Source organism: Siminovitchia sediminis (assembly GCF_042680885.1).
GTDB classification, from domain to species: Bacteria; Bacillota; Bacilli; order Bacillales; family Bacillaceae_C; genus Siminovitchia; species Siminovitchia sediminis.
Window position 1 is genome coordinate 1 of sequence record NZ_JBHUEO010000017.1, and the last position, 57,671, is coordinate 57,671.

The 57,671-nt window shown below is 42.1% G+C and carries 48 protein-coding genes and 2 pseudogenes (1 of these 50 running past the window's edge); 35 read left to right on the forward strand and 15 right to left on the reverse strand.

Features of this window, described 5'->3' with window-relative positions:
- From ACFSCZ_RS07395 to ACFSCZ_RS07455, 13 genes are all read left to right on the forward strand, one after another.
- Positions 1 to 644 (forward strand): response regulator transcription factor (locus tag ACFSCZ_RS07395; RefSeq protein WP_380773205.1); only part of this gene is annotated, 644 nt, incomplete at its 5' end.
- A complete protein-coding gene (locus tag ACFSCZ_RS07400) occupies positions 644 to 2,002 on the forward strand; it encodes a sensor histidine kinase (protein WP_380773206.1) in 1,359 nt (452 codons plus the stop codon). The genes ACFSCZ_RS07395 and ACFSCZ_RS07400, both read left to right, overlap by 1 nt.
- Positions 2,003 to 2,053: 51 nt before the next feature.
- Positions 2,054 to 2,752 carry a PepSY domain-containing protein gene (locus ACFSCZ_RS07405; protein WP_380773207.1) on the forward strand — a complete coding sequence of 233 codons (699 nt, stop codon included), beginning with the start codon at positions 2,054 to 2,056 and terminating at the stop codon, positions 2,750 to 2,752.
- Between the two features lie 110 nt (positions 2,753 to 2,862).
- Positions 2,863 to 3,429 carry a PepSY domain-containing protein gene (locus tag ACFSCZ_RS07410; RefSeq protein WP_380773208.1) on the forward strand — a complete coding sequence of 189 codons (567 nt, stop codon included), beginning with the start codon at positions 2,863 to 2,865 and terminating at the stop codon, positions 3,427 to 3,429.
- Positions 3,430 to 3,542: 113 nt separating this feature from the next.
- Positions 3,543 to 3,725: a cold-shock protein gene (locus ACFSCZ_RS07415; protein WP_380773209.1), complete on the forward strand. Its 183-nt coding sequence runs from the start codon at positions 3,543 to 3,545 to the stop codon at positions 3,723 to 3,725.
- Between the two features lie 132 nt (positions 3,726 to 3,857).
- Positions 3,858 to 5,411 (forward strand): FAD-dependent oxidoreductase, encoded by a 1,554-nt coding sequence (locus ACFSCZ_RS07420; RefSeq protein WP_380773211.1) that lies wholly within the window; start codon positions 3,858 to 3,860, stop codon positions 5,409 to 5,411.
- A gap of 127 nt (positions 5,412 to 5,538) precedes the next feature.
- Positions 5,539 to 5,790 (forward strand): hypothetical protein, encoded by a 252-nt coding sequence (locus tag ACFSCZ_RS07425; RefSeq protein WP_380773212.1) that lies wholly within the window; start codon positions 5,539 to 5,541, stop codon positions 5,788 to 5,790.
- 176 nt (positions 5,791 to 5,966) lie between these two features.
- Entirely contained in the window at positions 5,967 to 6,914 is a 948-nt protein-coding gene (gene metA / locus ACFSCZ_RS07430) for a homoserine O-acetyltransferase MetA (protein ID WP_380773213.1), read from the forward strand.
- A gap of 831 nt (positions 6,915 to 7,745) precedes the next feature.
- Positions 7,746 to 9,260: a UDP-N-acetylmuramoyl-L-alanyl-D-glutamate--2,6-diaminopimelate ligase gene (locus tag ACFSCZ_RS07435; protein WP_380773214.1), complete on the forward strand. Its 1,515-nt coding sequence runs from the start codon at positions 7,746 to 7,748 to the stop codon at positions 9,258 to 9,260.
- 971 nt (positions 9,261 to 10,231) lie between these two features.
- The gene (locus ACFSCZ_RS07440; protein ID WP_380773215.1) at positions 10,232 to 10,861 is read left to right on the forward strand and encodes an MOSC domain-containing protein; all 630 of its coding nucleotides are present in this window, start codon (positions 10,232 to 10,234) and stop codon (positions 10,859 to 10,861) included.
- 231 nt (positions 10,862 to 11,092) lie between these two features.
- Positions 11,093 to 13,231 (forward strand): hydantoinase/oxoprolinase family protein, encoded by a 2,139-nt coding sequence (locus tag ACFSCZ_RS07445; protein ID WP_380773216.1) that lies wholly within the window; start codon positions 11,093 to 11,095, stop codon positions 13,229 to 13,231.
- A 20-nt stretch (positions 13,232 to 13,251) separates the two neighbouring features.
- Positions 13,252 to 15,534 (forward strand): hydantoinase B/oxoprolinase family protein, encoded by a 2,283-nt coding sequence (locus tag ACFSCZ_RS07450; RefSeq protein WP_380773218.1) that lies wholly within the window; start codon positions 13,252 to 13,254, stop codon positions 15,532 to 15,534.
- Position 15,535: 1 nt separating this feature from the next.
- Positions 15,536 to 16,036 (forward strand): acetone carboxylase subunit gamma, encoded by a 501-nt coding sequence (locus tag ACFSCZ_RS07455; RefSeq protein WP_380773219.1) that lies wholly within the window; start codon positions 15,536 to 15,538, stop codon positions 16,034 to 16,036.
- Between the two features lie 108 nt (positions 16,037 to 16,144).
- Here the strand turns inward: ACFSCZ_RS07455 and ACFSCZ_RS07460 are convergent, their stop codons facing one another.
- Positions 16,145 to 18,088: a sigma-54-dependent Fis family transcriptional regulator gene (locus ACFSCZ_RS07460; protein WP_380773221.1), complete on the reverse strand. Its 1,944-nt coding sequence runs from the start codon at positions 18,086 to 18,088 to the stop codon at positions 16,145 to 16,147.
- Positions 18,089 to 18,601: 513 nt separating this feature from the next.
- On the opposite strand from ACFSCZ_RS07460, the gene proB reads away from it, so the two are divergent.
- From proB to ACFSCZ_RS07490, 6 genes are all read left to right on the forward strand, one after another.
- Positions 18,602 to 19,705, forward strand: a complete 1,104-nt coding sequence (gene proB, locus ACFSCZ_RS07465; RefSeq protein ID WP_380773222.1) for a glutamate 5-kinase — start codon at positions 18,602 to 18,604, stop codon at positions 19,703 to 19,705.
- Between the two features lie 33 nt (positions 19,706 to 19,738).
- Positions 19,739 to 21,007 (forward strand): glutamate-5-semialdehyde dehydrogenase, encoded by a 1,269-nt coding sequence (locus ACFSCZ_RS07470; RefSeq protein WP_380773223.1) that lies wholly within the window; start codon positions 19,739 to 19,741, stop codon positions 21,005 to 21,007.
- Between the two features lie 50 nt (positions 21,008 to 21,057).
- Positions 21,058 to 22,128 carry a branched-chain amino acid aminotransferase gene (locus ACFSCZ_RS07475; protein ID WP_380773224.1) on the forward strand — a complete coding sequence of 357 codons (1,071 nt, stop codon included), beginning with the start codon at positions 21,058 to 21,060 and terminating at the stop codon, positions 22,126 to 22,128.
- Positions 22,129 to 22,203: 75 nt separating this feature from the next.
- Complete coding sequence (locus ACFSCZ_RS07480) at positions 22,204 to 22,716, forward strand: mismatch-specific DNA-glycosylase (protein WP_380773225.1); 513 nt, start codon at positions 22,204 to 22,206, stop codon at positions 22,714 to 22,716.
- A 52-nt stretch (positions 22,717 to 22,768) separates the two neighbouring features.
- The gene (locus ACFSCZ_RS07485; RefSeq protein WP_380773226.1) at positions 22,769 to 23,119 is read left to right on the forward strand and encodes an ASCH domain-containing protein; all 351 of its coding nucleotides are present in this window, start codon (positions 22,769 to 22,771) and stop codon (positions 23,117 to 23,119) included.
- 852 nt (positions 23,120 to 23,971) lie between these two features.
- Positions 23,972 to 24,589: a YitT family protein gene (locus ACFSCZ_RS07490; RefSeq protein ID WP_380773227.1), complete on the forward strand. Its 618-nt coding sequence runs from the start codon at positions 23,972 to 23,974 to the stop codon at positions 24,587 to 24,589.
- 6 nt (positions 24,590 to 24,595) lie between these two features.
- On the opposite strand, the gene ACFSCZ_RS07495 is transcribed toward ACFSCZ_RS07490, so the two are convergent.
- Both ACFSCZ_RS07495 and ACFSCZ_RS07500 read right to left on the reverse strand, forming a co-directional pair.
- Positions 24,596 to 25,138: a histidine phosphatase family protein gene (locus tag ACFSCZ_RS07495; protein WP_380773229.1), complete on the reverse strand. Its 543-nt coding sequence runs from the start codon at positions 25,136 to 25,138 to the stop codon at positions 24,596 to 24,598.
- Positions 25,095 to 25,910: pseudogene (locus ACFSCZ_RS07500) on the reverse strand (phosphosulfolactate synthase). The gene ACFSCZ_RS07495 and the pseudogene ACFSCZ_RS07500 overlap by 44 nt, the downstream one beginning before the upstream one ends.
- A 155-nt stretch (positions 25,911 to 26,065) precedes the next feature.
- On the opposite strand from ACFSCZ_RS07500, the gene ACFSCZ_RS07505 reads away from it, so the two are divergent.
- Together ACFSCZ_RS07505 and ACFSCZ_RS07510 are read left to right on the forward strand one after the other, a co-directional pair.
- A complete protein-coding gene (locus ACFSCZ_RS07505) occupies positions 26,066 to 27,286 on the forward strand; it encodes an MFS transporter (RefSeq protein ID WP_380773332.1) in 1,221 nt (406 codons plus the stop codon).
- A gap of 14 nt (positions 27,287 to 27,300) precedes the next feature.
- Positions 27,301 to 27,645 carry a hypothetical protein gene (locus tag ACFSCZ_RS07510; RefSeq protein ID WP_380773230.1) on the forward strand — a complete coding sequence of 115 codons (345 nt, stop codon included), beginning with the start codon at positions 27,301 to 27,303 and terminating at the stop codon, positions 27,643 to 27,645.
- A 145-nt stretch (positions 27,646 to 27,790) separates the two neighbouring features.
- Here ACFSCZ_RS07510 and ACFSCZ_RS07515 read toward each other — a convergent pair whose 3' ends face one another.
- Positions 27,791 to 28,066 (reverse strand): YciI family protein, encoded by a 276-nt coding sequence (locus ACFSCZ_RS07515; RefSeq protein ID WP_380773231.1) that lies wholly within the window; start codon positions 28,064 to 28,066, stop codon positions 27,791 to 27,793.
- A 66-nt stretch (positions 28,067 to 28,132) separates the two neighbouring features.
- Here ACFSCZ_RS07515 and ACFSCZ_RS07520 point away from each other — a divergent pair, with 66 nt between their 5' ends.
- Positions 28,133 to 28,891, forward strand: a complete 759-nt coding sequence (locus ACFSCZ_RS07520; RefSeq protein ID WP_380773233.1) for an alpha/beta fold hydrolase — start codon at positions 28,133 to 28,135, stop codon at positions 28,889 to 28,891.
- A gap of 124 nt (positions 28,892 to 29,015) precedes the next feature.
- Here the strand turns inward: ACFSCZ_RS07520 and ACFSCZ_RS07525 are convergent, their stop codons facing one another.
- The 4 genes from ACFSCZ_RS07525 to ACFSCZ_RS07540 all read right to left on the reverse strand — a co-directional run bounded on the left by ACFSCZ_RS07525 (position 29,016) and on the right by ACFSCZ_RS07540 (position 31,770).
- Complete coding sequence (locus tag ACFSCZ_RS07525; RefSeq protein WP_380773234.1) at positions 29,016 to 29,213, reverse strand: cysteine-rich CWC family protein; 198 nt, start codon at positions 29,211 to 29,213, stop codon at positions 29,016 to 29,018.
- Positions 29,214 to 29,216: 3 nt separating this feature from the next.
- Positions 29,217 to 30,395 (reverse strand): MFS transporter, encoded by a 1,179-nt coding sequence (locus tag ACFSCZ_RS07530; RefSeq protein ID WP_380773333.1) that lies wholly within the window; start codon positions 30,393 to 30,395, stop codon positions 29,217 to 29,219.
- 137 nt (positions 30,396 to 30,532) lie between these two features.
- Positions 30,533 to 31,294: a cytochrome c oxidase assembly protein gene (locus tag ACFSCZ_RS07535; RefSeq protein WP_380773235.1), complete on the reverse strand. Its 762-nt coding sequence runs from the start codon at positions 31,292 to 31,294 to the stop codon at positions 30,533 to 30,535.
- Complete coding sequence (locus ACFSCZ_RS07540) at positions 31,291 to 31,770, reverse strand: DUF2243 domain-containing protein (protein WP_380773236.1); 480 nt, start codon at positions 31,768 to 31,770, stop codon at positions 31,291 to 31,293. The genes ACFSCZ_RS07535 and ACFSCZ_RS07540 overlap by 4 nt, the downstream gene beginning before the upstream one ends.
- 173 nt (positions 31,771 to 31,943) lie before the next feature.
- On the opposite strand from ACFSCZ_RS07540, the gene rlmN reads away from it, so the two are divergent.
- The 6 genes from rlmN to ACFSCZ_RS07570 all read left to right on the forward strand — a co-directional run bounded on the left by rlmN (position 31,944) and on the right by ACFSCZ_RS07570 (position 41,384).
- On the forward strand, positions 31,944 to 33,011 hold the full coding sequence (rlmN, locus tag ACFSCZ_RS07545; RefSeq protein ID WP_380773238.1) for a dual-specificity RNA methyltransferase RlmN: 1,068 nt from the start codon (positions 31,944 to 31,946) through the stop codon (positions 33,009 to 33,011).
- Between the two features lie 93 nt (positions 33,012 to 33,104).
- Positions 33,105 to 34,649: an NAD(P)H-hydrate dehydratase gene (locus ACFSCZ_RS07550; RefSeq protein WP_380773239.1), complete on the forward strand. Its 1,545-nt coding sequence runs from the start codon at positions 33,105 to 33,107 to the stop codon at positions 34,647 to 34,649.
- 168 nt (positions 34,650 to 34,817) lie between these two features.
- Positions 34,818 to 36,227: a sigma-54 interaction domain-containing protein gene (locus ACFSCZ_RS07555; RefSeq protein WP_380773240.1), complete on the forward strand. Its 1,410-nt coding sequence runs from the start codon at positions 34,818 to 34,820 to the stop codon at positions 36,225 to 36,227.
- A gap of 303 nt (positions 36,228 to 36,530) precedes the next feature.
- On the forward strand, positions 36,531 to 38,033 hold the full coding sequence (locus ACFSCZ_RS07560; protein WP_380773241.1) for an aminotransferase class I/II-fold pyridoxal phosphate-dependent enzyme: 1,503 nt from the start codon (positions 36,531 to 36,533) through the stop codon (positions 38,031 to 38,033).
- A gap of 185 nt (positions 38,034 to 38,218) precedes the next feature.
- The gene (locus ACFSCZ_RS07565; RefSeq protein ID WP_380773334.1) at positions 38,219 to 39,673 is read left to right on the forward strand and encodes an amino acid permease; all 1,455 of its coding nucleotides are present in this window, start codon (positions 38,219 to 38,221) and stop codon (positions 39,671 to 39,673) included.
- Positions 39,674 to 39,887: 214 nt separating this feature from the next.
- A complete protein-coding gene (locus tag ACFSCZ_RS07570; protein ID WP_380773242.1) occupies positions 39,888 to 41,384 on the forward strand; it encodes an aminotransferase class I/II-fold pyridoxal phosphate-dependent enzyme in 1,497 nt (498 codons plus the stop codon).
- A gap of 215 nt (positions 41,385 to 41,599) precedes the next feature.
- On the opposite strand, the gene ACFSCZ_RS07575 is transcribed toward ACFSCZ_RS07570, so the two are convergent.
- The 3 genes and pseudogenes from ACFSCZ_RS07575 to ACFSCZ_RS07585 all read right to left on the reverse strand — a co-directional run bounded on the left by ACFSCZ_RS07575 (position 41,600) and on the right by ACFSCZ_RS07585 (position 45,808).
- Positions 41,600 to 42,376, reverse strand: a complete 777-nt coding sequence (locus ACFSCZ_RS07575) for a 3-hydroxybutyrate dehydrogenase (protein WP_380773243.1) — start codon at positions 42,374 to 42,376, stop codon at positions 41,600 to 41,602.
- Positions 42,377 to 42,626: 250 nt separating this feature from the next.
- Entirely contained in the window at positions 42,627 to 43,949 is a 1,323-nt protein-coding gene (locus ACFSCZ_RS07580; protein ID WP_380773244.1) for a GntP family permease, read from the reverse strand.
- Between the two features lie 454 nt (positions 43,950 to 44,403).
- A pseudogene (locus ACFSCZ_RS07585) lies at positions 44,404 to 45,808 on the reverse strand (sigma-54 interaction domain-containing protein).
- 393 nt (positions 45,809 to 46,201) lie between these two features.
- Here ACFSCZ_RS07585 and ACFSCZ_RS07590 point away from each other — a divergent pair.
- The 5 genes from ACFSCZ_RS07590 to ACFSCZ_RS07610 all read left to right on the forward strand — a co-directional run bounded on the left by ACFSCZ_RS07590 (position 46,202) and on the right by ACFSCZ_RS07610 (position 50,668).
- Entirely contained in the window at positions 46,202 to 46,519 is a 318-nt protein-coding gene (locus ACFSCZ_RS07590; protein ID WP_380773245.1) for a hypothetical protein, read from the forward strand.
- A gap of 186 nt (positions 46,520 to 46,705) precedes the next feature.
- Entirely contained in the window at positions 46,706 to 47,647 is a 942-nt protein-coding gene (locus ACFSCZ_RS07595; RefSeq protein WP_380773246.1) for a threonine ammonia-lyase, read from the forward strand.
- A 263-nt stretch (positions 47,648 to 47,910) separates the two neighbouring features.
- Positions 47,911 to 49,635 (forward strand): sulfate adenylyltransferase, encoded by a 1,725-nt coding sequence (locus ACFSCZ_RS07600; protein ID WP_380773247.1) that lies wholly within the window; start codon positions 47,911 to 47,913, stop codon positions 49,633 to 49,635.
- Positions 49,636 to 49,832: 197 nt separating this feature from the next.
- Positions 49,833 to 50,207 carry a hypothetical protein gene (locus ACFSCZ_RS07605; protein ID WP_380773335.1) on the forward strand — a complete coding sequence of 125 codons (375 nt, stop codon included), beginning with the start codon at positions 49,833 to 49,835 and terminating at the stop codon, positions 50,205 to 50,207.
- Complete coding sequence (locus ACFSCZ_RS07610; RefSeq protein ID WP_380773248.1) at positions 50,204 to 50,668, forward strand: aminodeoxychorismate lyase; 465 nt, start codon at positions 50,204 to 50,206, stop codon at positions 50,666 to 50,668. The genes ACFSCZ_RS07605 and ACFSCZ_RS07610 overlap by 4 nt, the downstream gene beginning before the upstream one ends.
- Before the next feature lie 66 nt (positions 50,669 to 50,734).
- Here ACFSCZ_RS07610 and ACFSCZ_RS07615 read toward each other — a convergent pair whose 3' ends face one another.
- Entirely contained in the window at positions 50,735 to 51,847 is a 1,113-nt protein-coding gene (locus tag ACFSCZ_RS07615; protein ID WP_380773249.1) for a CAP domain-containing protein, read from the reverse strand.
- 324 nt (positions 51,848 to 52,171) lie between these two features.
- On the opposite strand from ACFSCZ_RS07615, the gene cydD reads away from it, so the two are divergent.
- Positions 52,172 to 53,902 carry a thiol reductant ABC exporter subunit CydD gene (cydD, locus tag ACFSCZ_RS07620; protein WP_380773250.1) on the forward strand — a complete coding sequence of 577 codons (1,731 nt, stop codon included), beginning with the start codon at positions 52,172 to 52,174 and terminating at the stop codon, positions 53,900 to 53,902.
- Positions 53,899 to 55,614 carry a thiol reductant ABC exporter subunit CydC gene (cydC, locus tag ACFSCZ_RS07625; RefSeq protein ID WP_380773251.1) on the forward strand — a complete coding sequence of 572 codons (1,716 nt, stop codon included), beginning with the start codon at positions 53,899 to 53,901 and terminating at the stop codon, positions 55,612 to 55,614. Before cydD ends, cydC begins: the two co-directional genes overlap by 4 nt.
- A 97-nt stretch (positions 55,615 to 55,711) precedes the next feature.
- Here cydC and cydS read toward each other — a convergent pair whose 3' ends face one another.
- The 3 genes in view from cydS to ACFSCZ_RS07640 are tightly spaced (at most 5 nt apart) and all read right to left on the reverse strand, a layout consistent with a single transcriptional unit that may run on beyond the window.
- Positions 55,712 to 55,828 (reverse strand): cytochrome bd oxidase small subunit CydS family protein, encoded by a 117-nt coding sequence (gene cydS / locus ACFSCZ_RS07630; RefSeq protein WP_380773253.1) that lies wholly within the window; start codon positions 55,826 to 55,828, stop codon positions 55,712 to 55,714.
- Positions 55,829 to 55,833: 5 nt separating this feature from the next.
- Entirely contained in the window at positions 55,834 to 56,853 is a 1,020-nt protein-coding gene (locus tag ACFSCZ_RS07635) for a cytochrome d ubiquinol oxidase subunit II (protein WP_380773254.1), read from the reverse strand.
- Positions 56,850 to 57,671, reverse strand: partial view of a cytochrome ubiquinol oxidase subunit I gene (locus tag ACFSCZ_RS07640; protein ID WP_380773255.1) — the 3' portion only. The gene runs 534 nt beyond the window's last position; 822 of the gene's 1,356 nt are visible here — the last part of the coding sequence; the start codon falls outside the window, past its right edge; the stop codon is at positions 56,850 to 56,852. Before ACFSCZ_RS07640 ends, ACFSCZ_RS07635 begins: the two co-directional genes overlap by 4 nt.

Genomic DNA, 57,671 nt, shown 5'->3' on the forward strand with positions numbered 1-57,671 from the left:
TCTTAGAGCTGGAGTTATCTTTTGAAGGATACGAAACAGGAAAAGCATTTACGGGTTTAGATGGATTAAAGATGTTTCGTGAACAGTCATGGGATTTGGTGCTTCTTGATATTATGCTGCCTGAGATGAGCGGAATTGAAGTATTAAGGCGGATCAGGGCCGGAGATCCTCATACTCCGGTTATTATGCTGACAGCTAAAGATTCAGTAGAGGATAAAGTGTCCGGATTGGATCTTGGTGCAAATGATTATGTCACGAAGCCATTTGAAATGGAGGAACTCCTTGCCAGAGTGCGTGCGGCTTTAAGGCTAAGCCAACATACAAAAGGTGAAAAAGTGGACAATGGGTGGATACAAGTGGGTGAATTAAAGCTGAACGAACTGTCAAGGGAAGTATTCTTTGGAGAAAGCCCCGTTGGATTAACTCAAAGGGAATTTGATCTCCTTGCCTATTTAATGAAGCATGACCGCCAAGTGTTAACGAGAGACCAGCTGCTTAATGGGGTCTGGGGATATGATTACTATGGGGACACCAACATAGTAGATGTGTATATCCGTTACATAAGAAATAAAATCGATAAGAAATATCATATGCCGTTGATCCATACCGTTCGAGGAGTCGGCTATGTATTAAAGGAAAGCTAATGAAACTTCGCACGAAAATAAACCTATATACGGCAGTTATGTTTATAATCCTGTTATTGATGATAAATGTGGCCATCTACTTTACGTTCAGCCGCATGATGTTTGACAGTGATCTGAGCAGGGTTGGAAATGAAGCTTCCCAAACAGTAAAAGGTATTACACAAGCCGACCCTTCCGTTCCAACAGACAATTTGCTGCGGGCTTATATGCCTGTGAACGGGATGCTCCAAATCGTCCATAGTGACGGCACGGCAAGTACGGCAGTAACATCTTCCGAACAGACGTATTTACGCGGCAATCCCGTCTCCTTTACAAATAAAGAGCAAAAGAAAATCATTGAATATGAAGGGGTCCCTTATGCCTTTGTTTCAATTCCTGTTATTTGGATGGATGGCGAAGTAGCGGAGGTTCAACTGACAGAGAGCCTGGCAGACACGGAAAATCAATTAAATACATTGAAGTTCGTTCTGACGGCGATCATGTTGATGGCATCTATTCCGGTACTATTATCATCTCGGCTGTTGAGCAATTTTATCACATCACCGATTTCGTCATTGACAGCCACTATGCAGGAAATTCAGGCAAGCGGTCACTATAAGCGAATTAAGCTTCCGAAAAAGACAAACGATGAACTTTACCAAATGGGCGAGACTTTTAATCACATGATCGGCCAGCTCGAAAAGAACTTTGAAAAACAAGAACAATTTGTTTCCAACGCTTCCCATGAACTAAAGACACCGTTAACCGTTATTGATGCCTATGCAGATATGCTGAAAAGAAGAGGCCATCAAAGCCCCGAAGTGTTTAATGAATCGGTGGAAGCTATTCAATCCGAATCGCATCGTATGAAGAGCCTTATTGAGCAATTGCTGCTCCTGGCCAAGCATGAGGAACAATGGAACATCAAACAAACGGATTTCCCGCTTCGCCCGTTTGTTGAAGAAACAATCAAAACTTTTCAAGCCGGGTTTCAACGCGACATTCAATGCATTGCAGAAGAAGACGTGACTGTTAAAACAGATAAGGAAAAGTTTAAACAATTATTATATATTTTTCTGGACAATGCCAGAAAATACAGTAACGACTCAATTATTGTCAGAATCGGGGTAAACAAAAATGAAGCCATTGTAGAAATTATGGATCATGGGATTGGTATTCCCAAGGACGACCTGCCCAAAGTTTTTGACCGGTTTTATCGGGTTGAGCAGTCACGTGCCAGAAAATCAGGCGGGTTCGGACTTGGCCTTCCTTTAGCCAAAGATTTGGCAGAAGCGATCGGTGCTGACTTTGCTATTGATAGTGAGGAAGGGATCGGAACAACTGTAAAAATAAGACTCATGAGAGACGATTCTCATTAAATTCTCATATGATTCAAGTAGAATGAATGTAAAAACCATGAGGAGAAACAGATGAAATTCTTACAAAAAAAAGGAACTCTTATATTGCTGGCTGCGGCCATACTGATGATTGTCATCTTTTGGCAGCTGGCTGGCAGGTTATCATCAGCGGAGCCGCTTTCACAAACAGAAGCGGGCGAGCTTGTACAGGATCTGTATGGTGGAAAAATTATAGAAGTTGCAGAAAAAAATGGAACATACCACACAGTGATTCAATCGGATTCAGGTCTGTATAATGTTTCTGTTAATAGGCAGAGCGGGGAAATTGCAGGCATACACAAGCAAGAGGTGGAACAACAAAAAAAGATGTCTCTTTCCAAAAATGAAATTGAGGAAATTGTACAGGCAGAATTTAATGGTGAGATCGTCAGTATTGATTTAGAGGAGTCTGACAGACCTGTTTATAAAGTGGCTGTCAAAGAGGAAACAGCTGAAACGACGGTAACAATTGATTCATTAACCGGAGAGATCGTAGATAAAGCCCGAAAGGAAATACCCTCATCAGATGATCCTTCACAGGGCATTACAAAAGAACAGGCCGTGAAAATTGCCAAAGAACAAGTAAATGGAAAAGTCGATGATGTAGAATTCGAAGAGTCAGATGGCCTGCTTTATTATTTGATTGAAATAGAAATGAATAATGGTTCGGAAGCCACCGTCCAAATAAATGCGATTACTGAAGAGGTCCTTTCCATCACTTGGGATGATTAATGAGTTCTACTCTTCTCTTTCTCATGAATTTCTTATTCAGTCTTCAGAACTCCCTCATCATACAACTTTAATATAAAAGCAGATCAAAATTGAGGGAGGAAATATTTATTATGAAAAGAAAAGGAATCATTGTAAGTCTTGCAGGCATGGTTGTTTTAGGAGGGGCTTTTGGAGTAAGTGCTGCGTCAAAAACTAATCAGGCGGCAGTTGGCAAGCAGCAAAATCTCCTATCAGTGGAAGAGGCAAAACAGATTGCTTTGAATGAATACGGTGGAACATTAAAAAGCATTGAACTTGAAACGGATGACGGCTATAAGGTGTATGAGATTGATTTGCTTCTGGAAGGCAAATATGATGAAGTAGATATCGAGATGAATGCTGTTACTGGAGAAATCCTTTATGCTGAAATAGATGACGATGACAAAGATCTGCGTAATGGGGATGACAGCCCAAAGAACCGGGCATCTGAACAAGCAAAAGCTCAAGTTATTTTAAAGGAAGAAGCAATCTCATTAGCATTGAAGGATACGGATGGAATAATAAAGGAAGCTGGATATGATGATGGAGCCTATGAGATTGAGGTCCTCACAGCACAGCAAGAAGTAAAGTTCGAAATTCATGCTCTTACAGGAGAAATCATGAACAAAGAAATAGATAACAGAGATCACGATGAATAGGATAGCCATAGGATTTGTCGAGAATCTACGAAATTGTTTCCTGTAAATCCCATCTTTTTATTCCATGAATGGGTTATAATAGTAAATGGATAACAAGAAAGGGGATCTAATTCATGGCTTATAGAAGAGGGCCTCAGGAGCCTGTTCCAGAAGAGGAAACAATTGTGTGGTCATGTACAAATGAACAATGTTCTTGTTGGATGAGGGATGCCTTTTCTGCAGAAAACAAAACAACCTGTCCTATTTGTCAATCATCGATGGAACAGGAAACAAGAGTTTTACCGGTGATTTTATAAGCGTTTTAGCTCAGCCGTCCTGAATATTTTTTTGCAGGACGTTTTTTTTTGCCAGGTTTTGGACTTTCCGTACATTTTTCTTTAAATATGGGGAAACTGAATGATGGAGAGAAAAATGAGGAGGATAGATCCATGACCAATCAACAAAATCAATTGCCTAAAGATCCGAAATCTTATTGGATAGACTCCATTGACTTGCAGGAATTTTCGGCATTGGAACAGGATATTGTAACAGAAGTAGCCATAGTTGGCGGAGGCATTTCCGGGATTACGACGGCTTTGTTACTAGCCAAAGAAGGCATGAATGTAACACTATTAGAATCCACACGCTTGTTAAATGGCACGACAGGCCATACAACTGCAAAAATTACGGCACAGCATGGCATCCTGTATGATGAACTAATCAGTCACTTTGGATTGGAAAATACAAAACTGTACTACTCCGCTAACGAAAAAGCCGCTCATTTTATGGAAAATCTCATTCAAGAATATGGAATTGATTGTGATTATCAAAAGGAAAGCGCCTATATTATTTCTTCTTCCGACAGTGACAGGCAAAAGCTTGAAAACGAAGCAAAAGCATATGAAAAATTAGGTATTGACGGCGGTTTTGTTGACAAAACTCCTTTAAAATTCCCAACCATTGGTGCGGTAGAGATGAAAAATCAAGCGCAGTTTCATCCGCTGAAATATTTGGCGCACCTGGTGGGCGAATTAAAGACGATGGGTGTCCAGATCTTTGAACGTTCAACGGCTGTCCGTATGGAGCAGGGTGATCCTGCTGTTATTCATATGCGAAACGGAAACAGGGTAAAAGCAAAGTATGTTGTATCAGCCTCCCATTTTCCTTTCCATGACGGGAAGGGATATTTTGCAAGATTGTATCCAAAAAGATCTTATGTAATTGCCGTTAAACAAACGGAAGCTTATCCGGGCGGAATGTATATTACTTCAGACAAGCCTACACGTTCATTTAGAAGTGTAAAAATTAATGGAGAAGATATGCTCCTCGTCATTGGGGAAAGTAACAAGACAGGGCAGGGTATACCTGAAATAGAACATTATGAAGCGTTGGTAAAAGATGCAGTCAACTATTTTAATGCAAAGGAAGTTTTATTTCGCTGGTCAGCCCAAGACCTGGTTACCCCGGATAAAGTACCGTATATCGGGAGAATTTCAAAGAACCATCGTAACGTTTTTGTTGCAACCGGCTTTAGAAAATGGGGGATGGCACACGGAACCTTCTCCGGTATGCTTATCAGTGATTTAATTTTAGAAAAGGACAATCCTTATGAAGAGTTTTATGCACCTTCCAGGTTTCCGTTAGACCCAAGCGTGAAAACCTTTGTGAAAGAGAATATGAATGTAGCCGCACAACTGATCGGCGGAAAATTAGACCGTCCAGATAAGGAAATTAAAGACATTCAAGAAAATGAAGGGGCGGTTATCACAATTAAAGGAAAAAGGGCTGGTGCGTATAGAGACAGCAGCGGCAATCTGTTTGTAGTGGATACTACTTGCACTCATATGGGCTGTGAAGTGAACTGGAACAGTGGAGACAGGACTTGGGATTGTCCATGTCACGGCTCAAGGTTTGCTTATCATGGCGAAGTAGTTGAAGGACCGGCAGACCAGCCATTAAAGAGGATTGACCCGAACCAAATAGATTTTTCCTCATCCACTTGACAAAAAGGAATCTTGAATAGTATTGGGTGTTTTATCCAGCATAATCAGCTGAATGGAAGTCCACAATAAGAACTGTTCAAAGCTGTAGCTTTGTTCAAAGGTAAACGGGATGACAGGAGGATGTCAAATGAAAAAGTTTTGGACTACCATGCTGGCTGCTGCTGGAGTCGGTGCAGCTGCATATGGTTTAACTAAATATAGGAATGGAAAATATGCGGATTCTGTGAAAAATATGATAACAAGCGCCAAGAACATGATGCAAAATACGGGAGCCGCCGCCAACAATCCTTTAATGGAGATATCTAAAGAACTTGCGCCCCAAGGTCTCCAACAACAAAATAGCCAAAGAAGAAATAAGCATCCGATGAATCCCAGCTAAAACAAGCTCCCTGATTTTTTACAGGGAGCTTTCTCGTTGACATGTAAGATATACATGATGAAGGGCATCTTATTTACATAAAAAATAAGAAAACTTTGGTTATATCCGTTGATGAAAAGCCTATTCAAGCTTATAATAAGTTTTATTAGCTTTTTTAGCAATAGGGAGGGATTGTATTGCCTATTAACATTCCTAAACAAATGCCAGCAAGAGAAATCCTTGAAAAAGAGAAAATATTTGTAATGGATGAAGAAAGAGCAACAACGCAGGATATCCGTCCATTGAATATATTGATTTTAAATTTGATGCCTGAGAAGGAAAAGACGGAAGTCCAGCTGCTGAGGCTGCTGGGAAATTCTCCTTTGCAGGTTAACGTTACATTTTTGCATATGGCAACTCACCAATCGAAAAATGTAAGCAAATCTCACTTGGAGCAATTTTACAAAACCTATGATTCAGTAAAAAAATATTATTTTGACGGTATGATTATTACAGGTGCACCCATTGAACATTTGCCGTTTGAAAAGGTGAATTATTGGGAAGAGCTAAAACTCATTATGGATTGGTCCAGGGACCATGTCACATCGGTCATGCATATTTGCTGGGGAGCTCAAGCAGCGTTGTACTATCATTACGGAATTGACAAGTATGAGCTGCCGGCGAAATGCTCAGGCATATACAGACATACGATTTCCGATCAGACCGTAAAACTTGTACGCGGATTTGATGAAGTTTACTTTGCTCCACATTCCCGCTATACCAGTGTCAGTCGGGAAGAGATTATAAATCATCCGGACCTGAATCTTTTATCGGAGGGGGAAGCGGGCCCGTTTATCATCACTTCCAAGGACGAAAAGCATATTATGATTACTGGACATCTGGAATATGATACAGACACTTTGGCAATAGAGTACCAGCGAGACATAAAAAAGGGTTTGGATATTCAAATTCCGGAAAATTACTTTCCTGATAATGATGTAAATCAAGCACCGGTAAATACATGGCGTTCGCATAGCCATCTGCTGTTTTCGAACTGGCTTAATTATTATGTTTACCAGGAAACTCCGTATGAGCAGGATCGTAAAGTCAAGGTTGATATTCCTGCTGCCAATGACATTTCATAACCGCACAGAGCAACTTGCTTTGTGTGGTTTTTTAATTTTTGTAAAAGATGCATGACTGAAATGGCAGGATGTGTCAAACTGCAACAGGAGTGTGAAGCAGTAAACTTGTTGGGCATTTTGCGAAAAATGCACACGAAAAACCCCTGCGTTCATTGCTTCCATGTTTCTCCTGGTATGCAAGGCTATTTCACCCAGGTTTATCTGCTATGGGTACATATTCTTCTCTTAAAAGACTTATATTCAAAGAAATGTTATTGGTAATTAAAAAAAGGAGTAGATATGGGTGGCCGGTGAAAGCAGCGGAGTCTGATGTGCCGTAATGGCAAGATTGTTTTGAGCTGATGCAGAAGAAGGAGACGGCTGGGAATGCTTCCGTAAGTAATATGGAGGTTAACCGCATTTGAGGTCATGGTTTGCATGTTGCTGGAAGTTGAACATTCCCAAACGGTTTTAGCCGCACGCATTCGAAGCCGTAACCCCACTTATACATTTATCAAGGGACAGGAGAAGTTGTACAAACTATTGCAAGGAGAGCTGTCAGATGGAAAAAGATAATGGCCAAGCAAAATTGAACTTGTGGTTTTCCCGGCCGGAGTGACTGTCCTGGAACAGGGTACGACCAGCCGTTAGCCGGAAGGTCAAATGACATTGTTTTTATGAACCTGCTGAAGAAGAATATAAAAACTTGTTAAAACACCTTTTGAGATGTTAAACAAACAGGCAGGCCCCGGCTTGTTTTTAATTGAATCAATTGGATTGCATAACAGGAATGAATGACAGAAAAAATATTGAATAAACTATCCTTTAGCAGGAGGATTAGAGGGGTCAAAATTGGACTTAAGTGAGCTCATCCAAAACAGCCTGGGGCATGTACGATCAAAATTCCCACTCCAGGGGATTACAATTGAAGGTATTACAGCAAATTCAAAAGAAGTCTGCAAAAACGATTTGTTTGTTGCTATCTCAGGCTACCATCATGATGGCCATGATTATATAAGACATGCCATTGAATGTGGTGCTGCAGCAGTTGTAGGTGAAAAATATGTTGGTGAGTTGAGTGTCCCCTATATTAGGACAAGCAACAGCCGTTCAGCTTTGGCCAAGTTAGCGAAAGAATATTATCAAACATTTACCAGTGGCCAAACAGTCATTGGCGTAACGGGAACAAACGGAAAAACTACGACTTGTTTTATGCTGAGGCACATATTTGAAGCTTCCGGATTTTCATGCGCTTTGTTTAGTACCCTATTTAATATTGTCAATGGAGAAAAAGTCCCTTCCGAACAAACCACCTCAGATCCTTTGAAAATGCATCATCTTCTATCTCGTTCCAAGGATCAGATTATTATCGTTGAGGTTTCTTCCCATGGACTTTCGCAATGTCGACTGGATGGAATTGATTTCGACTGCTGTGTTTTCACGAATCTTGATCATGATCATTTAGATTATCACCAAAATATGGAGGATTATTTCTCAGTAAAAGCCAGTTTATTTAATAAGCTGAAAAACAGGGGAAAAGCAGTAATTAATGGATATGACTCCTGGGGAGAAAAACTTATTCAGTCTCTTGAACATACCGATAAGCAAATGTATGTGATGGGGGAGGGCGGTCATTCCTTTCAAATCATTCCTCAGTACGATCTTTCTTCAGAGACATCATTCTTTATAGATCAGGGGAAAAGGTATCCCATCCAGCAAAAAATTCCAGGCGTTCACAATATATTGAATGCCGGTTTAGCTTATTTAACGGCAAAAAGCTTTCATATCCCTGAAGCGTTCGTGATCCATACATTGCAGAACTTTGAAGGGATTCCAGGTCGATTTCAAATCACGAGACAAACCGGACAGCCGACAATTGTTATTGATTATGCCCATACAGCTGATGCTTTTTATCATTGTCTTCAAACCGGACATGCTCATAAAGCAACTCGCATTTTTCATGTATTTGGCTTTAGAGGAGACCGGGATATATCTAAAAGAAAAAGAATGGTGGAAATATCAAGTTTGCTTAGTGACAAGGTCATCCTGACAACAGACGATTTAAATCAGATCTCACACGATGCAATGGTAAAATCATTGCATGAATTCAGTAGATTGGATAACGTACAGATTATCCCTGACAGGACATTAGCAATCGAATTTGCCATAACATCTGCGAGAGAAGGGGACTGGGTTTTCATTACAGGCAAAGGGCATGAGCGATATAAGGAATCATATAAGCTGCCAAGTTCCTCCGACTTGGAAACCGTTCGCATGATTCAACAGCTTGTTGATTCAGAATCAGGGGAAAGATGTTTTCAGCTCAAATGTTGGGATGAAACGGACGAAAAACCCATGTTTCATTAAAGAGAAATTTATATTGTGAAAGGCTGATCCTGGTCCCGGTTATAGATTCTTGTCAACATTCAAATACCAATGAATATCCGGCATGCGTTTGACAATCGCATGCCAGTTTTATTTATAGGAAACCTATTCAAGGTAAAAAACAAATAGGAATTTGACATATGGCGGCATTTCCGGCAAAGTACATAGCCGAATTCCTGCTCAGTGAAGCAAATTCACCATCAATCAGCACAGCCACATCATTGCCTATACACAAATGATTCCTATAGTAACATGTTTGGAGGGGGCGGCATTATATTTTTCCTGAGAATCTTTCTCCTTGTGCGAGTTATATTTTTTCTCTTCATACTTATTTCCTAACCGCCAAAAATTCGGACCAGCATGGAAATGAGAATGATAATGGCAACGCTAAACGCCATCCCCATTAAGATGCGTTCGTGTTTTTTATACATGTGAAACCACTCCCTGATTTAATCATACCAATTCCATCCGGCATGAAATAAGGAATTATTTGACGAAATTTTAGAGTCTTTATGTTGAAGCTGTGAAAAATTAAACAAGTTATCATTTACACTTCAGCAGCAATAGTATTTTAAAATAATAATAATGGCATTGTTTCCTTAACATAACTGAATTGTTATATTGAGATAATATAATTGGTTAATGTTGCTCAGGAGAAAAAGCAGATTTTTCTGTGGTATTAACACCAGATCATAAGAGTTGCGCAAGGTTGGTCATTGGTCCTAATACCTGAAAAAACCGACCTTTAAGTCTTATGACCAAGTTCTATTAGTGGTGGTTATCCTTTACAGGATGGTGAGTTGTGCAGTTTGTTTTTCAATAGAGTAAAATGTGAGTTTATACACTTCATTGCATACCTTCCGTTGGATCGTTTCGGGTCATTCAGGTCTCCGAGTACCTGTTTTCAGTTTAAAGAACATATATAATGAATGATAAGAAAGGGGAGGGTAACAATGATTGAATTTTTAAATGTAGGAAGGCCGCAATTGATTGGCAATCCGTTCGGACCAGTCATCAACTCGGGGATCAAAAAAAAACCTGTCACTTCCGCCTATTTAAATAAAAATGGCTTTGCACATGATGAGGTAGCAGACCATGATAACCATGGCGGAGAAGAAAGGGCTGTATGCTTTTACCCTTTTGAACATTATTCTGGATGGAATGCGTTGGCCGGTCAGGAATTGAAAATTCCTGCATTTGGTGAAAATATTACGCTGTCCGGATACACAGAAGACACCGTGTACGTGGGGGATATATATCAGATCGGCGATGCTGCCGTTCAGATTACACAGAGCAGAATACCATGTGCAAAAGTCGATATAGCCAACCGAATCAGAGGATTTTTCGAACTCTTTATCCGAACCGGTAAAACCGGATATTTTGGAAAAGTAGTAAAGGAGGGACAGGTGGAAGACCAGTCTGCCATCACTTTAATAGAACGTCCCAGCCACACTGTTTCTATAAGAGAACTGCATCATCTTTTTTTTCACGACCGTCAAAATACGAAAGAGATTGAAAGGGTACTCTCCATTGAAGCACTTGCCGGGGATATGAGGAACAGGCTCAGAAAGTTAATAAAATAGCTATAAACAGGAATATCAAAGATCGTTTCGGCAATAAAGCCGGGACGGTCTTTTCTTTTATTTAAAACGTTTGATCAATAACTGTTGCGCTACACCTGTAGCATTCCTGTACAAATTTTGAACCGGTTCATGTAAGAATTTATTCTAAACACTTTAGATTCAATATTTTGATAATTGGCATATTAATTGCATGATCCATGATTGACTAAAAAAGAAAGGGGAGACAAACATTTGGCAAAGTCACAAATTCTGGCCATTGACGCAGGAGGCACAATGACAGACACATTCATTATTGATGAAAAGGGGGATTTTGTTGTTGGAAAGGCCCAAACCACTCCCGATGATGAACACATCGGACTGATGAATTCAGCCAAAGATGCCTTGGGCCAATGGGATGCGGAAGTGGAGAATGAATTTCCTCATTTGCGTGCAGGTGTTTATTCTGGAACGGCCATGCTAAACAGGCTTGTATCCCGAGTGGGGCGCCGAGTTGGATTAATTGTGAACAGAGGAACGGAAGATAACCACCGGATGGGTCGAGGTCTTCAGTCATTCTTGGGTTATTCATATTCAGATCGGATTCATATAAACACACACCATTTTGACCCGCCGCTAGTACCGAGAAAATGGACCGTTGGTGTTACTGAAAGAGTCGATATGTTTGGCAATGTTGTTATTCCTCTGTACGAGCATGAAATTGAGCCCGCGGTTCAAAAGTTAATCGATGAAGATGTGGAAGCCATTGTAATCAGTTTGCTCCATTCATATAAATACCCAATGCATGAAAGAAAAATCAGGGATGTAGCTAAAGACCTCATTAAAAAAGCGAATAAAGATATTCAGGTTTTCGCAACTGTGGATTATTATCCGGTTCGGAAGGAATCCCACAGAACCAATACGACGATCGTCGAAGCCTATGCCGCAGAACCATCCCGAAAGACTTTGGAGAAAATGGATACAGCGCTCAAGGAGCAGGGAACCGATTTTAATTTAAGAATCATGGCCAGTCATGGAGGGACGATTAGTATTAAAGCCAATGAATTGGCCAGAACTTGTGTATCAGGACCGATCGGAGGCATGATAGGGGCGAAATACTTAGCCGAAAATCTGGGTTTGAAAAATGTTGCCTGTTCCGATATTGGCGGAACAAGTTTTGATATCGGGCTGATTACGCAAGGGGATCTGGCCATCAATTCCGATCCGGATATGGCAAGACTTGTGCTGTCTTTACCCCTTGTATCAATGGACACAACTGGAGCTGGAACCGGAAGCTACGTACGGATTGACCCGAACTACGGGAATCTGACTCTTGGTCCTGACAGTGCAGGTTCCCGCGTGGGAGTGTGTAATCCTGAAGGCGGAATAGACACTGTGACAGTATCCGACTGTCATGTAGTGATTGGACTCATCAATCCGGATAATTTCATCGGCGGAGCGATTAAGCTGTCCCGAGAACGTTCCTATCAAGCCGTGAAGAAGCAGGTAGCTGATCCGCTAGGATTAACAGTAGAAGAAGCTGCGCTTGGTGTCATTGAATTGCTGGAATCGCAGCTGCGCAACTACTTAGAATCTATGATTCTGGGTAAAGGCTACTCTCCCTCTCAATATGTCTGCTTTTCCTACGGAGGCGGAGGTCCATTACATACAGCCGGTTACACACAGGGCCTGGGTTTTGAGGATGTATTAATCCCCGCGTGGGCCGCTGGGTTCTCGGCGTTTGGATGTGGAGCCGCCGACTTTGAATACCGTTATGATAAAACCCTTGATTTGAATGTGGATGATGGTGCAGATAATGAGAGCATTCAAAAAGCCGGTAGAGAACTGCAGGAATCGTGGGATGAGCTGAAAGCTAAAGTTGCAGAAGAATTCAAGAAAAATGATTATGCGCCCGAAGATGTTCAATTCCGTCTTCTGTACCGCATGCAATATCAAGGCCAGCTGAATGACCTGGAAATTGAAGCACCGATCAAAGAATTTAAAGGCGTGGAAGACTTCCAAACTCTTGTAGAAACGTTTGAAGACACGTACACACGCGTGTATGCGAAGTCTGCCTTATCACCGGAACTGGGATACTCCATTACAGGAGCGATTGTCCGCGGTGTTGTAGACGTTCCCAAACCGGAAATTCCGGTTGAACCCATATACGGAGAAACTCCGCCTAAGGAGTCATTCTTGGGGACACGTCAGGTGTTCTGGAAAGATGGCTGGCAATTGGCAGATATTTATGAAATGGAAAAATTAATGCCGGGGAATCGGATCAAAGCCTTCTCCATCATTGAATCGACGGCTACAACCTTAGTAGTCCCAACAGGATTTGAAGCGTACCTTGATGAAAACCGTATTTTCCATTTGAAAGAATTAAAAAAATAAATTCATAGGAGGTTCTTATCTTGGCGAAAGCGTTAGATCAAGTTACACAAACAAAGAAACCCATTGGCTGGGACGGAAAGACCTTAAAGCAAATGCGGCAGGAAATGACAGAAATCAGCAGGGAAACCGGGCATTATGCAGGGTTGACTTCCTTGCCCTTAAAAGAGTCGGACCCGATCCGGTTTGAAAAAATATTTTCCAAGCTTCGCGGTGGGGTAGTACATGCCAGAGAGACCGCCAAAAAAGTGGCTGCATCTCCAATTGTTGAACAGGAAGGCGAGTTATGCTTCAGTTTATATTCACCCGAAGCTGATTCGATTGTTACTTCGACAGGGATTATTATCCATGTGGGCACCATGGGGGCCGCCATAAAATTTATGATCGAAAATGATTACGAAGAAAATCCGGGTATCGCGGATAAAGATATTTTTTGTAACAACGACAACCATGTCGGAAATGTACACACATGTGACGTCCATACTCTCGTTCCTATTTTTTGGGAAGATGAAATTGTTGGCTGGGTAGGCGGTGTGACCCACGTTATTGATACAGGAGCGGCAGCTCCAGGAAGCATGCCGATGGGGCCTGTTCAAAGATATGATGACGGCTATCAGGTTACGTGCCGGAAAATTGGACAAAATGATACGTTGTCCAAAGACTGGCTGCTGGAAAGCACTCGTTCTGTCCGGGCCGTTAAATATTGGACACTTGATGAAAAAACGCGTGTTGCAGGCTGTCACATGATCCGAGATCTTGTGCTTGATGTGATTAAAGAAGAAGGCGTTGATACGTACAAGCAGTTTATCCGTGAAATTATTGAAGACGGCCGGCGCGGATTTGTAAATCAGGTCAAAACGATGTTGATTCCAGGAAAGTATCGCCAAGTTTCCTTCAGTGATGTCCAATTTAAAGGACTGGATCTGCCAAAGTTTGCCCAAACAGATACAATCATGCATTCCCCATCAGAAATTACGGTCCATAAAGATGCCAAACTGGAGATCGATTTTGAAGGAGCAAGCAGGTGGGGGTGGCATCCATTTAATGCAACTCCCGTCTCGATGACCAGCGGAATATGGGTCATGCTCTCGCAGACTCTTGTACCGAATGACCGGATCAATGACGGTGCCTATTACGCAAGTAAATTTGGAACACCGTTGGGTTCATGGCTGAACCCGGATGATATCCGTTCTGCACACTCCAATACATGGCATGCGCTTGTGGCGGCGTGGTCTCCGCTTTGGCGAGGACTCAGCCGGGCATATTACGGCCGGGGCTATCTGGAGGAAGTCAATGCAGGTAATGCCCACACCTCAAACTGGCTGATGGGCGGAGGAATTGACCAATACGGGAGTCTGTCTGCATTAAATAGTTTCGAAACAGCTGCTTGCGGAGTCGGGGCAAGTGCTGTACAAGACGGCATCAGCCATACAGCTGCTCTCTGGAACCCGGAAGGCGACATGGGGGATATGGAAATTTGGGAGCTTTTGGAGCCGCTTGTTTATATGGGAAGAGAAATACTTCCGGGTTCCGGAGGTGCAGGAAAATACCGCGGCGGAAACGGCTGGCAGTCCCTCCGGCTTGGATGGGGTGCCAAAGAGTGGACGATGTTCGTTGCAGGTGCAGGTGTTATGGCAACCGACTGCGGACTTATGGGAGGCTACCCAGCGTCAGCCGGCTATCGTTTTACTGCAAACCATACAAATATTAAAGAAAGAATAGAAAAGAGACTCCCGCTTCCTCTTGGTGGAGATACAGATCCGGATCACCCTCAATACGAAGAGAATATGGAAGCAGAAGTCATTTATCGTGACAGACAGACCTGTTCAACTCAAGAGGAGTTTGGGGATTATGATTTGATCATGAACTACCTCCGTGGAGGTCCGGGTTTCGGGGATCCTATCGAACGGAAGCCAAAAGATGTAGAAACAGATTTAAATGAAAGGTATATTCTCCCGCGATACGCGGAAAAAGTTTTCGGATGTGTATTTACAGAAGAAAACGGCGTATATGCGGTCGACGTGAAGGCTACAGAGGAAAGACGGAAACAAATTCGAAAAGAACGCTTGAAGAGAAGCAAGCCTGCCAAACAATGGCTCAAAGAAGAGAAACAAAATATTCTCAATAAAAAGGCTTCCAAGCAAGTTCAAAATATGTTCGCAGAAAGCTTTGCCTTGAGCGAAAAGTTCACAAATGAATTTAAAGAATTCTGGAACTTGCCGGAAGACTGGATGATTTATGAGGAAGACCTGAATATGCCTAAGCTTGGAAGACATATCAATCGTTTTAAGACAGGGGTGAAATAAAATGGCGAAATACGATAAAAAAATGATCGGAGAATTAATAGACGGTAATCTTGAGTTTTATCAATTAAAAAATATGATGTCCTCCCATAAAGATAAAGAGCGGTTTGAAATTTATTTAAGTGTACTGCAGGACAGAGTACCATGGGATGATCCGATTCTTCTGCCGATCGGCGAGCATCTTTACATTGTCCAAAAGGAAAGTGGAGATCGCATTGTAAAATGCGACTGCGGACATGAATTCTGTGATTACAAAGACAACTGGAAATTGCATGCTAATATTTTTGTCCGGGATACGGAAGAAAAAATGAATGAAGTTTATCCCAAATTAATGTCACCTGACCCCGAGTGGCAAGTATTAAGAGAATATTATTGTCCGGGGTGCGCTTCGCAGCTTGAAGTGGAGGCTGTGACTCCATGGTACCCGGTTCTTAAAGATTTTGATCCCGATATTGATACATTTTATAATGAATGGCTGCAAATTCCATTGCCGGGAAAAGCATAAAGAAAAAAGACGGCGGATGAAAAACCGCCGTCTTTTTTGTCTTTCAAAAGAAATAGCAGATGCTTTAGGTGAAATGAACCCGCTTCCTGTTAGAGATATATTTTTATTCTATACTGTTTCCAATTGATATTTCTCCAGTTTTCGATAAAGTGTTGTCCTGGCAATATTGCATTGTCTGGCAACTTCTGAAAGATTTCCGCCGGTTGAAATAAGAAGCTCTTTTATTTTTTTCTTTTCTTCCAGCTCCAACAAACTGAGAGATTGGCCTGCATGAAGATTTTCATGGGCTTGATCCCGGCTGAACATTTGCAGGGATACAGGCAAGTCTTCCAGTGTAATATGGTGGTTCTCGCAAAAAAGCACAGCATGTTCTATCGTGTTCGTAAGTTCCCTTATGTTGCCCGGCCACGAATATTCATTCAGCAAGGACAGAACATCTTTGGCGATGGTTGGTACCGGCTTTTGGTGTTTATGTGCGTATTGGATGATGTAATGCCTTGTTAACAGCGGAATATCCTCTCTTCTTTCTCTCAGTGCAGGCATGTTTAATTCTACAACATTCAGTCTATAGTATAAATCCTCACGGAATGTTCCGTTGGCTATACATTCTTTAAGGTCCTTATTGGTTGCTGCAATGATTCTGACATCAACCGGGATGGGGCGGGAACCTCCTAGTTTTACAATTTCTTTCTCTTGCAGTACCCTCAGAAGGTGGACCTGTAAATCCATCGGCATTTCACCAATTTCATCCAATAACAAAGTCCCCCCATCGGCTTCTTCAAATGTTCCCTTTTTTCCCTTGGGACTGCCTCCGGTAAAAGCTCCTTCTTCGTAACCGAACAGCTCACTTGCTATCAGGTCTTTTGGTATCGCACCGCAATTGATGGCAATAAATGGCTTGGAGCTCCGCGTGCTCTCTTTATGAATCGCTCTTGCGAACACCTCTTTCCCTGTACCGCTTTCACCGGTAAGCAGGATCGGGATATTGGCAGGTGCGGCAATCTTAGCTTTGGAGATGATCTGATTCATGTGCCGGGAATTTCCAATAATCCGGCCCCAATATGTAAAATTTCTGACTTGCCTTGTTTTATCCAAATGGAGAAGGTAACCGATTCTATCTTGTCCATCCGTAATGATCTGGATAAATACTTTGAGTTGAAGAGAGGGTACATCCAATTCCCATTCCAGCTCGTCACTTGTCAACAACGAATTACGAATATGCTGAAATTCCGGATGGGAGGCAAGCTCTCTCCATTCATGTATACGAAGCATTTCAAGGCATTTTGGATGGGCGTGTATAACATTCAGCATATCGTCAAACAGCACAATCGAATCAGATTTCCAACTGCTGACGAATCGTTCATAAAACTCTTGGATAAGCATCCGATGTTTAATAGAATAGTTTTTTAGATTGTATTGAATCATGTGGGCGATATTTTGCACAATACTGAGCGAGTGAGGCTGAGCTAAGTGACTCGGACCTGTCAGATCAATTACACCAAGTAATTGGCCTGTGAAAGGGTCTTTGATGGGAGCTGCAGAGCAAATCCATGGATGAACACCTTCACAGAAATGTTCATAAGAAAAGATTTGAATGGGATGGCCTACGGCCAAGGAAGTCCCAATGGCGTTGGATCCCGCAGCTTTTTCGCTCCAGTCAGAGCCGGGAACAAAATGCATGTCTTCTGCTTGATTTCTAATGTGGTGATCTCCTTCTAAATGAAGGATCCTTCCTTTTTCATCTGCCAAAGTGATTAAATGCCCTGTCCCACTAATCTGTCTTTGCAAATTTTGAATAATCGGGAGCGCAGCATCATACATTTTTGAGTCGGTAATGGTATCTGACAGTTTGTGCTCATCCAACGGTATGATGGTCTGTTTTTGAAGAGGGTCTACAGCATATTGCCTGCAACGCTTCCATGAATGGTAGATAGACGATCGAATTTTACTGGGTTTTTGTTTTTCGGTGATGAATTGATCCCACTCTGATGCCAACTCTTTCATTCTCATGTGTAGATTGTCTGCAGAATGAACAGCCAGGTATGACGTCACCGTTGCATGTCCTCCTTATCTAATTATATTTACCAATCAGTACACGACAATTTCGGCAAGGACAATGCAGTCTTGGCATGGGAGCATTTATCTTTCCTTATTATATTTTAAATATTCAGGCTGGTCAAACAACTTAAGTCCTTTTTTAATGAAATGATACGAGAAATTTTGTTTTCGGTATAAGAAGCCCAAAACCTTGACAAAACCGTGTTTTTTTTCGATAATCAAATTATGAACATTGAACGCAGACAGAGGACCAGTAAACAGACCTTTTTGTGAAAGAGAGCGGAATTTCCAAGCTGAAAGATTTCGCCACTAAAAGCTGTTGAACCTGCCTCTTGAGTCCCATGCCAAAACATGGGCGCTTCCTGGCGTTATCAGGCTAAAGCGGGGTGTCATTACACCCAAAATAATGGTGGTACCGCGGAAGCAGCGCTCTTTCGTCCTTATGCAAGGATGGGGGGGCTATTTTCATTTTTAGTGAGTCATGTAACATCAATAGGAGACAGAACTATGAGAAAAAAAAGGATCGTTGTGAAAATTGGCAGCAGTTCCTTAACGAATGATAAAGGGGAAATTGACCAGGATAAATTTGATGATCATGTCCAAGCTCTGGCTGCTCTTAAGGAAGCAAACCACGAGGTTATCCTTGTATCATCCGGGGCAGTTGCGGCAGGATTCAGAAGCCTGGGATACCCGACCCGTCCGGTAACCGTCAAAGGCAGGCAAGCGGCAGCTGCTGTGGGACAAAGTTTACTGATCCAGTCTTACACGGATAAACTGAGTGAATTTCAGATTATACCTGCTCAAATTCTGCTGACCCGGGGGGACTTCTCTGACCGGTCCCGGTATCGAAATGCCTTTGCGACCATAAGTGAACTTCTTGACAGGGGTTTGCTGCCGATTATCAATGAAAATGATACTGTTGCCGTGGATGAGTTAACATTTGGAGACAATGATATGCTCTCCGCTCTGGTCAGCGGCTTTATACACGCAGACATGTTGATGATTCTAACCGATATCAATGGTCTATACGATTCCAACCCGCATACAAATCCTTCGGCAAAAAGATTTGATTATTTAGAAGGAATTTCGAATGAGATGCTTGAACTTGCCGGTGATTCCGGTTCCAAAGTTGGGACAGGCGGAATGAAATCGAAGCTGCTTGCAGCAAAGACAGCAGTTGCACTCGGAGTGCCTGTTTTTATAGGTAAGGGAAGCGGCAAAGAGAAACTGCTGGATATTATGAGGGGGAATGGCGACGGCACGTATATTGCCGAAGGAACAATGGATCCTCTCAACACAAGCAGACAGTGGATCGCGCTGCATTCCGAAACGTCAGGAAAAGTATATGTGGACCAGGGAGCGGAGGAAGCCATTTTATATAGGGGAAAAAGCCTGCTGCCAGCAGGAGTTTTTAAAGTGAATGGGAACTTCCACAAAGGTGATGTTGTCGAAGTATACGGTATAAACGGATTGTTGGGACGCGGAGAAGTTGCCTATTCCGCTCAACAATTAAAAGATTTAATAAAAAAGAGAAACAGTGAAGAGAAGAAGGAAATGTTTGTGCCGACGGTTGAAGTCATCCATCGCAATCGCTGGGTGCAGGCCAAATAACAGATGAGACAAAACCAAGGGAGGAAATTTTCTATGGATCTTAAAAATCAAACGCTTAGCGAAGTACAGGCCAAAGGGAAGGCTGCTCTATATGCAAGCAGGGAACTTGTAAACCTGACAACTGAGCAGAAAAACGAAGCGCTTGCCTATATTTCAGAACAGCTGCTTAAAGATAAGGATATGATTCTTGAGGAAAACAAAAAAGACTTGGAAGATGGCCGTAAAAAGGGCCTCTCGGAAGCCATTTTGGATCGTATCATGCTTGATGATAAGCGCATACAGGATATGGCTCACGCCATCAGGCTGCTTATCGACTTGAAAGATCCAATCGGCGAAATTTTGGAAACGATAAAAAAAGAGAACGGCATGTCTATTGTAAAGAAAAGGGTTCCTCTCGGTGTCATTGGCATGATTTATGAAGCCAGGCCGAACGTAACCGTTGATGCAGCAACCCTTTCGTTAAAAACCGGGAATGCGGTGATATTAAGAGGAAGCTCATCTGCAAGTTTTTCGAATATGGCGCTTATACGGTCTATACATCAGGCACTTTATCAAAGTTCTGTTCCAAAAGATGCCATCCAGCTGATTGAAGACACAAGCAGAGAAACGGCCAAAGAGCTCTTCCGGCTAAATGAGTACTTGGATGTCTTGATTCCCCGGGGAGGCAAGCAGTTAATTGAAACAGTCGTCCGTGAATCTACCGTTCCGGTTATTGAAACCGGTGCAGGGAACTGTCATGTTTACGTAGATCAATCCGCAGAGAAACAAATGGCTGAAAGTATTGTGTTAAATGCAAAGCTGCAGCGTCCATCCGTCTGCAATGCCATCGAAACGGTTTTGATTCAAGAAGACTGGTTTAACCAGTACGGTAAAGATCTGCTTGAAAAACTGTCACAAAACAATGTGGAAATTCACGGGGACCATAAGGTCTGTGAGATGCTGCCGGAGGCTATAGAGGCGAATGATGATGATTGGGGAACAGAATATCTCGGCTTGGCCGTCAGTGTTAAAACCGTGAAGGATGTCAATGAAGCGATTGACCATATTAATGAGTATGGTACAAAGCATTCAGAGGCTATTGTGACCGACAATGAAGAGAACGCTCAAAAATTCCTGAACAGTGTGGATGCCACAACTGTCTATCATAATGTTTCTACCCGATTTACTGATGGATTTGAATTCGGATACGGTGCCGAAATTGGAATCAGTACACAAAAACTTCATGCACGCGGCCCAATGGGTCTTAACGCACTTACATCCACGAAGTTTTTCGTCACCGGAGAAGGACAAGTACGAGAATAGTGGAGATGACCTATTGGAATTAGATTAAACTAGTGAAGGGGATTTTAGTTTTGAACAATCAAATAGAGATACAACTTAGCGCCAAACGAAAAGAAAAACCGTCATTTTCCGATTTAAAATTCGGTAAAACTTATACAGACCATATGTTTATTATGGATTACTCCCGAGAAAAAGGATGGTATGACCCAAGGATCGTTCCGTATCAGCCGATTACATTAGATCCTGCAGCTACGATTTTCCACTACGGCCAAACTATTTTTGAAGGATTAAAAGCATATAAAAACGAAAATGAAGAGGTTTTTTTGTTCAGGCCGGAAGAAAACTTTAAAAGACTAAACAGGTCCAGTGTCCGGCTTTGTATTCCGGAAGTGGATGAGGATCTGGCATTGGAAGCTTTAGTTAAGCTTGTGTCCATCGATCGGGACTGGGTACCTGATGTAAAGGGAACTTCCCTGTATATTCGTCCGTTTACCATTTCGACCGAACCGAATCTTGATGTCACACCTTCACAAAAATACCGGTTTATGATCATTATGTCTCCGGTAGGCGCATTTTACAAAGAGGGTATGAATCCGGTAAAAATTGCTGTAGAAAGTGAATATGTACGAGCGGTACGAGGCGGTACAGGAAATGCGAAAACTGCCGGAAACTATGCCGCAGCCATGCTTGTACAGGAAAAGGCTAGTGCTGCCGGTTATTCTCAAGTTTTATGGCTCGATGGAAAGGAAAATAAATATATTGAAGAAGTAGGAAGCATGAACGTTTTCTTTAAAATAAACGGCGAAGTCGTAACCCCGGAATTAAGCGGCAGTATTCTAGAGGGGATTACGAGGAAATCTGTGATTGAATTATTAAAACACTGGGGTGTGCCAGTTTCCGAAAGAAGAATTTCCATGGAAGAAGTGTATGAGGCACATCAGAATGGACAGCTGGAAGAGGCGTTTGGTACCGGTACAGCCGCTGTTATATCTCCAATTGGAGAATTATTCTGGAACGGGGAAATAATATCCATCAATGACAATAAAACGGGCGAGTTGTCTTTAAAAATTTATAATACATTGACCGGAATCCAAATCGGGAAAGAGGATGATCCATTTGGATGGCGGGTAAAAGTTGAATAATAGCATAAAGAAAGGAGTCTCCCATGCGGGCGGCTCCTGTTTTCTGAAAAAGTGCGTTAATGGGGAGGCCGAACCGTGAATCCGATTCCTGACCATCTGACAAGAGGATTGAAAATCTTGTTCATTGGCTTTAATCCGAGTATACGATCCGGCGAGACAGGCCATCATTATGCCAACCCTACCAACCGTTTTTGGACGATTCTTTACAAATCAGGGCTTACTGACAGAAAATACACTTCTGAAGAAGATGCCCATTTGTTGAAGATGGGTTACGGATTTACAAATATTGTCCCAAGACCTACAAGAAACGCCCAAGAAATCACTCCTGAGGAATATAGGTCAGGAAGGGAAGAGTTGATCAGAAAGATCTCGTTTTACCGGCCCAAGGCAGCCTGTTTTGTCGGGAAAGGCGTATATCAGCAGTACAGCATGAGAAGAGAGGTACCTTGGGGAGCCCAGGAACAACCTGTCGTTCCGGGTATCATTGAATTTGTTGCCCCTTCCTCCAGTGGACTGGTACGTATGAAGGTGGAGGAAATAGCTTTGATTTATAGGCAATTAAAAACATATCTTTCTTCTGGCTCCTAGTGGCAAGTATGGTAAAATATACTTTAAAATGATAAAAGGCGGTTATATGTAAATGACTGAAAAAGATAAATTACCTCCGAAAACATGTACAATCGACCGTCTGGTGACTGTACAAAATGATGTTGAAAAAGTAATAAAAGGTGTAAAGACAGCGACGAGAAGAAATGGGCGCTATGCGGATATAGGAGAAGTTTTGGATTTAAACGGAAAAAAATTTGTCATAGAAAATGTCTATGCCCAAAAACTCGGTGAAATGACAGATAAACATGCAAAGCAGGAAGGATATCAAAGTCTGGAAGAATATAAAAAAGTCATTTTAAGCTATCACCCGGGGATGAAATGGCTGCCAGAAATGAAAGTTTGGGTGCATGAGTTCAAACCAATGAAAACCAACATTCAGTAAATGATTGTCAATTGCTGCTTTATAGTCATATTTTTAGCGCTGCTTTACCCTTTGGACACTTTTTCCTATGCAAGTCATCATTCATAAATTAAAATCCAAACAAAATGAAAAAGTCAAAAGAATATTTAGGGCTCATTCTAGACCACGGATAACATTGTAAAACACGCCGGCCGCTTGCCGGTCATCTCTGGTGTTCTGCTTGTTTATTCATCTGGATGATCTTGGTTCTGAATCATGGATTATGATCATTTTTTTGATCATGCTCAATTTCATCTTTTTTCTGGCCAGTGGCTTTAAAATATAATAAAGCAAATTAGTGAGGCTGGTCATTGCCATCAGCAGTTGGTAAAAAACTGCAGCAGTCACTATGTGCGTATATGCCGCTGATGATGATTAGGCTCTGGTTCATGGTGTCAAAACCTAAGCTGTGGTAAAAATAGTACAAGCATGTCTTCAACCAATTACAGAGTTTTGAAAATGCGAAGATGGGCGCTTAGCAGCAAGCGCCGGCTGTCATTTTTTGCAATGGACCACTCACAAATCCTTCCTGTCCAGCCGGTTACGCCCGGACCCATGCGTTCTGTACTTCGGCGGACTAAAGTTTTCACAAAACAACTTTCTATAAAATTCTGACCGAAAAAATCATCTTACCTGTATAGCGGGTAAGATGATTTTTTAATGGTTGTCGGTATATTGTTTGCGAATGGTACAGTAATTTTAGACCGTAAGGCTACTTCTGTTTTCTATAAGGATTTTGGTCTCATATATTAGGGACATCCCTACATAAAATGGACAAGGAGGGGATTTTGTGGGAACTCAATTTACTCAAGTAAAAGGCATGCGTTTTTTTCCATGAGACGATTCGTCCTCACCTATGCGTGCCTTTTTACAGGTGCTTTATTTCAAGGAATGTCCATGTCATTATTTTTGTTTCCCCATTCTATACCTTCCGGAGGGGCAGCAGGAATCGCTCTATTAATCAATCATTGGTTTGGATTATCACTGGGCTTTTCACTTTGGCTGGCAAATGTGACATTTTTATTATTTGCTTTGAATTATTTTGGCTATCGCTGGACTTTACGGACGGTTCTTTCGGTGGCTACAACATCCGCTACGATCAGCGCAATTGCATATTTTTACCCGGTTGAAGCCGGCTTTCTTCTATTCGACATGGCTGCAGGAAGCTTAATGTTTGGTCTTGGTGTCGGGTTGTTGATTCGAGCAGGGGCTTCCAGCGGCGGGATGGTGATACCTGCTCTTATGATTGCTTTTCATAAAAATTGGAGTCCGGGAAAAGTAATGATGGGTATTAATTTGTTTATATTTCTTCTCACATCGGTGGTGATTGATTACAAAATTGTCATTTTGGCGATTATATGCCAATTTCTTTCCACAAATGTAATTGATTTTATATATCAACTCCAATTTCATAAGGTCACTTCGCTGGCTGTCGGCTGGAGAAAAAAATAAGGGAGATCAGCGTTGATCCGGAAACGCCTGTATCGTCAGGCACTCATTGTTGTGAAGCTTACGCCGGTTCATTTGATTAATATTCCCGTTCTCAACAAGGGACAACGCAGCCCGAATCCATGCCCCGTGACCAAAAACCAAAAGGTTTGAGAGACTTTTGTATTTTTGAAAAAAATCCCTGATTCTATTTTCCAATTGGCAGACAGGCTCACCAAGGGTAAGGGAACTCGGATCATTGAACCATTCATGCTTCCATGCGCAGATCATTTGTTCTTTTGGCACCCCTTCAAATTGGCCAAAATCCAATTCATCCAGCAATGGTTCTATCTCCGGGTCATATCCATATAATCTTGCTGTCTGTTGTGTCCTTTGGAGTGTGCTGGCTACAACTGCTTCAAAGGGGGGCAGCTTTTCCAGGTGTTTTTTATTCATTTGAATTTGTTTTATGTCAGTCTCAGTCACGTTAGAAATAGGAATATCGCGCCTGCCCTGCAGCCATGTTTTTTTATTCCACTGGGTGGGCAAATGTCTTATAAACGTAATCTGCATTTTTTTCCTCCAGAAAAAACGTTTCACACCTTAATCCGCATCTCTGGGATTCTAATATAAGAATATCCGAGAGTTTTACATTTCCTAAATTAACATTGGGACCAATCGTATTAATAAAGTACATTTGATGCTTTGGAAGGGGTGCTTCAAAAATAATTTTACGATTATCCACTTCCTTTAGCAATTCTTCCACCAATTTGGATTTAATCTGTCCGCTTTTCTCGTAAATGCCCGAAGTTCCCGAATCTCTGCCTTCCGTAATCACGTATTGACAGCCGGCCTTTAATAATTTCTTAATTTCATCTACCCAATCAGCAGTGGACATGAACTTTGTGGAATCTTTGGAACCTACTTCGGCAATAACATGAAACTCCTTTTTTAATCGGGAAACTAACTCGATTCGCTCATGTAACGAAATGTCCACTGTACCGTTCGACACTTCAATTCATTCAATGCCCAACCCCTTTAAAAAGTTTGTATACTCTTTTAATTTGTTTTGAAAGTACGCTTTTTCAAATAAGGTACCACCGCAGTATGGTTTAATATTAAACTTTTTGTAAAGATTGACTTTTGTTTCCAAATTTGGGGTGACATAAGCAGAGCCGATTCCCAACTTGGCAATATCAATCAAATGGCTGTAATCCAACAAAATATGTTCAAGTTCCTTTACAGGGATGCCAAAATCGACAACTGATGTGATGCCATAACTTCTGCTGCCTGTTGTTCTCTCGGGTAAGTCCAGAAACTTCATATGGATAACCGCCTCCTCCATTTTCTAGGAATAGACTATTCAAATTTTTAACATGAGTGCTTTTTTACATGACGATTTGAAGGTTTTGTATAAAAGGTTGAGCATCCCGGCAAAATATAAAGGTCTAAACACTGTGGATCGGAGGGAAAAAGTTGCCGAAGCAAAAAAATAAAGGGATGACGATCACAGCCATTGCTTCAATCCCATTAATTTTAGTATTGGGGAACTCCATGCTTATCCCCATTTTGCCTAAAATGAAGAGTGAGTTTGATGTATCCCAGTTTAAAATCAGCCTGGTCATCACCGTGTTCTCTATGGCTGCCGCCATATCCATCCCGATATTGGGCTATCTTTCCGATCGCTTTTCCCGTAAGGCCATTATCATTCCGGCTCTCAGTTTATATGGAGCAGGGGGTGTATTGGCCGGAGCAGCTTCCGCGTGGTTTGCTGATCCTTATGTATGGGTTTTGGCAGGCAGGATCATGCAGGGAATAGGAGCTGCCGGTACAGCCCCCATTGCGATGGCTCTTACAGGAGATTTATTTAAAGGGGGAGAACAGAGCAAAGTTTTGGGCCTGGTGGAAGCCTCCAACGGTTTCGGAAAAGTCATCAGCCCCATATTGGGTTCATTGCTGGCTTTACTGATCTGGTATGCAGTTTTCTTTGCCTTTCCTATATTTTGCATTATCTCGATCTTATTAACGATATTTTTTGTAAGGGAAAAGAAGAAAAAAGAGGAGCCGCCAACTGTCGGAAATTATCTAAAAGGTCTTGGTTCTGTTTTTAAAACGGAAGGACGCTGGCTGCTCGTTGCCTATTTTACCGGGGCTGCCTGCTTATTTACATTGTTTGGCATTTTATTTTATATTTCAGATATTCTTGAAAAAGACCATCAGATTGATGGGATCCTAAAAGGGGGGATCCTTGCTATCCCGCTTCTGTTTATGACTGTTACATCCTACTTCACTGGGAGTAAAATCGGAAAAAATATGAAGCTTATGAAGAGAGTCATACTCATAGGACTTTTCCTGATGACAGCTTCTTTTTCCGCTTTAACATTTTTTACGGGTTTGGTTCCCTTTTTTTCAGTTCTCGTGTTCAGCAGTATAGGGACCGGATTGGTTCTCCCCTGTATTAACAGCTTTATTACCGGGGCCGTTTCTGCTGAAAAGCGCGGCTTTGTTACGTCGTTATATGGGTCAGTCAGATTTCTTGGTGTAGCCATTGGTCCCCCTGTATTTAGCGCATTGATGGAGTGGTCCAGAGCCGGAATGTTTCTGACAACCGCAGGAATTACGTTCTTGGCACTTCTCCTATGTTTATTTTTTATCCGGGTTGTAAAAAAAGGGTCGGAAAAAGGGACAGATTCATTGTTTGAGCAATTAAAGTTCACGTAAAGGAGAAAATACCATTGGAAATTTATTTTTCACCGGAAGTAATCAATCCGCATTTTCAGCTGTTAAACATTGTTGATTCAAAAGGAAAAGCAGTAGGGAATGTTGCTTTTTTATTTGATGATAAAAAATTATATGTCCACGGTCTTCTGGAGGAAAAGGGAGTCGAAGCTGATTTCAAGGATTTGGTTACACCCTACTTAAAAGGGCTGTCCAAAGCAAAAGAGGATGTAGAAATTTACTCCTGCCTGTATTCAGGCTGTGAAAAGATTGATATTAATGGGGAGGAAGAGGGAGGAAACAAAAAAGGCAGTCTCCCTATCCAAGTACGATATGCAAGGACTGTGCCCGATCATGCATAGTCCTTTTTCAGATTGTCCAGTTGTCAAAGTTGTCACTTTTTAACCAATGGAGGAAACACAAAGGAATGCCTTATTGAAATTACCATGTTTTGCTCGCCTGTCAGGAATTTTATAACCGGATAAATGGTATTCAACGGATATAAAATTAGCCTTTAGCGAGAGTTGTTGAGCATTTCCACTCCTTTAAAATAAACTCACGTGTTTGATGGATGGCCGCCGGGTCATGGTCTGCAATTTGCTGTGCTTCTTCCATAGACTTTACTCCAAAAATGATCAGACCGCCGGAATGATCAAGAAAAGGACCTTTAGCCAGTATCTTCCCCTTTTCGATCTGTTTATTGAGATATTCAATATGATCCTTCAATATCTTGGCGTCTTTCTCCTTGTCAATGGTTTTCATCATTGCAACAATATAATTCATAGGTACATCTCCTTTTTTGTTTTATCATAACATAATTTTGAGTATTTAAATAAGAAAGGTGCGGATTTGATTATGTTTTATCGTGAATGGGGCAGCAGAGACCGGCCGTTGATGATATTTTTGCATGGCGGAGGTGCAGCAGGCTGGATGTGGGATCATCAGGTTCAATATTTTCATGACTATCACTGCATTGTTCCTGATCTTCCGAAACATGGAAAGAGTAGGGAAGAGAAGGAGTTTTCCATCATTTCCAGTGCGGAGAAGGTTATTGAATTAATAAACGAAAAAGGAAAGGGGAAAAAGATCATTATTATAGGTTTTTCTCTGGGTGCACAAATTGCTTTGCAAATCCTTTCTGAAGAACCTGAATTCATTCATTATGCTATGATAAACAGTGCTTTGGCCGATCCCATTCCTTTGGGTATACAAATGTTGGAACCATGGGTTACACTTTTATTTCCATTAACCCGATCGAGGGCTTTTTCACGGCTCCAATCAAAAGTATTGTACATCCATGATGACGACTTTGAAAAGTATTTCCACGATACAAGTCAGATGGAAAAGGAAACCCTGCTCCGAATACTACAAGAGAACATGTCATTTGTCATTCCAGATACGTTTAAGCATGCTACCGCCAACATACTGATTACGGTTGGAGAAAAAGAAAATCATTGGATGAAACAATCTGCCAAAAAAATTTCCCAAAGCAATCCAAACTGCCAAGGGCTGATGATCGGCGGAGTTGGACATGGGTTTCCATTGGCCAAACCAGCCCTTTTTCATAAAATGGCCAGAGATTGGATAGAGGGCAGGGGATTACTGTGAACAACCGTTTAAATACTATTCCTTTATACAAAAAGGCCTTCCCGGGTATATAAGCGATCGTGCTGTGTGTTATGGATATAGATTTATTCACGCGCTGCTGTTTACTATAATAATATTATGTAAATTATTCATATTGTTTTTTAATGTCTGCCATACATTCTTTGCATACACAAGTTTTATACAAGTGATCCTTTGGTACGTGTTCAAAAAGTTTTTGAGGAAACGATTCTTTTGCACACCAGCAGTTCGGAAAATTTTTGTCGGGAGAATAGTGACATGGATGAATGTTTTTGCAGATCGGGCACGTTTGCTCATTCAGCATTCTTTAATCACCTGCCGTATTTTTTGTTTCAGAAACTTTGAGCCAAATGCCTCCGGCACATACAGCAGCCGCCAAGAGGGCAAAAGGGATAGTATAACCATTCAATTGGTCAACCAACAAACCAAAAAGCGCTGGTGACGCAACAATAAAAATTTGATTCAGTGTTAACGCAAAGCTGACCGTTAAGGCAATAAAGCGAGTATCTGATCTCTCAGCCACCAAGACGATAAATAAGCTGTACCAACCAAATCCAAAAAATCCGTGGATCAAACAAAGTGTTCCGATGATCCAGACAGGTAAGTGGGCGTGGGACAAAATGAATCCAAGAATACATAAAGCTGCAGACCATGCCGTTATCTGAAGGGGCTTTCCGCGGTCACCATGAAAAATGGTATCACTGACCCATGCCAATAAGATTCTTCCTAAAATACCGCCAAACAAAGCCAGACTCATAAAAACGCCTGCCTGGCTGAGTCCGACATGAATGACATTTGTTAAATATCCCATCAAATGAGCAATCGTAATAAGTTGTACAGAGACCATGGCCACGCCAATAAAAAATACTGGATAGAGCTGCGTGTTATTTTTGATCCGAATGATTTTTTCTTTGAATGGGAGCTCTTGTCTCCTTTTGTATTCTTTCGTTTTATTTTTATATAATATAAGAAAGACCAGTCCTCCTATCACGGCTATTCCCCCCTGAACCAAAACCGCAGGAGGCAAACCGTATTGGAAGAAAATAAAGGGGAGCAGCGCAGCTGCCAAGGCGCCTCCCAGCGGAATTCCGGTCTGTCTGATTCCCATGGCAAGGCCGCGGTTCCTGTCAGGGAACCACTTGACGATGGCACTGCTTCCTCCGGGCTGAGCCGTGCCATACCAGATGCCGGCAAACAATAAATTGATCAATAAAACTATGTAACTATGAATGAAATAGGAGACAAGTATATGGAATCCAAGTAGGATAGATCCTATCCCTACAACCCACTTTTCACCATATTTATCCATTAAGTTCCCAAAAATGATCAAGGAGAAAATGGGACCGATGTTTACAGCAGATACGATCAAACCTGTTTCAAATTGTGATAAATTGTAGGAAGTCTGGTAAAGAGCTGCCATGGGGCCCATTCCAAATGTAACAAAAGCGGCGGTTGTCTGTGCAACGGTAGCAACAACCAGCACCATCCATTGATAATAATTTTTTTTCTCTACTTGTAACGTTTTCAACTTGGCAAAAAGTCCTTTCCCTAGAGAAGATGACTTTCATTATACCCTTTGTTGTTAAAAAGATAAAAGAAGCAATCCCTTGTACCAGGGACTGCTTATATAACAGAAACTTGTCTGCGAGGCCTTGCTGATTGATACCATTGGCGGAAGAAAATATAAATGATTACCAGATCTATAGCATCCCCCCCATAATACATGAGCTTTGCTCCTGCTTGGACATCTTGCAAAGGGAAATGAAGCGGCGGATGACCATAGAGGTATTTGGCAAGTATTTGGTGGCCTGCAAGGGCAAAAATAAAAACGACTCCACGGTATAAATAACTAAAGCGATGTGATACAGGGTCCACATAGATCATGGCAGCAGTAAATACATAACCTGCCAAAAAGAGATGAAAATGTACCAATGCGTGTATAAAAAAATGTTGATGCATAAGATGAAATAACTCAGTTGTATATAAAATCCACAAACCACCTATATTCAGGAAAGAGGCTGTAACAGGGTGGCTTATATATCGGACAAGTGTACTTTTTAATAGGGCCGCTGCTTTCCGGGCTTTTGCTCTGTCCAAACTTCTCAATACCAACGTGAACGGGGCTGAGAGAACAAGAAGCAAAGGGGCCAGCATTCCAAGCAGAAGATGCACGATCATATGCATGACAAAGTTGTCATGAGATTGTTCCGCAAGGGGGCCGATGACGCTGACAGCTGCTGATGCAATTCCTGCTGTCCAAAGGAGATACCGGTATATGGGCCAATTTTTTAAGTGAGGCTTTTTACTGCTGCTGATCCCTGCAGTTATATACAACCCGACCATCAATGAAAAGATTAGCAGGAGAACAAAATCTGCTATGCTCATGGTTTCTTTTTCCTCCTTGACCCTCCGTCGGATCTTATAACCATCATTCCTGTAATCAATAAAAAGATTGCTATTACATTCCATATCAGGTCATATATAAATAAATTTTCAACATAGCGGATTTGGTGAATCCTCAACACTTTATGCTGAATCAGCCCATCGTACAATTGAAATAAGCCGGTTCCCAGCAGCACACCGCCCCACCATTTTTGGATCCAGGCCTTTTTCCTGCGGCGAAGATCAGCAAACATAAACAGGCCTCCAACAGTGGCAAACCAGCTGAATGCATGGAATAACCCATCCGAGATGATGCCCATTTGGGTTGTAGATTGATCGTAAAAGTGGTGCCACTGCAACAATTGATGAAAAAGTACTTCATCAAGAAATGCAGCAAGCCCGACTCCAAACAAAAAACCTGATAACAGATTTCGTTTTACATATGTATGGTCAGAAACAGAAGAGTGGCCTTTTTCCATAAGTGGGCGAACCTCCTTCAAAACTAAGATCTTTGTATGCATTATTCCCAGTGGTGACTTGGTTAACCCTAATTTTTCCAAGATTCACTGTCTCCGTATAAAAGGGTTGTTTCCTAGCCCTGATGTTAGTATGATAATAAAAGCATGGGATTTATTGAAATGAGGGTTACACAGTGAAAAAATCAATATATAGTTTAACCATAGATCAATTGGCTGAGTGGCTGGCAGGACATGGTCAGAAAAAGTTTCGTGCCCAGCAAGTATGGGACTGGTTGTACAAAAAACGAGTCAGCCGTTTTTCGGAAATGAAAAACGTCAATAAAGACTGTCTGGAATTGTTGGACCGGAACTTTGTGATTGAGTCTTTAAAGCAGGTGGTCAAACAGGAGTCAGAGGACGGGACGATCAAATTTTTATTTGAACTGGAAGATGGGAATCTCATAGAAACCGTTCTGATGAGTTTTCATTATGGACTTTCGGTCTGCGTTACAACCCAGGTGGGCTGTAATATAGGATGCAGCTTTTGTGCCAGCGGTCTATTAAAGAAAAAACGGGATTTAAACAGCGGAGAGATCGTGGGTCAAATTATGCAGGTGCAAAAGTATCTTGATTCCCGCGGACAGGATGAGCGGGTAAGCCATATCGTGGTGATGGGCATCGGCGAGCCATTTGACAATTATTCCAATCTGATGAATTTCCTGCGGGTTGTCAATGATCCAAAAGGGCTTGCCATAGGTGCAAGGCATATTACGGTTTCTACGAGCGGACTGGCTCATAAAATTTATGATTTTGCCGATGAAAACGTTCAAGTAAATCTTGCCCTGTCCCTTCATGCACCCTATGATGAGCTCCGGACAAAAATTATGAAGATCAATCGAGCTTTCCCTATTTCTAAGCTGATGGAAGCACTTGATTATTATTTGGATAAGACTAATCGAAGAGTAACGATTGAATACATCTTATTAAAAGATGTAAATGACCATAAAAAAGAAGCACTGGAATTAGCCAAACTGCTTGAAAAGCGAAAACATCTTGCCTATGTTAATTTAATTCCATACAATCCTGTCGACGAGCATGGCCAATATCAAAGAAGTGAACCTGAAGCCATACGGACATTCTTTGATACATTGAAAAAGCATGGAATCCATTGCGGAGTCCGAATGGAGCAGGGTACGGATATTGATGCAGCTTGCGGCCAGCTGAGAAGCAAACAAATTAAAAAAAGAAAATCTGCAGTTTAAAGCTCAAAAACGAATGGTCTCAAGCATCATTCGTTTTTTGAGTTAGCCGCCATTGACCGTTTTAATAATAAAGTTATAGAAGGTGGGATGGATATGTATGCAGCCGGCCAGCAAGAAATGAAGCAGATGGATCAATATACAATAGACACACTGGGACTACCAGGTGTTGTTTTAATGGAAAATGCCGGAGCTGCTGTCGTGAAGGAAATCACGGAAGCGTTTCCTTCGCCACATACAAACATCATCGTTCTGGCAGGATCCGGAAATAATGCCGGAGACGGTTTTGTGGTTGCCCGCAGGCTTCATGACGCCGGATACAAATGCAAACTTTATATGGTTGCAGATCCTCATCGGTTAAAAGGGGACGCAAAAATTCATTATGAAGCATATCGAAACCGTCAATTGCCGGTTTGCTTCTATCATGAGGAATTACGAGATAAGTTTATCAACCATCTGAAGCTTTCAGATGCCATAATCGATGCAATGTTGGGAACCGGAGTGAAAGGTCCGGTTAGACAACCGATGGCTGATATGATCTCTATTGTAAACCGTATGAATAAGCCTGTCATTTCGGTCGATATACCAAGCGGTTTGAACAGTGATACGGGGAAGGCGGAAAATGAAGCTATCAAAGCAGATCAAACGATTACCTTCGTATGTCCAAAAATAGGTTTTTTCCTGCAGGACGGCCCCAAGTATATTGGTGAATGGAAAGTGGAAGACATTTCTGTTCCGCTTTCCATTGCCAATCAACTGGGCTTGCGGCTCCCTGTGGTGATAACGGAAAAGCTTATGAGAAAGTTCATCCCCAAAAGACCGGCTGACGGCCACAAAGGAACATTTGGCCATGTGCTTGTTTTGGGAGGCTCGCGCCCGTATGTAGGAGCCCCAATCTTTACAGCGAAAAGCTCGATTCTGTCAGGAGCCGGGCTTGTGACCCTGGGCATTCCGGAAAATGTCTATCCTATGGCTGCTGCCCAGGCCTCAGAAGCTCTATTATTACCATTGCCGGCAATCAATGGTCATTTTTCAAATCGTGCTTTGGATGAGCTTTCTGCTAGCATCGGGCAGTTTGATGTGATCGCAATAGGTCCGGGTATGGGGAAATTTCCGGAAGGAGAAAACTGGATAAAACGATTTTACCGGATGTTGACAGGCCAAACCGTTATCGTGGATGCAGATGCACTCCATTTATCCAGAAACCATTTAGAGTTGTTAAAACAATATAAAGGAGACGTAATTTTTACTCCTCATCCCGGAGAGATGGCAAATTTACTAAATTGTACGGTAAAAGAAGTGGAGGAAGATCGATTAGGTACTGCCACAAGTTTTTCAAAAGAACATGGCATTTATTTATTGCTGAAGGGGCATCGTTCCATTATTGCTACCCCAAAAGGAGAAGTTTTGATCAATCCTTCGGGGAATGATGCGCTTGGCAAAGGAGGGAGCGGAGATGTGTTAACCGGCCTGATCGCATCATTGACCGGGCAGGGAGCAACAGCGACGGAAGCCATGGCAGCTGCAAGCTATATACATGCCCGTGCAGGTGAAGAGAAAGCAAAGCAGCTTTCAAAGTATGGAGTCACTGCACCGGATATCATGGAAGGAGTTAGAGAGATTTTGGCCGAACCGTACTAACCATCAGGTCAAAAACGATTCCAGTCGGAGTCTTTTTTCTGCAGAAACGGCGATTTCATGACTGATATTTCATATAATGATCATATGCTAAGTTTTTGGCATGTAACTGACGAAAATTCGGCACTTTTATTCAAGCATGAGAGACCACATAAAGGAGTTTCGACTTCCATGTTATTAAATTTAACAGATACCAAAGATAAGGAAATTCTTCAGGCCATTTTAAGTACGATTGATGAAGGAATTCATGCGGTTGACGCCAAAGGGATCACCATTTTCTATAATCATGTTGCAGCCAAACTCGATGGGGTAGAAGGAGAAGAAGTTCTCGGGAAACATGTTCTCGATGTTTTTCCTTCTTTATCCGTAGAGACTAGTACCTTGCTGAAGGCGATTCATACGGGTACACCTATTTATAATGAACCACAGTCTTACTATAATATACGAGGCCGATTGATAGATACAGTCAATACCACGTTGCCGATCACGGTACATGGTGAAATTGTAGGCGCAGTTGAAATATCAAAAGATGTTACAAAGATCAAACAATTATCTGAAAGGCTTTTGGATCTTCAGGCTAAAGTGGAACCGTCAGGAAGTCACAAAAGAGGTTCGAAAGGGGACACGGGAGCAAAGTATCAGATCAAGGATATCATCACCAATGATCCATCCTTTATGAAATTGAAAGAAAAAGCTGCAAAGGTGGCAAGGACCGTATCCCCTATTTTAATCTATGGGGAAACAGGAACAGGAAAAGAGTTGTTTGTTCAGGCTATTCATAATGCATCACCGCGCCAATCTTCCCCGTTTATTGCACAAAATTGCGCAGCAATTCCTTCTTCTCTGTTGGAAGGAATCCTTTTTGGAACGGCCAAAGGCAGTTATACCGGTGCTTCGGACCGGCCGGGCTTGTTTGAAATTGCCGACGGAGGTACGTTGTTTCTGGATGAACTCAACTCGATGCCGCTGGATATTCAAGCAAAATTACTGAGAGTTTTAGAAAATGGAAGGATTCGCAGGATAGGTGCAACAAAAGAAAAGACTGTCAATGTCCGGATCATTGCTGCCATGAATGAACCGGCAGAAAAATGTTTGGAAGAAAAAACGCTGCGTCTGGATCTTTATTACCGGCTGAATGTCGTTCATTTAAATATTCCTCCACTCAGAGAAAGGAAGGGGGATATTCCTATTTTGGCAGATCACTTTATTCGAAAGTACAATTTGAAATTCGGCACCTCTGTTACACAAATAGATGAAGAGGTACTGCATTTATTTCACAATTATACTTGGCCCGGTAATGTCCGGGAGCTGGAACATGCAATTGAATCAGCGATGAATATCATGGACGGTCACGAGATTACCAAAGAGTATCTTCCTCTGCACATTGCAGAACGCACTTTTTCTGATGAGGATGCGGTAGAGAATAAAGAGTTCAAACCCTTGCGGGAAGCACTGCTGGAAACGGAAAGGAACCTGATAACAGAAGCACTCCATAAAACGGAGGGAAATGTTTACCAAGCTGCAAAATTACTGGGTATTCCAAGGCAGACCTTACAATATAAAATGAAAAAATTACAATAATTTTTTTGGAGACAGACGAAGAGAACAAAACCGTTTCTTTTCGTCTGATTTGTTTATTGAACGATCCTGCTTTACAATAAAAAGGTTTTCTGCTGCCGAAAAACCGGCAGTTACTTCATATTCTTTTCCTTCCCTGATAAAGGCCTATTCCCTTTAAACCCTGTACCCTTAAGGTTTTATGTGCAGTAAATTATGCTGGCACGGAAATTGCAAGTTTTTTATGTGAACGGCCCCAAACATATGGGGGAGACAGAATAGATGTAAACGTTGTCTTGTTTATCATCAAAAGGGACTGGGAGGAGAATGGAATTGAGCTTGGATTATTCACAAATGGAAAATATGTTAAATAAAAAGGACCATCATAAAGCCCCTTTATATGAAGCATTATGCGAATATGAAAAAAGCAAACGCACATCTATGCATGTGCCGGGCCACAAAGATGGGCGGGTCTTTGACGAAAAGGGCTATGATCATTTTTACGATGTTCTGAAAATCGACGCCACCGAATCAGTAGGAATCGATGATCTCCATCATCCACAGGATTTTATAGCTGAGGCACAGTCTTTGGCTGCAGATGCTTTTGGAGCCGATCACACTTATTTTCTTGTCGGAGGCAGCACAATTGGAAACATTGGTGCAGCGTTAACTTTATGCGGTCCAGGGGACAAAATATTAGTGCAGAGGAATATGCATAAATCTGTTTTCCACGGATTGCTTTTGGCAGGTGCACATCCTGTTTATATTGCCCCGGCCGTTGAGTCAGAGACAAAAGCAGCAATGGTTTCAGATATCTATTATATTGAAGAAGCCTTAAAAAAACATCCTGATAGCAAAGCAGTCTGGATTACAAACCCTAATTATTACGGAATGAGCCAAAATATTAGCAGGCTGGCTGAGTCTTGCCATCAGGCAGGAGTGCCCCTCATTGTGGATGAAGCGCACGGTGCGCATTTTGGGCAGGCGGATGTCGTTCCTCCTTCAGCTCTTTCTCAAGGAGCCGACTTGGTTATTCAATCCACGCACAAAATGCTGACAGCGATGACAATGGCATCCATGCTTCATGTAAAGGGTCAATTAATAAATCGGGAAAGATTATCTCAAGTACTGGGAATGATTCAATCAACGAGTCCATCTTATCCTTTGCTGGCCTCTCTGGATCTCGCCAGGAGGTATCTGGTTGAAAAAGGCAGGAAGGAATTAACTAAGACAGTAAAGCGTCTGGAACAAAGTAGAATCCGCCTTGCTGATGAACTGCAGTCCCTGTCTATTTGGGAAGGCAGTATAGAAGTTCACAAAAGGGATCCGTTAAAATGGATCATTTCATCGAAAACTGGAACAGTCACAGGTTACCAGCTTCTTGATTTATTTTACGAAGAGGGATGCACAGCAGAAATCAGTGATCCCCGTAACATCGTCTTTTTATTTTCTTTAAATGAAAAGGAAGAAGACATTGACAAAGTAGTGCACGCAATAAAAGCAGTTGACCAAAAATTGTTAACCTTCCCTGCAAATAAAAAGCCGGCTAAAGAAGTCGTTCTTTTTGCAGAAGAAGGCACATTGCAAAAACCGGCGGTCTCTTTGGGAGAGGCCTTCCACAAACCGCGACATCGGGTAGAATTGGAGGAGACCGTGGGGCGTCTTTGTGCAGAAACTGTCTTACCTTATCCTCCAGGCATTCCCTTATTAACACCCGGTGAAAAAATAACGAAAACGCATATAGAAACGATTAAACAGCTGCATGATATGGGGGCTTATTTCCAAAGTCCTTCGGATGACACTATGAAAACACTATTTGTCATCAAGTAGTTTAATACCCGGCTGCATGAATCCACATCGAGCGGCCGGGGTACCTGAACGGGTAAAAGCATTAAAAAAAGAAGAGTAAAATATGTAAAAAGCAGATGTCAACACGTCACCAAGTAAAGAGAGGTGCTTTGTTTATGTCGAATTTTGCCGCCCAATCAACGAATACAGCAAGCAATGAATATAAAATGGAAAATCCACCTAATCAGGAACTGAAAAGGAACTTAAAGTCAAGGCACTTAACAATGATTGCACTTGGCGGCACAATTGGAACCGGTTTATTTCTCGCCAGTGGAACTGCCATCCATACAGCTGGGCCCGGCGGTGCCCTTCTAGCCTACGGAGCTATTGGCTTAATGGTGTACTTTGTCATGGTAAGTCTGGCTGAAATGTCTGCGTTTATGCCAGTTGCCGGTTCTTTCAGCACGTATGGCAGCCGATTTGTAGATCCTGCTTTTGGATTTGCCTTAGGCTGGAACTATTGGTATAACTGGGCGATTACCATTGCTTCCGAGTTGGCAGCTGTCAACTTAATTATGAAGTTCTGGTTCCCGGACAGCTCTTCAATTCTTTGGAGCGGGCTGGCTCTGGGACTCATATTTCTATTGAACTATTTATCTGTCAAAGGCTTTGGTGAATCAGAATACTGGTTTTCCATGATAAAAGTTGTAACTGTTATCGTTTTCCTTATCATCGGTGTGCTGATGATATTTGGCATTATAGGCGGGGAATATATCGGATTTAAAAACTTTACAATTGGTGAAGGTCCCTTTAACGGCGGATTTATGACGATCCTTGGTATATTTATGGCAGCAGGTTATTCATTTCAGGGAACCGAACTGTTTGGGGTTGCTGCCGGTGAGACAGATAATCCATCCAAGTCCATACCGAAAGCAGTTCGCTCAGTTTTTTGGAGAATATTGCTTTTTTATATTTTTGCAATCCTTATCATCAGTTTAATTATTCCATATACGACCGAAAGCCTTGCCAGTGAAGATGTTACCGTAAGTCCGTTTACGCTTGTTTTTGAACAGGCAGGCGTGGCCTTTGCTGCATCCGTAATGAATGCTATTATATTAACTTCTGTGCTTTCTGCAGGAAGCTCAGGATTATATGCTTCCACACGGATGTTATGGGATCTGGCCAGGGATAGAAAAGCCCCCAAGTTTTTATCTAAGCTGGATCATCGGGGCGTGCCTGTCAGGGCATTAATTGTAACCTCCATGGTAGGATGTCTGGCGTTTTTGGCTTCTTTTTTCGGAGATGGAGCTGTTTATATCTGGTTATTGAATGCATCCGGCATGTCCGGCTTTATTGCATGGGTAGGTATTTCGTGGAGCCATTATCGTTTCCGGAAAGCCTATATTGCTCAAGGAAGAGATTTAAACGATCTGCCTTATCTGGCAAAATGGTTTCCGTTCGGTCCGCTGTTTGCCCTTGCTCTATGTATATTTGTAATACTGGGCCAAAACTACAGCGCTTTCACAAATGGATCTATCGATTGGAACGGTGCGCTGATTTCCTATATAGGATTACCGCTGTTCCTCGTGGTTTGGTTAGGATATAAGCTGGTAAAGAAAACAAAAATGGTGCAGCTTAATGAATGTGATTTTACGATAAACGGCTGCAAGGATAAAGAATAAATTGCCACGTTGTCCCACCAGCCATTTGAAAAAATAAAAGAATGCGGATACCCTATGAAACCCGGTCTTTGCAAAGGCTGGGTTTTTTAGGATAAATGAATTGACCAAATGGCTATTTTATCATACGATAAATTTACTCACTTACCTGAATTTTCTTTGTATCCTATCATTCGGGTTGAAAGCGCTTATACATACAGGCAAATGGGGGAGACAGATGAATAGGACAGATAATTTGTTAACAAAAGAGAAAAGACCTATGGATCATACAAAAGCACCATTGTATGAAGCACTTTGTAAGTACGAAAAGGCCAACCATACATCTTTGCATGTGCCGGGCCATAAAGATGGCCGTGTGTTCGACCTCGAGGCACAACGTCACTTTTCGGAAATCTTAAAAATAGATGCCACTTGTTCCAATGGAATCGATGATCTCCATCAGCCGAAAGATTCTATAAAAGAGGCACAGGACCTGGCAGCCAATGCTTTTGGTGCCGATCAAACATTCTTTCTCGTAGGAGGAAGTACGATCGGTAATTTGGGAATTGCGCTGACATTGTGCAAGCCGGGAGACAAAGTACTTGTTCAGCGCAATATGCATAAATCAGTATTTAATGGTTTACTTCTGGCCGGGGCGCAACCTGTTTATATTTCACCTGCGATTGAGTCTGAAACGAAAGCTGCCATGGTATCGGATCTTCATTATATTGAAGAGGCATTAAAGGAGGATCCGGATATAAAGGGGGTATGGGTGACAAATCCCAATTATTACGGTATGAGCCAGGATCTCAAAAGGATTTCAGAAGCCTGCCGGCAAGCGGGTGTTCCGCTTGTCGTCGATGAAGCTCATGGCGCCCATTTTGGACAAGCGGAGGAAGTGCCGCCGTCTGCACTTTCGATGGGGGCAAATTTAGTCATCCAATCGACTCATAAGATGCTGACAGCCTTGCATATGTCCTCCATGCTTCATGTCAAAGGAGACCTGGTCGACCTGGAACGTCTTGAAAGAGTACTCGGTATGATTCAATCGACAAGCCCGTCCTATTTGCTGCTAGGCTCTTTGGATCTTGCGCGCAGGTATTTAGTGGTGCACGGAAGGAATCAAATGAGAGATACTGTCAAACGGCTGGAAAAAAGAAGGGTTGAACTTTCTTCAGAACTGCAGTCCCTCACCATATGGGCGGGAAGCCCAGAAGTACAATACAGAGATCCGCTTAAGTGGATTATTGCATCCAAAAATGAAGGGGTTTCCGGATATCAATTACTCGATTTATTTCATGAGGAGGGGGCAGTGGCAGAAATCAGTGACCCCCGGAATATCGTATTTCTTTTTTCCTTAAATGAAAATGAAGCAGATATTGAAAAAGTGGTCCGTGCCATAACGGCGGTGGATCAAAGGATTCAGATTGAACCGGCCCATTCCCGTAAAAAAGCAGAAGTATCGATGTTTGATGAAGAAGGGACGTTGTCCGCTCCGGAACTGAGCTTGCAGGATGCCTTTAACAGGCCGCGTCGTAAAGTAAAACTCGATGATGCTGCTGGTTTATTATGCGGCGAAACAGTTCTCCCCTACCCACCTGGAATTCCTTTACTCAATCCCGGTGAGAAAATCACCGAGAGGCACATAGAGACGATTAAGCAACTGCATGAAATGGGGGCCTATTTCCAAAGTCCTTCAGATCTTACGATGGACACATTATATGTCATCCAGTAATATTTTTTTCGCTGGTATAATCATGGCTTTAATAGTGAAGAAGGCAGGAAAGCAAACCGAAAATTATAAATGAATGTTGTATGGTTTTTAACTTCGGTGACAAGGTCCGAATACACCTGTGACAAAGGAATAGCAGAAAAATCCGGTCGTCATGGCTGCAGCCTTGACGACCGATCATATATTTAAAAACCATGCAGGTGCTCCAAAAAGAAGTGTTATTGAGCGGTATATCCGCCATCCAATACAACGGCTTGACCGGTCACTCCTTTTGCCGCTGCTCCAGCAAGGAAAATGGCATATTCGGCTATTTCTGCCACATCCAAAAGTCTTTTTTGTGGAACAAGCGGGTAAATGACCTCTTCAAGGACTTTTTCAATGTCGACATTTCTTGTTTGAGCCAAGTCAGCCATTTGATTTCTAACCAGAGGGGTATCTACATAACCAGGACAAAGGGCATTCACAGTGATTCCATGTTCTGCTCCTTCCAAAGCAGCAACTTTCGTTAAGCCGATGAGCCCATGCTTTGCGCTGTTATAAGCAGATTTTCCGGAAAAACCAACCAGGCCATTGATGGAAGCCATATTAATGATGCGTCCAAATTGCTGTTGTTTCATAAATGGAAAGGCATGCTTAGTACACATAAAAGGACCGACTAGCATGATTTTAATCATTTGTTCAAATTTTTCTGTTGGAAATTCCTCTATTAAAGAGACATGCTGCAGACTTGCATTATTAATCAGAACATCAAGCCTCCCATAACTATGCACAATACGAGTGATCGATCTCTGGATTTCATCTTCTTCCATCACATTACATGGGATCCCTTCAATTCTTAGGCCCCGGCTTTTCAGATTCATCGCAGCATATTCAACCTTATCTTGTTCCAAATCGGAGAGGATGACTTTTGCTCCATTCTCCGCAAACTTCTTTCCGATTTCCAATCCAATTCCCCGGGCTGCGCCCGTTATAAAGACCACTTTATCTCTTACCATTGAGATGTCTCCTTTTTAAAATAACAAGATCATCCATTTGCGTATGATTTATATTGTGAATTTTTTTTCGTTCTGTACGGTACGATCAGCTACGAAATTCTCTTCTCATCCTGAATCATTTAGCATGAGTGTAATGGGTACATATAGGTAAGTTGATTGCTTCGGCGGGACAGGTGTAACACTTTGAGTTTCCTTTATCTTATGGTAAAATGCTCCAGTTTGTATGCGCTAAACAGACGTTTGTGCTTTTTCAGATACCCAAACCAAAAGAGAATAAAAGAATGGCAATGACTAGACCTATAAGAGGAACAATGACAGTCATTGCTCCCACCGCGCCGTATGCATCTCTATGGGTTTCTCCGCATACTCCCCGGATGGTTGTCACCACGTATCCATTATGGGGCATAGAATCGAGCACACCGGAGGAAATAGCCACAACCCTATGCAAGGCCTCCGGATTAACACCTATATCCAAATAATGCGGTGCGATAAGCGGGAGGGCAATGGCCTGGCCGCCGGATGCCGACCCGGTTATTCCGGCAATAACACTTACGGCAATAGCTCCGCCGATTAATGGGCTGCCAGGGATACTCGTCATGGCGTTTACGGCTGTGTCGAAAGCCGGAACATGTTTTGCTACATTGCCGAATCCGACTACCGCTGCTGTATTGGCGATCGCAACCAGAGCTCCCATTGTACCGGCGGTAACTGCTGCCCCAAAATTTAAGAAATACGTACGGTTTAAAAGATAGGCCGCTACGCTTCCGCCAAGCAATGCTAGTATAAGAGCCGATTGTTTTAATGAATCGTGATAAATAAAAGAAATGATGAGAACAACCAGCAAAGGAATGAAACTGAGTATAGGGTTGGGAAGCTTTTCCCTTTCGTTCACAGGATCGTCCTCTCTGGCTGAAAACGTTTCTCCTCTGGCCACTGCCCCGGATATCATTTTTTTCAGCCACCAATAACCAAAAAACATCATAAATAAGGCGACGATCAGGCTGACTTCCCATCCGGCATAAGGACTTGTGCCCAAATAGGGGATGGGAATCCAGTTCTGAATTTCCGGAGAACCTGCTGATGTCATTGTAAAAGTGACTGAACCAAATGCGAGCGTTCCCGGAATAAACCGGCGGGGAAGGTTCGCCTGTTTAAATAAACTAATGGCCATCGGATATACGGAAAATGCTACAACAAAAAGACTTACCCCTCCATAGGTTAATATGGCACACGCAGCAACAATGGCCAGTACCGCATATTTCATTCCCAGTTTGGAAACAACCCACTTAGACACGCTGTCCGCAGCGCCGCTGTCTTCCATTACTTTTCCAAAAATGGCACCAAGCAAAAACATCAGATACCACGAGGTGACAAAACTTGAAAACCCTTCCATATAACTTGTAACAAAATTAGCTGTGTCTTCAGTAGGGGCTGTTTGCGCAAACATCGGCATCCCGCTGAAAAGGGCGACAACCAAAGCCGATAGCGGTCCTACAATGAGAAGGTTCATGCCTCTCATAGTTAGCCAGGTTAATAGAAATAAACCGGCAATCAGTCCAACCATGCTTAACATAGAAAACCCTCCTTCTTGTATCTTTCTGGAATGAATCAAGGTTATTTCTATTACAACCGCTTGCATCCTCAGCAAGCAAAGGTCCTTGACCTGTTTTTACCATCCATCTCAGACAGGATCCTGCCAACTGCAGACAAAGACATCATTCTTGGCCTTAAAAACGGCCCCGGTATAATATCGCTGGACGCTCCGGTAAATCTTTGATACATTCTTCTCCATGCCATTTTCCCTCCCTTACCGACTTAATGAATGCAAAAATTGTACCAAAGAAAAGCAGCAAGGATGGGAGCTTCTGCGAGGAGCAATAGCACAAGTGGCTGGGCATGGGCAGATTAGGGGGAAAGTCCTGCCGGTGAAAAGCTGAACGCCTTTAGAGAGTTTGTTTTTCCTGCGGAATTTAAACATCCTGGACGAAGAAGCCAACAAAAAAATTCCGAAAACCTGGAACAGATTCCTAAGTTTCGGAAAAAAAGATTGGATGATTTTTCAGGATTTCTTGATCCAAATGATACTTTTGAATTCTTTCGTACATAGTCGATTTGCTTATCCCCAGTGCTTTCGCTGCTTTAAGTTTATCTCCTTTATATTTGAGCAGTGCTTTGTAGAGCACTGCTTTTTCAGTTTCTTCCAAAATACTTTTTAATGGCTTTTTTCCGATTTGAAGCTTTGGGTCTTCTTTAAAAAAGTGGGGAAGAGACTGGAGGGAAATCATATTGTCTGTTGTAAGGTATGCCGCTGCTTTAATAATATTTTCCAACTCTCGAACATTTCCCGGCCAACTGTACTCTCTGAATAAATGCAGTACTTCGTCGTCAATCCCTTCAATTCTTTTGCCGCTGATTTGAGAAACCTTCGAGGTTATCTCTTTTGCAAGAAATTGTATATCCTCCACCCGCTCTCTTAAAGGCGGGATGTGAAAAGGGATGACATTGATTCGATAAAATAAATCTTCCCTGAATTTCTTTTCTTTGACCAGCTTTTCCAAAGGACGGTTAGTTGCGGCAATGACCCGAACATCTATCGGTATAGGGGAGAGCGAACCTACCGGTTCAATTTCTTTTTCCTGAAGCACACGTAAAAGTTTCACCTGCAGGGGCAAAGGCATATCGCCGATTTCATCCAAGAAAATAGTTCCGGTATCTGCCAATTGGAATTTTCCTTTTTTCCCGCCTTTCATGGCTCCGGTAAATGCGCCTTCCTGATATCCAAATAGTTCCGATTCAAATAAATGCTCCGGTATCGCACCACAATTGACTTTGATAAAAGGATGATGGCTTCGGTCACTTAGCTGGTGGATGCTGTGGGCAAACAACTCTTTCCCGGTTCCGCTTTCTCCTCGGATAAGGACGGATATATCACTTGGAGCAATTCGCTTGGCCATTTCTTTTAAGGCATTCATTTGATTTGAATTGCTTTTTATTTCATGCAGTGTGAATTTTGACACCACTTTCTTCACCCCATTTTCCCGCAAAACCTTTCAGTTTGGGAAGAACGCTTCTTATATGTGAATTCATTCTATCCCATTCGTTTGTATCCCTAAAAACAACCATACCGACCGCTGCAAGTACTTTCCCGTTTTCTATTACAGGGATTCGGTTGGCTATCATATAATTCCCCTTAATAAAATGTGGATCGGCAATTTCTTCTTTGCCGGTTTGGATTACGATATGCATGCGTGAATTTTCAATAACATCGCGTACATCCTTTCCAACCACTTCCTCTTGGCTGACACCAAGAAACTCACAATAGTTTTTATTCATATAAATGATCTCAGCTTCCGCATTGACTACGACGATCCATTCATATGCCATATCAATCATCATTTCAAGGATTTCTTTTGTAAAATAATCTGTGCTCATTCGTTTCCTCCTCTTTGAGAAAGTTATATGGAGTGCACCTGTCCCGTATAAATAATATGAACCTTATCACGAAAATTTTCAATATTGGCATATCAAATAACTTTAAAACATGTTATTGGACTGGTACGACTTTCGGCAGTAATAGGTAAGAAGGGAAGAATATCCAAAAGGGTTTATCATATGGAGGTAACATTTCTCATAGATGGCGACATTCATCCCAAGAAAATTGGGCGGGCCATACGATTGGCTGGAGACAAATATTGTTCAGTATCATACTCCTTACAAGCTTCCGTTAATTATAAATTAGTGTTGAACGGAAATGAACAATCATTTAATATGGTGTAAGAGGGGAGCAAAAATGGGCTCCTCTTTTTAAATATGAAGGGATAGAGGATGGAACAATTGAGTACGATGAATGTAGAAAAGAAAATCATAGACAGCTACCGTAAAGATGAAAAAATGATGATTCTGATCTTTGCACAATGGTGCATCAATCATGATTTACATCCATTAGATCTTTATAGTAAAGCTTATCCGCATCAAAAGGGAAATCAAAGTCTGAAAGAAGCCATGGAATTGACCGTACCCAAAGAGGAATCCGGGGACATAGCCAATGATACTTTGCTTCATGTGCTGTCATTATTTGGAAATGAAGATTTGGCTTTTATCGTATCTGAGGAAATAGAAAAGATGAATGGAAGCAGGAAATAGGGAAGTTCATCATCGATGTCCCCAGGCGGGGGAAAACTGAAAGTCTTCAATTTGACAATGATAACCAGTTACTTTGATCAATTCATGGAACCTTTGATGATGTTGGAGGAAATGGAGGAGGAAAAAAGAAAAACAGGTATTAGGCAATCTGTTTGTAAAAAACTTAAAATAATCGGAGGTGCGTGAATGATTCAATTACGTCAGATTTACGAGGCTCAAGAAAGAATCAGGCATATTGTAAAAACAACCCCGATACTAAGTTCTGACACCATTTCGGCAGAAACGGGCAATTACATTTTTTTTAAGTGTGAGCACCTTCAAAAGACCGGAGCATTTAAAATACGCGGAGCTTCGAACAAAGTCATTGTTGAAGCGCAGGACAATATAAAACATGTCGTTGCGGCATCGTCAGGAAACCATGGACAGGCTGTGGCCTACATAGCAGGGCGCCTTGGGATCCCTGCCACCATTGTTGTGCCTGAAGATGCTGCAGCCTGCAAAAGAGATGCAATCCGTGCCTATAAAGGGAGAATTGAAAATTGCGGAACCACCTCTGAAGAACGGATTGAAAGGGCCAAACAAATCAGCGGCGGCGGACAATCCCTATTTATCCCTCCTTACGATGATCCTTTCATTATGGCAGGGCAAGGTACAGCCGGCTTGGAAATCATCAAACAGCTTGATGAAATCGATGAAGTATACATACCCGTTGGAGGAGGCGGATTAATATCTGGAGTGGCCACAGCCATTAAAGAATCTCAGCCCGGGATCCGGATCATTGGCGTAGAGCCTGCAATGGCCAATGATACATATTTATCCTTTCAGCAAGGAAAAAGGGTCAATATAGGCGGAAGTCAAACCATTGCTGATGGACTGCGAACCTCTATTCCGGGCGAATTGACTTTTTCGGTTGTTCAAAAATATGTAGATGATATTGTATTGGTTGAAGAAGAAGATATCAAGAGTGCTATCAGAATCGTTTTAACCAGAATGAAACAGCTGATTGAACCTTCGGGAGCGGTTTCTGTAGCTGGTGCCTTAAAGAGAAAACCTGAAGGCAAGAGAATTGTGGCGTTCATCTCCGGAGGAAATGTGGACGTAGAGAGAATTCCGGATTTATTAGAGTAATTTGTGCTTATCCAATGCCGATATGAAAAATTTTTCACTTGTAATTTTAATAAGAGTATATATATAATAAATTTAATATTTGATATTTGAAAGAGTAGAAAATTAATTAAGACCGCCTTGGTCTTTGTTTTTGTTTTCTGTAAAAGCGTTTGCAACCTCTTCGTCCACAGTGCTGCCTTAAATATATAAGGTGAATAGATTGGAAGAATGGTAAGGAACAACATGAATGAGCATAGAATATCAATCTGGGGGGAATAGACAGAATGGAACAAAAGACTGCAGTTCAAGCGACAAACCAATTTGACGGGTATCCTCAACAGCCTCATGGAGGCAAACTGGTGGATCGGGTGTTGAGGGGAAAAGAACGGGAAGAAGCAATGGAAAGAGCGAAACAGCTCCCTATGATTATGGTTGATTTGGAAGCGGTTATCACATTAGAAATGATTGCCACAGGCGTGTTATCGCCCAATGAGGGATTTATGAATGAAGAAGACTATAAGTCTGTCCTGTATAACGGCCGCTTGAAAAACGGGGTAATTTGGCCGGTACCTTTAAGCTTTGCCCCGATCGGAAACAGGAATAAGGAAGTAGTGGCTTCCTTGAATGTCGGTGATGAGGTTGCTTTGGCTGATGAAACGAAAGAACCTGTGGCCATCTTGAAAATAGAGGACCTTTTTGCTTATAACAAAGAGGAACGCGCATCTCAATTGTTTGGCACCACAGATCGCAGCCATCCCGGGGTAGACTCCATCTTCCGTAGAATGGGAGATGTTGCACTGGGCGGTCCGATCAGCCTGCTAAGACGCGTGGACTGGGGACCTTTTGAAAAAATCAGGCTGGAACCGAAGGATACATGGAGAATTTTTTATGAAGAGAAAAAATTCCGGTCCGTCGGAGGATTCATTACCGGGGCCAACCCGCTTCACAGAGGGCATGAATATATCCATAAAAATGCCTTGGAAACCATTGATGGATTATTGATTCAGCCTCTGGTAGAAATGGCCAAAAGAGAATATACAAGAAATGAATTTCGGATGCTTGCCTATCGCAGTGTTTTAGAAACGTACTATCCGAAAGATTTGACAACCTTGGCACCTTTGCGTGTGACGTATATTTTTGCCGGCCCTCGTGAAACCGTTTTACATGCACTGATCATGAAAAACTTTGGTTGTACACATGCATTAATCGGACGTGACCATGCCGGTGTCGGTGATTTTTATGATAAGTATGCGAGTCACTCCATTTTTGACGAATTCACACCAGAGGAGCTTGGCATTGACGTAAGGCTGTACCATGAAGTATTTTACTGCACCCGTTGCTCGAATCACGCAACTGAAAAAACATGTTTCCACGATGATCGATTCAGATTAAGAATTTCCGGTACAGGGATCAGGGAGATGCTCAGGCACGGTATTATGCCTCCTAAAGAAATTGTCCGTCCGGAATCCAGCCGTATCGCTATGCAGGGAATCCAGCCAAAAGGAATTGATGAAAATCAAGAATCGATATCTCCTGTGGGTAAAACGGTCAAAAGCATGTTTCCATTTTACTTGGAAGCCACGCGTTTGGGCGGTACTTACCGGCGTGAGAAACTGACTCCAGAGGAACTGACTGTCCGCGACCTGGAATCTGCTGCCATGGATGCCCGCTTAAATGCTGACCGCATTTATAATGACATCTACGAGGAATACACGTATGTAGGTGATACAGACCGTGATATGCAGAGACAGTGGATTTCAGAAGCAAGAGATGCCATGCGTCGTCAACAGCAAATGGTTGTTGAAGATTTGGAAGAAAAAGTTAAGCAGGCTCCGGAGTCTGCATCGGACGAATTTTTATATCAGGACCGGCAGGAGTCTCAGCGTGAACTTGATGTAGCGAGAAATATTCTTCAAGACATACCTCCGGCACTTCATCCGGAGGACTTGAAAGAACGTGTATGGAATCCATTGCCATACAAACGTTATCGCGGAGATGACAATGAATAGATAGCAGGATGCTCCCGTATGTGCAGGGGCTTCATGTTGTATGGAACAAAAAAAGCCACTGGCAAAGGCCGGTGGCTTTATCTTTTGCAACTTTTGTCTAATTTTCCTTTTAATCTTGAAAAACCGGTCGAAAAATCCAAGTTGTGGTTGTATAATAAGATATTGGAATAAACCATAGGAGAGGAGATCCTATTTTGATGGAGTGGACATTAGGAGGACTTTTCGCAGCCTCAATAGTATTATTGGTCATTTCGGGATTAAGGGAGCGCAGAAACCAAAAGAAAACCCAAACTGAGATGGACATGATGCATATCACTACAATGAATGAGATGAAAGATGTTAGAGAAGAACTTCGCAGAATCGAATTAGACATGGACATTTTTAAAAAGGCATCCGGTATCCAATTATCTGGAGAAGAAATCACATTTATCCGCGAGGTATTGGACCTGTATCACCGAAAATACTCCATAGTCAACATTGCTGAACAAAAACAGGCATCTGAAGAACAGATTAGAAGAATCATCTCTACTTATACTGAAACAAACCAAGAAAGGAGAAAAGTGGCACCATGAGATTAAATCCAATGGCAAGCTTTGCGGCTGGTATTCTGCTGGCTGCATCCATTAGCAGTGCCGCTTACTTCTCCACAAAAAGCGAGGCTTCCACTCAAGAAAGCTCAAAAAAATCCTCTATAACGATTGAAGAGATGAAAACCGAGCTGGAATCATCCGGCTACATTGTGCAAACTACAGAGGAATTTGACCAATTTATCGAAAATGTCAAAGCATCCAAGCAAAAGGAACAGCCCAAAGAGGCAGGAAAAACAGTGTATCGGGTTGTCATTAATGTAACAGATGGAATGACAAGCATTGATGTCGGGAACATGCTTGTAAAGGGTAAGATTATCGAGGATGCGTTCAAATTCACAAAAGAAGTGGAGAAGAGGAAAGTAGAAAACCGGCTTCGCCCAGGATCTTATGAAGTCGATAGCGAGATGTCACAGGACGAAATCATAAACACCATATTTAAATAGAATTTCCTGTTTACATGAAGTGCCCGATGACCGGCTTTGGCAAGACCGGATATCATCGGGCACGTTTTATTTTCCTATGAATTTTTCTGTATAATACGGCCTGGATTGAGAGTCAAACGCAACACCTGTTCCGAGAGAATGAAAGTCCGGGCTCAATATATTTTTTCTGTGTCCTATAGAGTTCATTAGGCCCTCATGTGCAAAAATGCTGCTGACCTGGCCCATGGCAATGTTTTCGCCTGCAGCTCTATACCAAATTTGGTCTTCTTCTAAGCGATCAAATGGGGATTGGCCTTTTAAATTATCATGACTGAAGTATTGATTTTCCGCCATATCGGCACTATGTTCCCGAGCTGTCACTTTTACACGGTCATCCCATGACAGCGGATGCAGCCCATGATGAACCCGTGAAGCATTCACCAGATCGAATAATTGATATTCGAATCCTTCCTTTAATTCATTACTGCTGATTCCGAAGTAATCCGTCTTTTGGTCTTCCAGGCTTTTGCTGATGATTTGCAGGGCTGTAACGGTATCCCCCTCATGCTTATCGTAAAATACGGTAATATAGCTGTTATCCAATTCATACGTATGATATTCTCCAGGATTCTGTACTTGGTATAAAACAAAACCTTTACGTATACCTGTCAAGGGTTCTCCAAGTTTTTGAACAACCGATTCTTTCGAATCACTAAGATGGATATCAAGCTTGGAAGAAATTACATCCTGATTTGTATATAGACCTGAAACTTTCCCTTCTTTATTGTAAGCAGCCATAAAGAAATTTTGATAGTTTTCATGGTAAGTAAACCATTTTACTCCATATTCGTTGTAAGTGGACTGAACTGCAGGACCGGCATGGTTTTCTACATTTTCCTTTGTATCGCCTATCTCAATATTGTGAATTGAAAAAGCTTGTTCTTCAGGTATGGAAAGAACAGGACTTTCTACTTCCTTGGGAGGCTCCACACCTTTCATCTTGTTTTCTAAAGACTGGAGTCCAGTCTCTACATCACCGATCCAATCTGAGACCTTAGGATGATTTGCTATAGATTCTGCGTAATGCCGAAATTGTTTTATACCGTTCTGAACAGCTGCTACAACCTGTTCGTTTCCTTGTTGATATAGAATGAACCCTCCAACGGCGAGACAGAGAAGAATTACTCTAATAAAATTCAAATGGGATTCACTCCTTATTACATTTAAATAATGATCCATTAGTTCTATTTTATAATGAATAGGAGAAAAATGAAAACAAGGGAGGATGGAAGATATAGGGATGTTGCGGGTCCTGGAGTAATGAAGTAAATATTGGATATTCAATTATCATAATCAGAGTTAATGACTCTACATGCGTCTGCATGGAGAAAATCAACTTGCTGTCAATAGAAAATGACATTTATGTTAACTGGATAACTTAGGTTTTACTATACCGGTACATCTTTTATATAATTATGTGAAAGAATTCACTTGAATAATTTTTCACTTGGAGGTCATTGTTGAATGACAGGTCTGATGGACATGGCAAAAGAGCAGAAGGGAAGACTTGCTTTTATTGCACTTTCGGCATTTTTGACGGGGGTTGCGATTATCGGACAAAGCTATTTATTTGTCGTGATTGTGGATCGTGTATTTTTGCAGGGATATACCTTCTCACAAGTTGCTCCTTATTTATTTTGGCTGATCGCGGCTCTTTTTGCACGGACACTGTTTCAATTTTTGAGTGGAAGAAGCGGCATCAAGATGGCATCAAAAGTAAAAGGAGAACTTCGGAAAGCCCTCTTACACAAATTCGCGGAACATCCGTTGCAGGCATCGCTTCAAGGACAATCCGGTGAAAAAGTAAGTGTCCTGATGGATACAGTAGATGAAATTGATAGTTTTTTCAGCAATTATCTTCCGCAGGTTATACAATCCAGCATGATTCCATTGATGCTTTTGGCCGTTATTTTTGTGGAACATGCAGCAACCGGCGTCATTATTTTACTGTCCGCACCATTTATTCCTATCTTTATGGTGATTATTGGCTTCCAGACAAAAGAAAAATCAGAGGAACAGCTGGATAAGATGGCGGCGTTTTCGGGGAAGTTTCTTGATACACTCCAAGGATTAACAACGCTCAGACTGTTCGGCCGTTCAAGGGATCAGAAGGAAAAAATTCAAAATAGCAGTCTTGAATTTCGCGATGCTACAATGGCTGTACTAAAAACCGCCTTCATGAATTCATTGGCATTGGAATTTATTTCAATGCTCAGCATCGGCTTAATTGCCCTGGAAGTTGCCATTCGAATGATTATTTTTCAGGATCTTTCGTTTTTTACTGGATTTCTGATGCTGATATTGGCTCCGGAACTTTTTACTAAACTAAAAGATCTTGGAAGCGCGTTTCATACCGGCCGTGAAAGTATGGGAGCAGCAAAAAAGCTTGAACGGGAAATGTCAGAGACCGCTCCACCAGTTACTTACGGTGAAGAACCTTTGAAAAAAGGCGGACCGCCAGAGTTACAACTTGTTTCCGCCAGCTTTAGTTACGGTAGAGAAGCTTTTACCATGAAGAATATCACTGCAACCATCCATCCCAAGGAGCAAGTTGCTATTGTCGGGAAAACAGGTTCAGGAAAATCTACGCTTTTACATCTGATAGCCGGACTTGTCCCGCTTTCAGATGGTGAAATAAAAATTAATGGACAACCACGCTCAAATTTCAGGGAGAAAGATTGGTTTGATCAGTTGAGCTATATATCACAGCATCCCTATATATTTTCAGGGACCATTGCCGAAAACATTGCCATTGGCGGGCGAAGAGATGCAACAAGAAGAGAAATTGAATCAGCCGGCAAAAGAGCAGGGATATCCGAGTTAGTAAACTCGCTTGAAAAGGGGTATGATACACTGATTGGCGAAGGTGGGCGAGGACTATCTGGAGGAGAGAAACAACGGGTGGCGATTGCAAGAGCATTTTTAAAACGCCCGTCTGTTATTCTTTTTGATGAACCGACGACAGGATTAGATTTGCAAACCGAACGCATTCTGCAATCCTCGATCAGGGAATTGGCAGAAAACTCTACCATTATAACGGTTGCCCATCGGCTGCACACGATAAAAAATGCGGACAAGATCCTGTTTCTTGACAATGGGCAACTCCTGGCATCGGGTACTCATCAAGAATTGCTTCAATCCGTAGAAGCTTATCGGAACATGGTTTCTGTTCAGCGAGGAGGGGTGGGATCATGAAGGAATGGGGGATGATCCTTAAAGCATTATTTGTTGAAAAGAGAGACATCGTCCTTTCGATTCTATTTGGTTTTATTGCAGGGATGACTGCAGTGGTATTGTTTTCTGCCAGCGGGTATCTGATTTCAAAGTCAGCACTTACACCTCCCTTGTATACGTTGATGGTTTTAGTGGCTACGGTTAAATTGCTGGGGTTCATTTCTGCATTAAGCCGGTACGGGGAAAGATATTTTTCCCATCGCGGGACATTCACGATGCTAAGTCATTTAAGAATGATGTTTTATGAGAAATTAGAACCATTGGCCCCGTCAATTTTTGGGAAATATAGGAGCGGAGATTTGCTGGCAAGGATTGTTGGGGATGTTGAAACATTACAAAACTTTTTTTTGCGTGTTTTTTATCCTCCGGTAGTCTTACTGCTGGTATTTACTGGCACAATTTTTTTTACTGCATTCTATTCGTTGGAAATTGCTTTGATAGTTCTCATTGGTCTTCTGGTGACGACCTTGATTGTACCATCATACTTTGCATATAGGCTAAGTAAAGTAGACCGGCAGGTGAGGGAGGTCCGCGGAGAGTTATCAACGGAGGTAACAGAATTTTTATACGGTTTTCGGGACTTGAAAATGTACCAGCAAGTCAAGAAGCAAGAGGAAAAGCTGCTTAAAGCTTCGGATGTATATGTAAAAGAGCAGGAACGGGAGAATGTGCATCGTTTATTCAGTGAAGCGTCAAATACATTTGTCTCCCTGCTGGTCACCGTGTTTGTATTAGGGTCAGGAGCATATTTAATAACTATTGGAAAGCTGGACGGTATATTTTTGGCTATGCTTGTCATGATATCGCTGACCGTTTTTGAAAGTACAGCACCTATGGCAGTCTTTCCGAGTTATTTTCAAGAAAGCCATCAAGCATCTGCACGACTTGTTTCAGTTGTGGAAAACCAGCCTTTCCACGAACCTTTGAAAAAGAAGGAGTTGCAAACCGATAAAGCTCCAGTAGTAGAAGTGAAAAAAGCAACATTTTATTTTCCGGGAGAGGAACGTCCGGCCTTGAAAAATGTTTCATTTAAGCTTGAACCTGGTTCCAAAACTGCAATTGTTGGTCCTAGTGGTTCAGGTAAGTCTACATTGCTTCAGCTGATATTAAACCTGTATTCATTGGAAGAAGGGGAAGTGCTGCTGAATTATATGCCGATCCGTTCTTTTACCGAAGAAAGTATTTGGGAACAAACCAATGTGATACTCCAAGCCAGCCACTTTTTTCATGGCACGATTCGCAGCAACTTACACATTGCAAAGAATGATGCGAAGGATGATGACTTAGAAATCGTTCTGAAAAAAGTTCAGCTTGAGCACTTTTCATTGGATGATCCAGTTTTTGAAAAAGGTGATAATTTGTCAGGCGGGGAAAAGCAGCGTCTTGCTATCGCAAGGGTACTACTTAAAAATGCACCCCTATGGCTGTTGGATGAGCCAACCTCCTCACTGGATGCATTAACAGAAGCAACCATGTATGATCTATTATTTACCGAAGCAAAGGATGATACAGTCGTCCTGGTCAGTCATCGCTTGTCAGGCCTGGAGAATATGAATCAAATTATTGTGATGGATCAAGGGGAAGTTATTGAATCAGGCACATTTGATGAGTTAATGAATCAAAAGGGATATTTTTATAATATGAAGAAGATTGAGCAAAGTGTATTTCAATAAAGAACCGGCAAGCAAACTCGTCGCTTGCCGGTTTGTTGTAAGAGAGCAAATTCATTCTCCAACGTCGATCCAGCCGGGTCTGCTTTCATCCGTTCACCTAACTTTTATCCTCATCTGTAAAAGGGTCATCCTTTTTGGCCGCCCAAAATGTGGCAGCAATTGCAGCAATCATCACGAGAAAGGGTGCAGCAAAAATAAAAAAGTCATTCAACATGTGACTCACTCCTTCTTATTTCCTGCGACATAATCTCTGTCAAAAAGGAACAACTTTAATAACAGATAAATGGAAGGTACTAATAAAAGCAGTCCAAGAATGAATACAACGATCAGAGAAATAGCCATTGCCTCATTTGTAAAGCCTTCGTAAATCGTTAAATGCGGATAGAGCAAGTATGGATAATGCGATATTCCATATGCATAAAAAGCAAATGCGAATTGCCCAATCAATAGCCATACGGCAGTGCCGTACTTGTTCTGATTCCATAGCAACCATACGGTTGCGATCCATAAGACAGCGGATATGGCGAACATCCACCATAGATCAAGGATACGCTCAAAATGCTCTGGATTGTGAAAGCTGAGTTCATATATAATTCCGCCGGCAGCAATAATTAATGGAAGGCTCCAGGCCAGGGCATACTTACGCATTAAATCTGTTGCGGCCGTATCACCCGCTTTGTCCGCATACCATGTAAGAAAAACGGCCGAAATATACAAAACTGCAGCCAGTGCCAAGACGACAATTGACCAAGATAACGGGCTTGTAAACAAGGCCCAATAATCCATAACAGGCTTGCCATCAATGATGGATACGAACCCACCTTCTGAAATGGCCAAAACAACGGATAACGCAGCCGGTACAAGAAGACCGGCAATGCCATACATAAAGGCATACCCTTTATGTCCTCTTGCTCCATACGTTTCAAACGCGTAATAGGACCCCCGAATGGTCATTAGGATCAGCGCGAAACTGCCGGGAACAAGGAGGATGGTTCCAAAATAAAATGCTGATTTCGGGAAAAACCCTACAATCCCGACAAAAAAGAATACGAAGAATACGTTGGTCACTTCCCACACCGGAGATAAATAACGCTGAATGATTTTGGATAAAATATGTTGTTTTCCGGTGATAATCCCGTAAGCGTTGAAAAAACCGGCTCCAAAATCAATAGCCCCCAGCAATACGTAACCAAAGAGAAAGGTCCACAGCACCGAAATACCTATAATTTCCAAACTCATTTCACTTCACCAGCCTGTTTTTCTTTATAGCGTTCGATCTCTGACTCTATTGGATTTTTATGAAACATCCGGCGAAGTACAACAGCAGTTCCAATGACTAAAATAAGATATAACAGCGCAAAGAGGATAAACATGACCCCGACATAATCACTTGTCGTAGCAGCTTGGTCCACGGTCATAATTCCGCGAAGAATCCATGGCTGCCGTCCAACTTCCGTCATCCACCATCCCGCTTCGATTGCCAGGAAGGAAAGGGGGCCTCCCAAAACAATGATCCAGCGGAACCAATTCGCACTTACAAAAGACCATCCCCGCTTGGTTCCGATCCAGTAAGTTAAGGATAAAACCAGCATAAACACACCAATGGTCACCATGATATCAAAGAAATAATGGACCATAAGCGGCGGGATTTCTTCTTCTGGAAATTGGTCCAAACCAATGACTTCGGACGTTGGATTTCCGTGGGCCAGTATACTCAATGCAAACGGTATTTCAATTGCATACTTGACATTTTCGTTTTCATCCAACACTCCATACAAAACCAGAGGTGCTCCTTCTTCTGTTTTAAAATGCCATTCTGCAGCAGCTAATTTTTCCGGTTGATATACAGCCAAATATTTACCCGAGAAATCTCCAATTAAGGCAGCAGCAACAGAAAATATCAGACCGGCTTTCATGGTCATATGCAAAGCTTTCTTATGATACACATGATTGGATCCTTTAATTAATCGATAGGCTCCAATGGCTGCCAGCATAAACGCCACAGTCATGTACGCGGTGGCTAGAACATGTGAAACCTTTGTCGGCATTGCTAATGT

What these genes read in the sequence shown, in the direction of transcription:
- ACFSCZ_RS07410 (WP_380773208.1), top strand. Translation starts at nt 2,863, where the DNA reads ATGAAAAGAAAAGGAATCATTGTAAGTCTTGCAGGCATGGTTGTTTTA.
- ACFSCZ_RS07550 (WP_380773239.1), top strand. Translation starts at nt 33,105, where the DNA reads ATGTATGCAGCCGGCCAGCAAGAAATGAAGCAGATGGATCAATATACA.
- ACFSCZ_RS07570 (WP_380773242.1), top strand. Translation starts at nt 39,888, where the DNA reads ATGAATAGGACAGATAATTTGTTAACAAAAGAGAAAAGACCTATGGAT.
- ACFSCZ_RS07610 (WP_380773248.1), top strand. Translation starts at nt 50,204, where the DNA reads ATGAGATTAAATCCAATGGCAAGCTTTGCGGCTGGTATTCTGCTGGCT.
- proB (WP_380773222.1), top strand. Translation starts at nt 18,602, where the DNA reads ATGAGAAAAAAAAGGATCGTTGTGAAAATTGGCAGCAGTTCCTTAACG.
- ACFSCZ_RS07595 (WP_380773246.1), top strand. Translation starts at nt 46,706, where the DNA reads ATGATTCAATTACGTCAGATTTACGAGGCTCAAGAAAGAATCAGGCAT.
- ACFSCZ_RS07490 (WP_380773227.1), top strand. Translation starts at nt 23,972, where the DNA reads ATGAGACGATTCGTCCTCACCTATGCGTGCCTTTTTACAGGTGCTTTA.
- ACFSCZ_RS07485 (WP_380773226.1), top strand. Translation starts at nt 22,769, where the DNA reads ATGACTGAAAAAGATAAATTACCTCCGAAAACATGTACAATCGACCGT.
- ACFSCZ_RS07565 (WP_380773334.1), top strand. Translation starts at nt 38,219, where the DNA reads ATGGAAAATCCACCTAATCAGGAACTGAAAAGGAACTTAAAGTCAAGG.
- ACFSCZ_RS07455 (WP_380773219.1), top strand. Translation starts at nt 15,536, where the DNA reads ATGGCGAAATACGATAAAAAAATGATCGGAGAATTAATAGACGGTAAT.
- ACFSCZ_RS07580 (WP_380773244.1), bottom strand. Translation starts at nt 43,949, where the DNA reads ATGTTAAGCATGGTTGGACTGATTGCCGGTTTATTTCTATTAACCTGG.
- ACFSCZ_RS07635 (WP_380773254.1), bottom strand. Translation starts at nt 56,853, where the DNA reads ATGAGTTTGGAAATTATAGGTATTTCGGTGCTGTGGACCTTTCTCTTT.
- ACFSCZ_RS07405 (WP_380773207.1), top strand. Translation starts at nt 2,054, where the DNA reads ATGAAATTCTTACAAAAAAAAGGAACTCTTATATTGCTGGCTGCGGCC.
- ACFSCZ_RS07420 (WP_380773211.1), top strand. Translation starts at nt 3,858, where the DNA reads ATGACCAATCAACAAAATCAATTGCCTAAAGATCCGAAATCTTATTGG.
- ACFSCZ_RS07600 (WP_380773247.1), top strand. Translation starts at nt 47,911, where the DNA reads ATGGAACAAAAGACTGCAGTTCAAGCGACAAACCAATTTGACGGGTAT.
- cydS (WP_380773253.1), bottom strand. Translation starts at nt 55,828, where the DNA reads ATGTTGAATGACTTTTTTATTTTTGCTGCACCCTTTCTCGTGATGATT.
- ACFSCZ_RS07495 (WP_380773229.1), bottom strand. Translation starts at nt 25,138, where the DNA reads ATGCAGATTACGTTTATAAGACATTTGCCCACCCAGTGGAATAAAAAA.
- ACFSCZ_RS07535 (WP_380773235.1), bottom strand. Translation starts at nt 31,294, where the DNA reads ATGAGCATAGCAGATTTTGTTCTCCTGCTAATCTTTTCATTGATGGTC.
- ACFSCZ_RS07415 (WP_380773209.1), top strand. Translation starts at nt 3,543, where the DNA reads ATGGCTTATAGAAGAGGGCCTCAGGAGCCTGTTCCAGAAGAGGAAACA.
- ACFSCZ_RS07505 (WP_380773332.1), top strand. Translation starts at nt 26,066, where the DNA reads ATGACGATCACAGCCATTGCTTCAATCCCATTAATTTTAGTATTGGGG.
- cydC (WP_380773251.1), top strand. Translation starts at nt 53,899, where the DNA reads ATGAAGGAATGGGGGATGATCCTTAAAGCATTATTTGTTGAAAAGAGA.
- ACFSCZ_RS07560 (WP_380773241.1), top strand. Translation starts at nt 36,531, where the DNA reads ATGGAATTGAGCTTGGATTATTCACAAATGGAAAATATGTTAAATAAA.
- ACFSCZ_RS07530 (WP_380773333.1), bottom strand. Translation starts at nt 30,395, where the DNA reads ATGGTGCTGGTTGTTGCTACCGTTGCACAGACAACCGCCGCTTTTGTT.
- ACFSCZ_RS07555 (WP_380773240.1), top strand. Translation starts at nt 34,818, where the DNA reads ATGTTATTAAATTTAACAGATACCAAAGATAAGGAAATTCTTCAGGCC.
- ACFSCZ_RS07425 (WP_380773212.1), top strand. Translation starts at nt 5,539, where the DNA reads ATGAAAAAGTTTTGGACTACCATGCTGGCTGCTGCTGGAGTCGGTGCA.
- ACFSCZ_RS07590 (WP_380773245.1), top strand. Translation starts at nt 46,202, where the DNA reads ATGGAACAATTGAGTACGATGAATGTAGAAAAGAAAATCATAGACAGC.
- ACFSCZ_RS07440 (WP_380773215.1), top strand. Translation starts at nt 10,232, where the DNA reads ATGATTGAATTTTTAAATGTAGGAAGGCCGCAATTGATTGGCAATCCG.
- cydD (WP_380773250.1), top strand. Translation starts at nt 52,172, where the DNA reads ATGACAGGTCTGATGGACATGGCAAAAGAGCAGAAGGGAAGACTTGCT.
- ACFSCZ_RS07605 (WP_380773335.1), top strand. Translation starts at nt 49,833, where the DNA reads ATGGAGTGGACATTAGGAGGACTTTTCGCAGCCTCAATAGTATTATTG.
- ACFSCZ_RS07470 (WP_380773223.1), top strand. Translation starts at nt 19,739, where the DNA reads ATGGATCTTAAAAATCAAACGCTTAGCGAAGTACAGGCCAAAGGGAAG.
- ACFSCZ_RS07540 (WP_380773236.1), bottom strand. Translation starts at nt 31,770, where the DNA reads ATGGAAAAAGGCCACTCTTCTGTTTCTGACCATACATATGTAAAACGA.
- ACFSCZ_RS07525 (WP_380773234.1), bottom strand. Translation starts at nt 29,213, where the DNA reads ATGCTGAATGAGCAAACGTGCCCGATCTGCAAAAACATTCATCCATGT.
- ACFSCZ_RS07400 (WP_380773206.1), top strand. Translation starts at nt 644, where the DNA reads ATGAAACTTCGCACGAAAATAAACCTATATACGGCAGTTATGTTTATA.
- ACFSCZ_RS07515 (WP_380773231.1), bottom strand. Translation starts at nt 28,066, where the DNA reads ATGAATTATATTGTTGCAATGATGAAAACCATTGACAAGGAGAAAGAC.
- ACFSCZ_RS07575 (WP_380773243.1), bottom strand. Translation starts at nt 42,376, where the DNA reads ATGGTAAGAGATAAAGTGGTCTTTATAACGGGCGCAGCCCGGGGAATT.